This is a genomic window from Methylocystis sp. H4A (assembly GCF_015709545.1).
GTDB lineage: Bacteria > Pseudomonadota > Alphaproteobacteria > Rhizobiales > Beijerinckiaceae > Methylocystis > Methylocystis silviterrae.
Genome location: NZ_JADNQY010000017.1, coordinates 55,334 through 109,696 on the forward strand (window position 1 = coordinate 55,334; position 54,363 = coordinate 109,696).

The following is a 54,363-nucleotide window of genomic DNA, read 5'->3' on the forward strand; positions in this document are numbered from 1 at the left end:
CGAGGTCGTCGCGGTGATGGATAAGCTTGCGACCAACGGCATCACCCATATCGCGATCATGACCAACTCGCGCAGCAAGACCGGCGCAGGCATGAAAGCCGCGCCCGGCCGCGCCGCGCCTGCCGCGGGCGCTCCGCCCGCGCAAGCCCCGGCGGCGCCCGCGGGAGCGCTGAAATGACCGACCTCGCGCTAAGTCCGCAAGGCATGGCGCGAGAGGGCGACCACCACCCGCCTTCGGGTCCGGAGCCGGTCAAGCCCTCCTGGCTGCGCTCGGTGACGACCGTCCTCGTCATCGCGGCGCATGTCATGGTCTTCGGCATTCTTGCCTATTCGGCGAAGCCAACGGCCATATCGCTCGACTCCGTCAGCATGGACCTCGTGCCGGAAGGCGACTTCTTCGAGCAGGAGGAAGTCGCCGAGGCCGACGACACGCCGCCGCCCGAAGCGGTCGAGGAGCCTGACATCGCGCTTCCGCCGCCAGTGGTGATGGCGCCCGACGCCGTGCCCTTGCCGGCCAAGAAGGAAGACGTCGACAAGGTCAAGAAGAAGGTCGAGGAGCAGCAGGTCCAGCGCGCGCAGCAACGTCAGGAGGCGCAGGCGCGTCGGCGCTACGGCGCGCCCGAGGGACAGGCCGGGAATTCGGGCGCATCGCAAGCGACGTGTCTTGCCCATATCGGCGCGGCGCTTCGCCGCCATACGCCAGGCAGCACCAGCCTTGGTCCCGGCAGCGCCAGCGTGACGTTCCACGTCAATCCGGGCGGCGGACTGTCGGGCATCTCGGCGTCGGGATCGACGCCGGGGCATGCGGCGCTGGCGCGGCGGATCGTGTCATCGGCCCGTGGCCCCAGCATGTGCGGCTCAGCCTTCATCAGCCAGCCGTTCGTCTTCCATTGACGCTACAGGCGGCGGACGCTCGCGCCCGCCGCCTGAGATCGTTCCGGCTATTGGGGGTCTGATGAAGCTCGCGCGATTGCTTACCATCGCCGCGGCGCTCGCCGCTTGCGGCGCGCACGCAGAGGACGCCAAGCCCGCGGCCTTGGCTCCCGCGCCAGCGCGAACCGCAACGCCAACGCAGAGCGCTACGCCGGCGCGCGCCGCAGCGCCAAAGCCCGCGGCTACGCAAGGAGCGGCCGCGCCTTCCGCTGCTCCGGCGATGTCAGAGAGCAAGTTCCTCGGCGTGCTCTACACGGCGATCGCCAAGCAAACCCCTTCGGAAAGTCCTGCCGGCGACGGCGAGGTGACGGCCAGCTTTCACGTCAACGCGCATGGCAAGATCGACAAGGTGACGATCGACAAAACGACAAGTCCAGCACTTTCAGAAACGGTGAAGAAGATCCTGTCGAGCGTCGAAGCGCCGCCGCCCCCGGGCGGATCGATGGACGTGGGACAAACGTTCAAGTTCCGCGGGACGCCGAAATGAGTCGGTCGCGCCGTTCAAAACTTTCGGTCCGTGGCTGAATTGAATCCATGCGCGTGAGGCCCGCGCATGTTTATCGAAGGAGAAGAAAATGCGGCACATTTCTCGACTGACATTGAGTCTTTCTGCATTGGCGTTCGCCTGCGCGCTTGGCGCGAGCGGACCGGCGCGCGCGCTCGACGAGGCGCAAAAGCCCAAGGCCGAAGACACTGCCGAACCGAAACGCGAAGACAGCAAGGATACGAAATCCGAGGAGAAGACCGAAAAGCGCGAGGAGAAGACCGACGCCGGGCGCGAACAGAAACCCAAGGCCGTGCGGGACGAGAAGGCCGCCGATAAAAAGAAACATGCCGACAACAGCGCCTATCTGCGTAAGCTGGGTCAACTCATCCGGGCGCGCTCGCCGGGCACGACGAGTCTCGGCGAAGGAAGCGCCGTCGTTCGCTTTCGTGTTGGCGCCTCAGGCGCGACTGACAGCGTCACACTCGTTTCCGCTTCGACGCCCCGCCACGGGCAATTGGCGCGCTCCATCGTCTCGGGCCTGCGGGCGCCGCCGCCACCCGGCGGCTCCTACGACGGCGTGCAAAGTTTCAGATTTCACTAGCGAAGTAGCGCGCGCATGAAAGGCGCGCGACATCGCTCCGCGGCTGAGCCAAAAATTGGAGAGAAGGGTGAAACGCAAAGGAAGAAAAATGCGTCGCCTTCTCCCCCTATCGTGGGCTCTTGCCTCGCTCGTCGCTGGAATAGGAACGACGCCAGCACGCGCAGCATCGGATCGCGAGGCTGCGCGCGCCGCTTACGCAGCCCGCGTTTCGGAAATTTTGCGCGCACGCACCTATCTCGACAGGTCGGCGCAAGGTTTCCGAATGGACCCCCGACGCCCTGCTCGGGGCTTTGTGCGCATTCGGTTCGAGATTGATCCGTCGGGCAGTGTGCAAAAGTTTAGAGTCTTGGAGGCGAGCAGCGACTTGCACGCCAGGAAGGCGGAAGAGATCGTTTCCGGCTTACGCGCGCCGCCGCCACCCGGTGGCGGCTTTGTAGCCGAACAAGCGTTCAACTTCAGATGACGGCGCCGCTACACAGATGAGATCGGGAGGAACAATGAAGCGTTTAGCTCTTGCCCTACTGGCGTTCGCGGCCTCGGGCGCCGCAAGCGCGCAACAAGGCGCGCCGTCCGCAGACTCTCCTAAGGACGCGGCGCCGCCGGCTCAATCAGCGCCGCCGGCCGCGATGAGTCACCACGCCGCCGCTTGCGCCGAGGCGAAGGTGGATTGCGCGGCGACCGCCGTTCCCGCCTTTGCGAAGGACGGACGACTGTGGGTCGCCTTCTCCGTCGGCAAGAGCCTTTACGCGGCCGCCTCTTCGGATAATGGCGCGACGTTCTCCGCGCCGACCGCCATCGCCACGGTCGGCGACGGCGTGATCGACGCGCATGGCGACGCGCGTCCGAAAATCGTCGCTCTCAAAGACGGGACGCTGCTCGCGAGTTATACGACACGGCCCGACAAGCAGATGATCGGCACGATCTTCACCGCCCGCTCGACGGACGGCGGCAAGACCTTTTCAACGCCGCAGGCGCTTCTAGCCGAAGGCGGCCAGCGCTTCGACAGCATCGTCGTCAACCGCAAAGGCCGCATCTACGCCGGCTGGCTCGACAAGACGCATGCGCTCAAAGCCAAGGCCGAAGGCAAGGAGTTCCTCGGCAGCGGCGTCGCTTTCGCCTATTCGGACGACGGCGGCAAGACTTTCAAAGGCAAGTCGATCCTGATTGATCACGCCTGCGAATGCTGCCGCATGTCAGGCGCGCTCGACAAGGATGGAACGCCGGTCTTCGCCTGGCGACAGGTGCTGGACGGCAATGTTCGCGACCATATGGTCGCGAAGCTTTCCGCGGACGCCGCGCAAGCGACGGCGACGCGCGTTTCCGACGATGACTGGGCGATCAATAGCTGCCCGCATCACGGACCATCGATCGCGATCGACGCCGCCGGCGATTGGCATGTGGTCTGGTTCACCAAGGGCAAGAAGCGCCAGGGACTCTATTACGCGCGCAGCCTCGACGCGGGCAAAAGCTTCTCGGAGCCGGAGAAATTCGGCGACGACGCGCGCGCCGCCGGACATCCGACGCTGGTCGCGGCCAAGGGCCGCCTGTATCGCGTCTGGAAGGAATTCGACGGAACGACGACGACGATCGCCATGCAAATGTCGCGCGACAACGGCAAGAGCTGGAGCGCGCCGCGCGTCATGGCGCAAACGCTGGACGCCTCCGACCATCCGGAACTCATCGCCCATAATGGCGCGGCGTATCTATCCTGGTTAACGCATAAGGAAGGCTATCGCCTTATGCCGCTGCCGCGAGACGAAAAAAGCGCAGCGGCGCCGCAGTGACGCCAAATCGGATGGGCGCTGCTTTGTCATTCGCGACGCGCGCTCTGCGCGTGACCGGGACTCCTGAAACGACCAACGGCGCGAGCTTCATCACTCTCGATTCCCGGTCGGGCCTGCGGCCTGCCGGGAATGACAAGAACCAAAAAAATCGTCCAATGGGTCTTCGCCGAATGCGCCTCATGTCACTCGCCCTCGCCTTCGCCCTCCTTGCAGGAGGAGGCGCCTTCGCCATGGACTTCAAGCCATACGGCCGAGGCGCGTTCGGGCAATTGACCAAGGCTCACGCCGGCAGGCCGCTCGTCGTGCATTTCTGGTCGGTGACCTGTCCGCCCTGCCTCGTGGAATTGCCGCAATGGGCGAAGATCGCCGCCGAGAAAAAGGGATTCGACATCGTCTTCGTCAACACCGACGGCGACGATGATCGCCCCCGCGCGGAGGCGCGCATCGAGAAGGTCGGGCTTTCGCGCGCGGATCACTACGGCTTCGCGGACGATTTTGTCGAAAAGCTTTATTTCGAAGCGGACAGCGCCTGGCGCGGAGAATTGCCCTTTACGGCGCTCGTCGCCCCGGATGGCGGCGTCGTGACGGTGACGGGCGCGGTCGACGATCCGCTCATCGTCGAATGGCTGGAAAAGCGCGTAGCCAAGTGAAGCGGTCGCTTACCAGCGGCCTCGCGCGTAAAGCACGCCGAGCACGATCAGAAGCGCCAGCAATTGCAGGCCGACGCGCCAACGCATCAGCTTCTGCGAGCGGGCGGGCGCGCCCTCGCCGCCGCGGAACATATTGATGAAGCCGGCGACGACGACAAGAATCACCGCCGCGACGGCGACGACGACCAATAGATTTGAAGAACTTGGCATGAGCGGCGCTTCTCCCTACCCGCTGCGCTGTAGAGAAGCGCGCGCCCGCCGGCAAGGCGTTTATCGCCGCAGCAGGCGCTGCAGATAATCGAGCTCTTCCTGCGGGCGCTCAGGCTGACCGAGCCTGCGGCGCAGCTCTTCCTGCACGCGATGGGCGCGCTGCGCCTGCGGCAGGCCGAGCGGATCATATTTCCCATAGGCGTCGGGACGATTGCCGTCGCCCGACGCGCGCCCAAGCGGATCGCGGCCCTTGCCGCGGCGCCCGCGCCTGCCCGGGCTCCCGCCCTCTTCTTCAGCGTTTTGGTCGCCATCGCCGCGCATTTGCTGCGCCAGCCGGTCGGCGCCTTTACGCAACGCCTGCACCGCGCGCCCTTGCGCGTCGACCGCCCTGGCGCCTCCTTGTCCGGCCTTGCCGAGCGCGTCCTCCGCCTCCTTCATCGCGCGGCGCGCGTCGTCGAGCTCTTCGGCGGCTTCGACGCCGCCCTCGCGCAGCGCGTCCTGCTGCCGTTCGAGCCGCTCGCGAAGCGCCTGCTGGCGCTGGCGTTCGTCGCTGAGTTCCTCGTTCTGCGGCTGGCCCTTCTGACGATGGCCGCGCGCGCCGCGCGATTCCATATCGCTCGGCGCGTTCATCCCCTGGAACGTGTCGTCGCGCAATTGCTGCTCTTCGCGCGACAACTGATCGAGTTCGTTGAGCGCGCGCGCCATTTCGCGTCCGCGCCCGCGACGCTGGCCCGCGCCCTGCGCCGTCTGCACATTTTCGAGAATGTCCTGGAGTTCCTCCAGAAGCCTTTGCGCTTGCGCCATGTCGCCCGCCTTCATGGCTCTGTTCATTTCGTCCAGCATCTGCTGCAACTCGTCGGGGGTGACGGTGTCGGCGCCGCCTTCCGCCTCTTGGAGCGGCGCTCCCGGGGGCGGCAATCGGCTGCCGAGCTGCTGGAGGAATTTATCGAGCGCGGCGCGAAGCTCCTCGGCGCGATTGGCGATGTCCTGCTCGCTGTCGCCGCGCGCAATGGCATCCTTCAATTCGCGCTCCGCCGCGCGCAGTTCGCGCTCGGCTTGGGAGGTGTCGCCCTCTTCCAGGCCAAGCGCCATCGCCCACAGCATGTCACAGACGCCGCGCAATTCGTCGTCGCTGCGCGGACCCTCGAGACCGCGGCGCGCCTCGCGGAGGCCGAGATGGACGGCGGCAGGCGTATCGAAGGCTTCGGGCGCGATCGACAGCGCCTCGAGCGCCGTGCGGACGCTGGAGCGCGAATTCGGATCGAGCGCGAGGATGCGCCTCTGTTCGGCGAGCGCGCGGGCGAGCGGCTTGACGAAGCGGCGCTGCGGCAGAGTCACTTCAACCGATTCAGAAGCGCCTTCATTGTCCGCGGCGTCCTTGGCGACGAGGCGCATCGCGAGCTTCGCGCCGCCGAACGGACTGTCGGCGAGATCGATTGTCGCCTTGGCCTCGCCCTGACCGCCGCCGCCAGGCGGCAAAGCGAGTGCAAGACGCGGCGGCTCGTAGAGCGCGCGTCGCGCGCTGGGCGGGCCGCTAAAGACCGCTTCGGCGCCGACGACGCCGTAATCATCCGTGGCGCGGAACGCGAGCGTCATCGAGCCCCGAACATTGTTGCGCGGCTTTTCCGTCAGCGCGATGCTCGGCGGCTTGTCTGGGATCGCCGCGAGATCGAAGCGCCGACCGTCGGAAAGCGACACGCGCGCCGCGCTGGAGAGTTTGAAGGCCTGCTCTTTCGACGCGCCCTTTTGCGCGTCCTCGACGGCGGCCTGCGCGGCGACCAGCCCGCCGGAGACGGATACGCCAGAGTCTGGGGGGCGGATGCGCAGCGTCGAATTGACCGGCGCCTCGATGGGCGCGTCGCTCTCCTTAGCGAGCACGATCGGCGGACGGCCGGTGTAGGCCGGCGGTTCGAGCCAGGCGTCGACGCGCGCGCTGGTCCCGAAGCTCGCGGAAGCCCGCCAGTCGAACGCGGCGGCGATCCGCGCGCGCTTTTCATCGCCCGCCGCGAATCCGGCGGCAACCGCCGCGACGAGCGCCAGCGCGCGCAGCGCATAGGGGTCGCGCTGTGGGACGCGCGGATGCGGCGCCTCTACGGGCGTCTGCGCCAGCGCCATCTCCAGGCGCTGGCGATGCAACGCCCAGAGCGCCTCGACGCCCGCGTCGGCGTTCGGACTGGCGAGCCGATCCTCGAGTGAAGAGGCAGGACGCAAGGCGGCGTCGGCGCTGCGGTCCAGCCGTTCGAGCGCGGCGGCGCGATGCGGCCAGCCGCGCGCCGACTCTCGAGCGACGACATAGAGCGCGGCGAAGCCGAAGAGCGCCACGCCGCCGATGCGCGCCTCGAGCGGCGCGGCCTGCCAAAGTCCCAGCCAGGAGAGCGCCAGGAAGACAAGGGCAATCGTGGCGACCGCCAAGCCGGCCCGCCAGATGCGCTCGGCGACGAGCGCCAGCGCCGACTGGCGCAGCATCCCCTCAAGACGCGGCGAGGTCTTTTTCCCCGAGGGCGCATTCTGGTGCTGAAGCTCGTCCATATACTCTCCGAGAGACGCGCCGATGACAATGGCGGTTTCGATCCGGGCAGACAATCTTGGCCGTAGGAAAATGGTCAAATTCAGCGCATTGGCGCATCAAGGCCGGCGCGCGCTATCATTGCCGAATGATCCGCAAACCCAAGGGTGACGTCATCGGCGACGTCATTTCTCCCCCGATCAGCGATCTCGCGCTTCTTCCCGCGCCCGTCGCCAAAATCCGCGACAAGATTCTCGCCGCGACCGAGACCGGGGAGGTCGAGGCGCTCCGCATTCCGATCGACTGGAACGAGACGCGCCCGCTGTTCGCCATGAGCGGCGCCTTCAAGGCCGGAACCGATCCCATCGAGATTTTGAAGACGCTTTCCTTCGATCGCAAGGGGCAAGAAACGATTTCGCTCATTCGCGCGATTTTTGCGCAGCCGTTTGTCAAGATCGTCCGCGGACCGACGACGCTCTATGAATGGCCGGCCTTCGCGCGCCATCCGCAGCAGCCCGCCAATGAGGACGAGGCGCGCGCAAGGTGGCGCTGCGTGCGTTTCGCCGATCTTATACGCTCAAATGCCGAAGGAAAGCCGCGCGCGATGCGCATCGGCATCGGGTCGGACGGCGTTTGGCACTACTTCTGGAGCGAAGACTAGAAGTTCGCCGAGGCGTTGCAAGACGACGCGGCGGCAATCGCCGCGCCGAAATTTGGAGAGCCGTTCGGCGGGTAGAACCCGACCGCCGGCTGCAAGCATCAAGTTAGATTTCGCGCTCCTGCTCATGCGGCGCGGCATGCGCGCGGCCTTCATCTTCGGCGCGTTTCAACTCTTCCGCTTCGTCGCCTTCGATCGCCTGCTCGGCGTCCTTCGCCGCTTTGTCGACTTTGCCACTTTCGACGAATTTCCTCGTCGCCTCATTATACTGTTTGGCGGCGGTGCGGCTGCCTTCGCCTTCGTTCGTCGGCTGCACGTCCTTCTGCGCGGTCATCGCGTTCTCCTCGCTTTCAACAGCAATGGCTTCGCGCTAGCTGGCGCGCTGTTCGTTGCGTTTGCGTGTTTCGGCGGCCTTCTTGGCGGACGCCGAGCGTTCCGAAGCGGGACGCGACGCGGAAGCTTCGCCGCCGATCTTGCCGCCCTTGTGCGCCGCCGGATTGCCCGTCTTGGCGCCACGGCCGGACCCAGATTTCTTGCCGCCGCCGTCGTCCTTGTTGACGGTCGCCCAGGCGCGGCGCTCGGCTTCTTTCTCGGACACGCCGCGCTTCTCGTAGCCTTCCTCGATGTGCTCGGCCTTGCGTTTCTGCTTGTCGGTATAGGCCGCCTTGTCTCCCTGCGGCATGGCTCATCTCCTCTTGCGCGCAATCGGGAATGAGCGACTAACCGCGCGCGAGGTCGCAATGTTCCGCGCCTTCGCGCAAACTTTGCAAAAGGAGATTAGAGAGCGTTCCAGAAGCGCATGGGCGCGCCGCTGGAAGGCGTTACGAGTTCGCCGTCCCACATGACCTTGGCGCCGCGCACGAACGTCCCGACCGGCCAGCCGACGACTTCTTTGCCATCATAGGGCGTCCAGCCGACGCGCGAGGCGATCCAGGAATTGCGGATCGTCTCGCGGCGCTTCATGTCGACGATTGTGAGATCGGCGTCGTAGCCGACGGCCACACGCCCCTTGCCGGCGATGCCGAAAAGCCGCGCCGGACCGGCGCTGCTCAGGTCGACGAAACGCTGCAAAGTCAATCGGCCGGCATTGACGTGATCGAGCAGCAGCGGAACGAGCGTCTGCACGCCCGTCATCCCCGAGGGGCTGTTGGGATAAGGCTTGGCCTTCTCTTCGAGCGTATGCGGCGCATGATCGGAGCCGAGCACGTCGACGACGCCCTGCGTGACGCCGCGCCAGAGGGCTTCGCGATGGCGCGCCTCGCGCACCGGCGGGTTCATCTGCGCGAGCGTGCCGAGCCGCGCATAGTCGCTCGCGTCCATCGTCAAATGATGCGGAGTCACTTCGACGCTGGCGATGTCCTTATGCTCGGCGAGCAGCGCGATCTCTTCTTCCGTCGTGACATGCAGCACATGCACGAGCGCGCCCTTCTCGCGCGCGATGTGCATGAGCCGACGCGTCGCGCGCACCGCCGTCTCAACGTCGCGCCAGACCGGATGCGACGACGGATCGCCGGAGATGCGCAACGACTTGCGCAGGTTCAACCGATCTTCGTCTTCGCTGTGAAAGGCGGCGCGCCGGCGCGTATGCGACAGCACGTCCGCGACGCCGGCGTCGTCGGCGATGAGCAGCGAGCCGGTCGAGGAGCCCATGAACACTTTGATCCCGGCCGCGCCGGGAAGCCGCTCCAACTCGCTCAGATGCGCGGCGTTCTCATGCGTGCCGCCGACCCAGAAGGCGAAATCGCAATGCATGCGCCCGGTGGCGCGCGCCACCTTGTCGGCGAGCTCCGCTTCGCCTGTCGTCAGCGGATTGGTGTTGGGCATGTCGAAAACGCCGACGACGCCGCCCAGAACCGCGCCGCGCGATCCCGATTCAAGGTCTTCCTTATGCGGGGCGCCGGGCTCGCGGAAATGCACCTGCGTGTCGATGACGCCGGGCAGAATATGCAGGCCGCGACAGTCGATCGTCTCACCGGCCGAGGCGCGAGACAGATCGCCGATCTCGGCGATCTTGCCGTCGCGAAGACCGACGTCGCGCGCGCCCTCCCCGTCCTGATTGACGAGCGCGCCGCCGGAGAGGATGACGTCGAAGACCTGCGGCATGAGTGGCGCCTCGCTTGCGATGTCGTCGCGGGGTGGAGTTTTGTTGCTAATGCGCCAAAGGCGCGCGAGACTCAAGCAGCTGGCGGCGGAGGCGGAAGAGAGACATGACGACGGCGATTCTGCTCGATGACCGCGCAATCATCGAGGTTGCGGGCGAAGACGCAGGCAAGTTCCTGCATAATCTGGTGACCAACGACGTCGCCTCGCTCAAGCCGGACGAGGCGCGCTACGCCGCGCTGCTGACGCCCCAGGGCAAGATTTTATTTGATTTTCTGGTCTTTACCGCGGGCGAAGGAGGCTATCTGCTTGACTGTCCGCTCGCTCTCGCCGCCGATCTCGAAAAACGTCTGAACATTTACAAGCTGCGTTCGAAAGTGACGGTGACGAACCGCAGCGGCGAATTTGACGCGATCGCCTTTCCCGACCAGACCGAAGCGCCGAAGGTCGAGGCTGTCGCCATCGCCGCCGATCCGCGCGGCCCGCTTGGATTCCGCGCCATCGCGGCAAAAGGCAAGATACCCACGGAGGAAGGGCGGAGCGCCTACGAGGCCCGGCGCATCCATGCCGGCGTGCCGCTCGGCGGCGTCGATTTCGACTATGGCGCAACCTTTCCTCACGAAGCCAACATGGATCTCCTCGCGGGGATCGATTTCAAGAAGGGCTGCTATGTCGGGCAGGAAGTGGTGTCGCGGATGAAGCACCGCGGCCTGGTGCGCAAGCGGGTCACGAAATATCGCGCGCAAGGCGGCGCGCCCGCGCCGGGCGAAACGATCCGCGCCGGCGACGTTGAAATCGGCGTCACCGGCTCGCGCCTTCATGAAGAGGGTCTCGCCTTGATCCGTCTCGACCGTCTCGGCGACGCCCTGGCGGCAGGCGCGACGCCGATGGCGGCAGGCGCGGATTTGTCTTTTGAGACTCCGGACAAGCCGCCGACGTAGGGATGCGACGGCCGCCGCAGCAAACGAGCGCAGGGCGCGCCGTCACGCCTGCCGGAACTTGGTCTTCTTGGAGTCTCTCTTACCGAAGGAATGCACGTACCAGCCCGCGCCCAAAGCGAGCGCGACGGCGGTGGCGAGGGCGACCGCGGCCCAATCGCGCATGAACTCCTCGCCGACCGAGAAGGGGAAACGGGCGTTGTATTCCTTGCGGCCGTCCGGGCTCCGCGCCCGCACCAGAGCGACGTAATCTCCCTGTTTCTTGAAGTCGTGTTCGAGCTGGATCACCCCTGTCCGGAACTGGGCGGGAGGGAGATAGGCCTCGTTCGGCGCGGCGTCATCGTCCCCTTTCGGGTCCGCTTCGACGATGCGGATTTCCACCATCATGTCCCGCAATTCGTCCTGCATCGTGTCGATCACGATCGTCGTCGGACCCGTTTCGGGAATGTCCTGGCAGAACTGGCTTCTCGATTGCGTCGGCTGATAGAAGCTGAAGGTGATGACGTTAGGGCCCATCTGGGCCGAGCATTCCCGAACTTTCTGGAACGCCTTGGCGGAATCCCTGCGCACCGCTTGCGCGTCCGCGCGGGCGATCAAGCCTATCGCCGCGAGGAGAATGAAGAGGAGCCTAATTCTGAACATGTCTCCGCGCGGCTTCGACAGCGTGTTTCGAAAATCTAGAATGCCGCATTTTTGGGCCTGCCGTCCATCGCCTCCCGCCGCCGAAGGCGACGAGAGGCGACGAAATGAGTTCGATCCTGGGAGTCGGCGAGTCCAAGCCGGATGTGTGTCGCAGCTGGTCGCAGACCCGGTGCGGAATCAATGAGCGTGCTGCGTGACCAGATTTTGGATCGAAACGGCTGCTAAGTCGGCGAAGCTGCGCGGAATGGTTGTCGATTGCTGCAACCACCGGAAGGAGCCAAGTCTGAAGGGTCTTGCTCTCCGCCCGCCGACCTTCATCAACCCGCTCGCGGCCGTTCGGCGCCGCCTATCGGGCCAGGGAATCGAGCGCGACGTCCATAGCGCGGACGAGCGCCATATTGCCGAAGAGAATCACCGCAATCGCGAGCGCGACGTAAATCACGTCGGTCACCGCAAGATGTCCAGCCGTATGCTCGGCGACGTCCCCTTCAGTCGGCTGCACGTCCATCTCATCTTCCTTCCAGCGTAAAAATATATCGTACTGGTCGCTTTTCGCAGAAAACCCGCCTGCTTGATGTGCGGAAACACACAAGCGATGCTCAACGCTTCAGCAGCCGATTGGTTGCCTTAATAAACCCACAAAGATTGAAGTTTTGTGACATTCGACCTCAAACTTCATGGCCAACTTCATGGCCAAGCGGTTCCCGCCGCGACATGCTGCGGCGCGGCCCGGCTTTCGTTTCGGCGGAAAAGCTCTATAAGTTCAGGGCTCGAACCGGCTGCAGGCTCATGCTTAGAATGGCCGGGCAAGGGTGGACAGCGCCACAGAGCGAAAGAAGGGAAGGGCCACACGTGAGCGGAAGCCTGAACATCAGCGGCCGCACGACCGAAAGCGTCAACGCTCTCGCGGGCGCGCTGGTCGACCGTCTCGTCGCCGGCGCGGCGAAATATCGGATCGCCGTCGAGCGCGGCAGTCTCGGCGAATTGCTGATCGACGCCGGCGCCAAGGTCCCGGGCGGCATCGAGGCCGGCCTGCTGCTGACCGAGATCTGCATGGGCGGACTTGGGAGCGTCACCCTTTCCCACGCGCCGGCCGCGCCCAAATGGCCGTTTTGGCTGACCGTGACCAGCGCCGATCCCGTCGTCGCCTGCCTCGCCAGCCAATACGCCGGCTGGAGCCTGAGCCACGAGAAATTCTTCGCTCTCGGGTCGGGGCCGGGCCGCGCCCAGGCGCGGGCCGAAAAGCTCTTCGATGAACTGTCGTATCGCGATCTCGCCGACCGCGTCACCATCGTCCTCGAAAGCGGCTCTCCCCCGCCCAAGGAAGTCGTCGAGAAGGTCGCCGCGCGCTCAGGCGTGACGCCAGACAAGGTCGCCTTCATTTATGCGCCGACGCAGTCGCTCGCCGGCGGCGTCCAGGTGGTCGGCCGGGTGCTCGAAGTCGCGTTGCACAAGGCGCATGAGCTGCATTTTCCGCTCGACGACATTATCGACGGCGTCGCGACGGCGCCGCTCTCGCCGCCCCACCCCGACTTTGTGCAGGCGATGGGCCGCACCAATGACGCCATCATTTACGCCGGGCGCGCACATCTTTTCGTGAAGGGCTCGGCGGCCGCCGCCAAGGAGCTGGCCGAGAAGCTGCCGAGCGACACCTCGCGCGACTATGGCCGGCCGTTCGCCGAAATCTTCAAGGCGTATAAGGGCGACTTCTATAAGATCGACGGCAGCCTGTTTTCGCCGGCCGAAGCGCTGGTGACGGCGGTCGAGACCGGCGAAACCTTCCGCGCCGGCGAGATCAATCTGGCGCTGCTGGATAAATCGTTTGGCGGGTGATCGCCGGGGCGTTGTTTGACTGCGTTCGACCTGCTCGATAGATCCGATCCCACCGCTCCTTTGAGCGAGGACAGAGGGCCGCCGCCGCGCGTGGCGGTCTTCACCGACAAGCTCGACTGGCATGTGATCCGCACGCTCCGCGCCTTGCGCAAGCAGGGCGCAACGGCCGTCGCCGTTAGGCTCTCCGCCTGCAAGATCGAGACGGGCCGCGCCCAGGGCCTCGTCATCCCTGGATTTCACGATCTCCCTGATCTCGCCATCGTTCGCGCCATCGGCGACGGGTCGCTTGAAGCGATCACCATGCGGCTTGGCGTCCTGCACGCCCTGGAGGCGCTTGGCGTCCCTGTCGTCAACAGCGCGCGCGCGATCGAACGCTGCACCGATAAATCCATGGCGAGCTTTCTTCTGGCGCAGGCCGGACTGCCGGCGCCTCAGACCTTCGCGGCTCAGACTCTCGCGCAGGCGCGCGCCATTGCGCGGCGCGAATGCGCCAAGGGCCCGCTCGTGATGAAGCCGCTCTTCGGGGCGCAGGGCTGGGGTCTGCGATTGATCGAGCACGAAGGCGATTTACCGTCGCTTCAGGACGCGCGCGGCGTGTTCTATCTCCAGCACTTCGTCGGCCCGGCGCGGCCGCCATTCGAAGATATGCGCATTCTCGTCTCGGGCGGCGAAACCATCGCCGCGATGCGCCGGCGCTCGAGCCATTGGATCACCAATGTGCGGCAGGGCGCGAAGCCGCTCGCCGTCGAACCGTCGGCGCGGGAGGCGGAGATCGCGCTCGCCGCCGCAGAGGCGCTCGGCGTCGACTTCGCGGGCGTCGACATCATCAATGACGACCGCGGCGCGCCGCTTATTCTTGAGGTCAACAGCATGGCGGGCTGGAGCGGACTGCAGCGGGTGACGCCCTTCTCGATCGCCGACAGAGTCACCGCCGACGCGCTTGCGCAAATGACGCGCGCGCGACTTCGCGGCTGACGTGGCGAATTTCGCAGCCGACCCGCAAGAAATCGCGACCGCCTTCGTCGCCGCCTGCGAGGCGGAGCTGCAAGCGCCCAAGCCCGGCAATGTTCATGTTTTCGCCGACGGCCATGGCATGACCACGGCGGATTTCCTCGCCAGCGCCGAGGCCGCCGCCCCCTTCATCGGCGCGGAGCGATCGAGCGTCGGCGCCCGCATCGCCGGCGCGATCGAAGCGACGTGGGCGCGCGTCGGGCAAAACACCAATCTCGGCATCGTCCTGCTCTGCGCGCCGCTGGCGCAAGCCGCGACGACCGCGCAAAGCGCCGATCTGCGTCGGGAGACCGGGCGCGTCCTGCAGGCCCTCGACATAAACGACGCCGACGCCGCGTTTCGCGCCATCGCCCATGCGCGCCCGGCGGGGCTTGGAGATGCGCCGCAGCACGACGTCCATGCGCCGGCGCAAACGACTCTCCTCGAAGCGATGCGCGCCGCCGCCGACCGCGACCGCATCGCCTGGCAATACGCCAATGGCTTCGCCGATATTTTCGATCTTGGCCTTACGACCCTCGGGGAGGCGCGCGCGCGAAGCGCCGATGCGGCGCTCGCGACGCTCGCCGTCTATGCGGCCTTTCTCGCCGCTTTTCCAGATAGCCATATCGCGCGCAAGCATGGGCTCGCCGCCGCCGAGGCGGTCCGCGGCGAGGCGACGCGTTTTGAAAAGAGTCTCAAGAACGCCAAAAGCCGCGAGGCGGCGTTCGATCTGGCCTTGGACTTCGATCGCGCGCTGAAACAGCGTGGGTTGAATCCCGGCACAAGCGCCGATCTGACCGTCGCGGTTCTTTTCGCCGATTATCTGGCGGCCATCTTGGCAAGGCCGCGCAAAAATGGTTGAGTCCGCCGCGCGCGGGATGGACTCGCGGCTATCTGACCACCGGTCGGATCGGGCTTTTTCGCTCGGCGCCGAAGAGGGGATAGAGTCGCTCGGGGCCGAATGGCGCGCGCGATCATGAGGAATTCTGGGAGGAACACATGGCTTTGATCAACAAAATGCTGGTCGGCGAGTCGCTGGTCGGCGACGGCAATGAAGTGGCGCATATCGACCTGATCATGGGTCCGCGCGGTTCGGCGGCCGAGCTCGCCTTCGCCAACGCGCTCGTCAACAACAAGGACGGCTTCACGACGCTGCTCGCCGTCGTCGCGCCGAACCTGCTGTGCAAGCCCAACACGATCCTCTTCAACAAGGTGACGATCAAGGGCGCCAAGCAGGCCGTTCAGATGTTCGGCCCGGCGCAGCATGGCGTCGCCAAGGCCGTTGCGGATTCGGTCGCCGAGGGCGTGATCCCGATGGATGAGGCCGACGACATCTTCATTGCGGTCGGCGTGTTCATTCACTGGGACGCTTCGGACGACAAGAAGATCCAGGACTATAATTATACCGCCACGAAGGAAGCGATCGCGCGCGCCGTCAAGGGCGAGCCGAAGGCTTCGGAAGTCGTCGCCAAGCGCAACGAAGCCAAGCACCCCTTCGCGCCGAACTGAACCGCGTAGGAACATGCGCAGCGGGGAGCCGAACGCTCCCCGCCGCCGCGCTCGCAGCCGACCGACGCCGCCGCTCAAGCGGCCAAGCATCGACGCTGCAAAACAATGACGCCGGCAGAGTTCTAAAGTCTGGCGCGCGGGGGCGGCCGCCAGCAGAAATTTCGTCTTCCCCGAGGGAGGGCGCAACCAGCAATAGGGGCATTCCGCGCGCGCAAAGTCAGACGCCGCAGGGACGCGAACGCACCGGAAGGGATGGGATCATGGCTTCGTTCTTTGAGAAAATACTGGGCGCGCTCTTTCCGAAGCCGTCGTCCGGCTTCACGTCGAGCAGCGCCAAGACCAGCGTCGGCGAATCGCTCGTCGGCGATGGCAATGAGGTCGCGCATATCGACCTGATCATGGGTCCGCGCGGCTCCGCCGCCGAGAAGGCCTTCGCCAACGGCCTCGTCAACAACAAGGACGGCTTTACGACGCTGCTCGCGGTCGTCGCGCCGAACCTGTTGGTGAAGCCCTATACGATGATGTTCAACAAGGTGACCATCAAGAACGCCAAGCAGGCCGTTCAGATGTTCGGCCCGGCGCAGTATGGCGTCGCCAAGGCGGTCGCCGACAGCGTCGCCGAGGGCGTCATTCCGATGAGCCAGGCGGACGACCTCTTCATCTGCGTCGGCGTGTTCATCCACTGGGAAGCCAACGACGATCAGAAGATTCAGGACTTCAATTACTCCGCGACGAAGGAAGCCATCGCCCGCGCGATGAAAGGCGATCCGAGCGCGCGCAGCGTGTTGTCGGCCCGCGTCACCGCGAAACATCCTTTCGCCGCCAACTGAGTTTTGGCGGTTCGCTTTTCAAGGGAGCCTCAGGGCTCCCTTTTTTTGTGCGCCGATGTGAATCGATCGAGGTCGGCGCTGGTCAGAGCGCCGTCATGCAACGCCGTGGCGACAAGCGCCCCTATGGCGCCGATCGCCTCAAGCCGTTCAAGATCGTCCGCGTCGCGAACGCCGCCGGCCGCAAAGACCCGCCGGTCGCCCGCGCGCGCGACGATCTGCGAGACGCGCGCGAAGTCGGGACCCGCGCTGACGCCGACGCGCGTGAGCGTCATGACGATGACCTGGCTCGGCCACAGCTTCGGACATTCGTGCAGCGCATCGGGACCCAAAAAAACGTCGTCGCGAAAATCGAGCGAGAGAATGACATCGGGCGCGTCTTTCACGGCGCGCAGGGCTTCGCTGTCGCGCAAGGATTCGCTGCCGATCACACAATCGACGCGCGCTGCGCCGCGCCAGTCGCAGGACGCGGCGCCGGCGTCGACCATAAAGCGAAGCGATGGAAATCGCTCTGTCAGCGCGCCGATCTCGCGGCGGTTGTCGCCGCTTCCCTGGATCGCGTCGAGATCGGCGATATAGATTCTCTCGAATGGATGAAGCGTCAGAAAGCCGGCGACGACATCGGCCGGCGCGCTCGTCGCCGCAAGCGGCGAAGCGATCGGCCTATAGCTGTCGCGGTCGCCGGCGCGGGCGCGCATGACCGCGCCGCTGCGAATATCGATGACGGGGATGATCTGCATGGGGCATTATAGCGCGTCGCGATCCTGCGACGTCCGGCGAACCTCATGATTCATCGCAGCCTGCTTCTCGCTCTTTTTTTGCTCGTTTTCGCCGACGCTGCGGCGGCGCAGGCGCCACCCCAGCAAAGCCAGCCGGATTGGCCGTGCCGACAGGTGCGCGTGCCCGAGCTCGCGGTCGGGGGCGTCTGGGCCGGTCCGCCGCTCGACGCCGCTATGAAACATTGGCGCGACGATGCGACGATCGCCGATCTCGTCACGCGCCTCGCGCAGCGACGCACGCCGATGGACGAAGCCGAGCGGCTTGTCGCGCAATTCGCCAAGTCGGCGGGCGACAAGCGCAAGGAGCGGCTGACGACGCTGTTCGCCGGCGTCTATGAGCGCATGAATGACGAGCGGCGCGACCTGGTCAACGGCCTCGACCGTTTTGGCCGGCGGCTGAAAGCCATGGCGGAGACCGCGCGCAAGGAGACGCAGACTCTGCGGGAACTGCAGGATCAAAAGCCGCCGGACTCCGAAGCGATCAAAAAGGCGAGCGAAGCCGTGCAGTGGCGGCTGCGGCTCTTCGAGGAGCAGCGACGCATGGTCGGCTATGTGTGCGAGAGCCCGGCGCTGATCGAGCAGCGTTTCGGCGCGCTCGCGCGGGCGATCCAGCAGGCGATGGAGTGAGCGGCGGACCCCATTGATCCGCTGGTTTGCGTGCCATCCCCGGCAGGCCACCGGCCTGACCGGGAATCCAGAAGCGATCAGAGAATAGCTGGCCTTACTCTGGATTCCCGATCGCTTCGCTCAGGCGAAGCGTCGAGAATGACAGCCCCAGCCTTAATTGAAATCGCGCCCTACTCGCGCGGCTCGGGCTGGCGCTCCTCGAGCGGATGGCCGGCCTGCTCCCAGGCGTCGGCGCCGGGCGGATACCACAGCACATGCGTATAGCCGAGGGTTAGCGCGCGTTTCGCGGCGTTCCAGGACGCCCAGCAATTGGTGCGGCAATAGAAGACGAGCGGCTTCGACTTGTCGCCGCCGCTCGCGCGCGCCACGCCCTGCTCGAAATAGCGCGCCATCGGTTCGGAGAGTTCGCCAAACCCGGTGTCGGGAAGCCAGATGCTGCCAGGAATGTCGAAGCGCTTAGGATCCCGCCACACCGCATTCTTCGGCAGGCCTTCCGGCTTTGGCGGCCGCGACAAGGCGTCGATGAAAACCGCCTTCTTCCCGCTCCACAGTTCAAACGCCTGGGGCGTGTCGAGCACGGTCGCGCCCTTGAGCGTCGCGGGCGTCGGCGCATGATAATTGTCCAGGCGATAGGTTTCCGGCTCTGGCGGCGCTTGGGCAAAAGCAGGGGCGGCGCAAAGCGCGACCGCCGCGCAGAGCGCGAGAACGCCGCGAGCCAAATGCGTCGTCAGATTCATCACGGAACCGTGATCGCATGTCCCGACTCATCGAGCAACGGGACTCCATAGTCGCGAAGAATGCGCTCCAGCTCGATCTTGTTTTGAGCGATCAGCGTATTGAGTTCGCGCTTCCAGTTCTGATCGGAATGGCGAACCCCGAAACCGATGCGGAAGGCCGCGCGGGCGCCAGGCGTCTCCGGCAGCGGCGTCACATTCAGCTTCACGCTCGAATGTTTGGCGTAGTAGCCGGCGATCGGTCCCCACAGCAGCGCGACGTCAATCTCGCCCTTTTCGAGATCATGCATCATCGCCGCGCCGGAAGATTCGACGCGCGTGTCGACCATCAGCGCATAGGGCTTCACCGACGCCATCAGACCATTCATCGCCAGAACATTGCCGGGCGGCGTGTTGGCGACAAGGCCGATTCGATGCGGTTTTTCCTTCAGACGGGGATCATCGAGAGTCTTTACGCCGTCAAGCTCCGAGCCCGCGCGGGTCACGATGGCGTAGGTCGTCCGGTAATAGGGATTGGTGGTCTGCACGAGGTCATTGCCCTGCGGCATGCCGAGGATGACGTCGCATAGATGCGCGTTGAGCGTATTGCGCACAAAGCCGGTGGCGCCCGGATAATAGGTATAGGCGAGATCCTTGCCGAGCTTCTTCGCCAGGAATTCGGCGATTCTGTTCTCGAAGCCTTCGCCCTTGTCGTTTGAAAAGGGCAGATTGTTCGGATCCGCGCACACGCGCAGCGTCTTGGGATCGACGAGTTCGATCGAACCCTGATTGTCGTCGCCCTTGGCGCCGAAGTCGGGCCCCATATGCTGCGCCGAGGCGGGGGCCGCCACAGAGAGGATCGCGGCGGCCCAGCCCGTCGAGAGCAGCGCGGAAAATCCGCGCCGGCTGATGTCAAAGCGGATCATGCGATCGTATCGACGCTCTTATTTCTGACTCATGCACTCGGTCTCAGCCTTGGCGAAGGCTTCCGGGCGATCTTCCTTCTTCCCCGGACGGCCGGGCTCGATGGCGCCGGTCGAGAGCGCGCGCAGATAGACATAAAGATCGTCGATGTAGCAGGAGGCGTTCTTGTTATCGGCGAAGGCCGGCATGACGCTGTTGCCGTTCTGGCGGCCGCCGATGACGATGCCGGCGAACTCGGCGTAGTCGAACCGCTTCACCGAATCCTTAAGCGCCGGCGCATAGGTCGAACCGCCGCCGTTGGGGCCGTGGCAGACGTGGCATTCCGCGTGATAGCGGCGATAGCCGGAGAAGGTGTACCAATCCACCTTGCCGTCAGGACCGACGTTGTAGGTGGGGTCGCCTTTGGCGTCGAAATATTTGCCGTCGGTCGATTTGACGGCCTTGGGGTCTCCCGGCGCGTCGGCCATTGCGGAGCTTCCCACGCACATGATGACGCCCAGAGCTAACGCTCCGGCAAGCGACGATCTCATTACCTCTCTCCTTGGTCTCTTTTCTTCCCACACAGTGTAAACGCCGACGCTCGGCGGCACCTTGACGGTGCGCCGAGCGCCGGCTTTTAATTGCTTCGCGTCTCGCTTAGTTCGGCAGAGCGAAGACAGTCAGCACGCCGCCGAGAGCCGTATAGTTGGCCAGCGACGCATAGTTGCCCACGGCGCCGAGTCCCTCGTTGCTCTTCGAGAGGCCAGCCGCCAAGCCGATGCCGGCCCAGCCGCCAACGCCCGAGAGCACCGCGACATACTGCTTGCCGCCGGACTCATAGGTGGTGACGTTGCCGATGATTCCCGACGGAGTCTTGTACTTATAGAGCTCCTTGCCGGTCTTGGTGTCGACGGCCTTCAGATAGCCCTCGAGCGTGCCGTAGAAGGTGACGCCGCCGTCCGTCGACGTCGCGCCGCCCCAGACCGAGAACTGCTCCTTGTTGGACCAGACGATCTTGCCGACCTTGGCGTCCCAGGCGATGAAGTTGCCGGTGTGGGTCTCGCCCTTGTCCTTGCCCGCCGGGAACATTTCCAGCGTCGCGCCGACGTAGGGCTGGCCCGCCGTATAGCTCACGCGGAACGGCTCATAGTCCATGCAGACATGGTTGGTCGGAACCAGGAACAGTCCCGTCGTCGCGTCGTAGCTCGCCGGCTGCTGGTCCTTGGAGCCAAGCGCCGCCGGGCAGACATATTGCGTATTGACGTCTTCGCCGTTCTGCTCCGTCGAATATTTCGCCACGCCGAGCGGACGGCCATAGGTCTTGGAGCTCTTGTCCATATCGACCTTGGTCGCCCAGTTCACCGCCGGGTCAAATTTCTCGGCGACGAGCAGTTCGCCAGTGACGCGGTCAAGCGTGTAGCCGAAGCCGTTGCGGTCGAAGTGGACGAGAGTCTTGCGCTTCTGGCCGCCCATGTCCTGGTCGGCGAGAATCATCTCGTTGATGCCGTCATAGTCCCACTCGTCGTGGGGCGTCATCTGGTAAACCCACTTCGCCTTGCCGGTGTCGAGGTCGCGCGCCCAGATGGTCATCGACCAGCGATTGTCGCCCGGACGCTGCTTGGGGTTCCAGGTCGAGGGATTGCCCGAGCCGTAGTAGACGAGATTCAGGTCCGGATCATAGCTGTACCAGCCCCAGGTGGTGCCGCCGCCGATCTTCCACTGCTCGCCTTCCCAGGTCGTGATGCCTGAGTCCTTCTCGACCGGCTTGCCGAGATGGGTGGTCTTGCCCGGCTCGATGAGCGTGTCGGCGTCGGGGCCCATCGAATAGCCGCGCCACACCTGCTGGCCGGTCTTGACGTCATAGGCTGTGATGTGGCCGCGCACGCCGAATTCGCCGCCGGCGATGCCCACGAACACCTTGTCCTTGAAGACATGCGGGGCCGCGGTCGAGGTCTGGCCCTTGGAAGGATCGCCGTTCTTGACCGACCAAAGGAGCTTGCCGGTCTTGGCGTCGAGCGCGACGAGCGTGGTGTCGGCCTGCGCCAGGAAAATCTTGCCGTCGCCATAGGCGAGGCCGCGGTTCACCGTGTCGCAGCACATCACCGGCACGACCGACGGATCTTGCTTGGGCTCATACTTCCAGAGGATCTTGTGGTCCGGATCCTTCAGGTCGAGCGCATAAACATTGTTGGGGAACGGCGTATGCAGATACATGACGTCGCCGATGACGAGCGGCGCGCCTTCATGGCCGCGCAGAACGCCGGTGGAGAACTGCCACGCCGGCGCGAGCTTGCCGACGTTCTCGGTCGTGATCTGCTTAAGAGCGGAATGCCGCAGATTGGCGTAATCGCCCGTCGGCATCACCCACTGCTTGGGATCCTTCTGCAGGGTCTGCAAATCGTCAGCCTTCGCCGCGCCGGCGAGCGCGAGTACGGCCACCGAAGTCGACAACAACAGTTTATGCATGAGCTTTTCCTCCTGACGACGCCCGGGGCGCATTTTTATGCGCCGCCGCCGACGTCGTGCCTCCTAGGCGCCTCGACATTGGGAAGGCGATTTCCGTTTATGTCTCAAGCCGGCGGGACAAAACGTCCGCCAGCGGCGAGAAGCTCCCGGTTCCCGTCCGGAAGACATCTTTTAACTCGGAAACGGCGGGATAATATGTCGCTAGCTCTTGAATCGCAATCGCAAAAAACAATGGCGCGGCCGTGCGATGCAGCGCATCGGCCAGCCCGCGAAACAGCCAAGGCGAACAACATGTTGCGTCGCATGCTGGCGCTTGTCGCGGCGCTCGCGCCGCTCGTCGCCGGGAACCCCGCCCGCGCCTTCTCCTTAAGCGAAATCGCCCCCGGCGCTTACGCGCATCAGGGCGAAACTTCCCTCATGACCCGGGAAAATTTGGGCGACATCGCCAATCTCGGCGCCATCGTCGGGGACGAAGCGGTCGCGGTGATCGATACCGGCGGCAGCCTGATCGAAGGCCGCGCCTTCCTCGCGGCGCTGCGCGAAAAGACGCAAAAGCCCATTCGCTACGTCATCAACACCCACGCCCATCCCGACCATATTTTCGGCAATGGCGCCTTCGTCGAGACCGGCGCGATATTCGTTGGGCACAAGAATCTGCCGCGCGCGCTGGCCGCGCGTGGGCCGCACTATCTTTCGGCCTTCCGCGCGCAGATGGGCGACGCGCTCGACGGCGTGACGATCGTGCCCCCGACGATGACCGTCGACCAGACGCTGACGCTCGATCTCGGCCATCGCGAGATCGTCCTGCAGGCGTGGCGCACGGCGCATAGCGAATGCGACCTCACCATTCTCGATCCAAAGAGCGGCGTGCTCTTTTCCGGCGATCTGCTCTTTTTACAGCATGTGCCGGTCGTCGACGGCAGCCTTCTCGGCTTCCTCGACGTCGCCGACAGGCTCGCGGCGATCAAGGCGACGCAGGTCGTCGCCGGGCATGGCCCCCTCCCCGCGCCCTGGCCCAAGGCGCTCGAGGACCAACGCGCCTATCTCATGCGGCTGACCGCCGATCTCCGGGCCGCGATCAAAAAGGGCGAGGGCGTCGCGGCGGCGGCCAAGGAAGCCGGCGCCGAGGAGAGGGAGAAATGGCGGCTGTTCGACGATTACAACGCCCGCAACGCGACGGCGGGATTCGCCGAGCTGGAGTGGGAAGGACCATGAGGATGACTTTGTCACGTGACGGCGACCAGAGTTGGCGCTTATTCTTGCCAGGAGATCAGTGCTCTTGCCGTCATTGCGAGGAGCTTTATTCGAAGTCGGGTATACCCGACTTCGCAAGAAACCGACGAAGCAAACCAGAGCCGGGGCGCCTTTCGATGGATTGCTTCGCGACGCTCGCAATGACGAAGTTGTTAGGAGGATGCCGGATGAACAAAACAGCCCTTTCCGCCGCCGGCGCCCTCTTCGCTCTCCTTTCGACCGCCGCCCTCGCCCAAACCGCGCCCGATCCCTGGCCGGAGCTCGTCGTCGACATCTTTCACAGCCGGCCGATCTCGGCGGCGGACGGCGTCATTACGCTCGACGCGCCGGCGCGGGCCGAGGACGCGGCGATCGTGCCGATGACCATGCGCTTCGCCGACCCGACGCAGATCAAAGTTGCGACGCTGGTCATCGACCAGAACCCGATGCCGATGGCTGCAGCCTTCACGCTCGGCGACACATCCGGCGTCGGCTTCATCGAAACCCGCGTGCGGGTGAATTCCTACAGCAACGTCCATGCGGTGGCGGAAACGGGCGACGGCAAACTGCGCGCCGACGCCAAATTCGTCAAAGCCTCGGGCGGCTGTTCGGCGCCGGCGGTCAAGGACGAGGACGAGGCGGTCGCCAATCTCGGCAAGATGAAATATCGCGAGTTCAAGAGCGCCGATCCGGCAAAACGCGAGGCGCAGATCATGATCCGCCACCCGAACAGTTCGGGGATGCAGATGGACCCGGTCTCGCGCGCCTATCTGCCGGCGCATTTCATTGACTCTGTCGAAGTCTTTCAGGGCGAGACGCCGATCTTCAAGATGGAAGGCGGCATCTCGCTCTCGGAAGACCCGACCTTCCGCTTCACCTATGCGCCGAACGGCGCGAAGACGATCCGCGTCGAAGCCCATGACAATAAGGGCGGCATCTACAAGGGCGAATGGCCGATCGGCGAAGCGTCGTGAGCCGCGCTCAATAGGTCGCCGAAAGATAATCAACGATCGCCGCGGCGTCGGCTTCGTCGATCTGCGCATGATAGGACGCGATCATCTTCTTCACGACGCCCTCCCAGAACGCCCGGCCCATCTTCGGCGGCTGGCGCTCGATATAGTCGACCGAGTGGCAAGCGGCGCAATTGCTCTGGGCGGTTTCCTGGCCCGGTCCGGGGCGCAGCGTCGCGGTTTCGTCCGGCAGCGAATAGGTCAGCGTCTCGGCGGCGCCGAGCGACGTCGCGAGAGACGCCGCCGTCGCCACCAGGATGAGCGTTTTGCGAAAGCGCTTCATGTCTCCGCTAGATCGCCTCTATCCGAATTGTCTCCACCACGTTCCGCATATAGCCGGCATGGTTCCATAAGGGCGCCAAGGGCTGCGACTGGCCGTCGCGATTGACGGCGCGGGATTTCAAATGATGCACGCCGGGCCGCAGGGACAGTTCGCTCCGCCATTCGCGGAAGGAATAGCGGCCGAGATCCTCACCAAGCCGAGCCGCGGCCCAGCTCGCGCCGTTGTCGGCTGAGAGCAGCACGGCTTCAATGCCCTGGCCGCCATCGAAGGCGATGCCCCTGACCTCGAAGGCGACATGCGCTGCGGCTTTCGCGTCTTCGGCCGGCCGCGTTATGAAACTGCGGACATTGAGCCGCTTGATCGGCCGCGTCGCCCCCTTCGGCGCGCCGGGCGTGACGCAGACGCAGTCATTGTCGGGGATGCGATAGGCGCTCGACATCCAGAAGCCGCTAAAATCGCTGTCGAGCACCTCGATGTCGTTCAGGTGCTTCACCCAATAGGTGCCGTAACAGCCGGGAACCACCAGCCGCAGCGGGAAGCCGTTGAGCCATGGCAGGTCTTCGCCATTCATGGCGTAAGCGAGCATCACTTCGCCATCGCCGGCGTGGCCGAGGTCGAGCGCCTTCATGAAATCCGGCGTCTCCGGCGCCACTGGCGAGTCGAGCCCGTTGAAGGCGACGGACTGAGCCCCCGGCTTCGGTCCGGCCTTTTCGAGCAGCGTTTTGAGCGACACCCCGCGCCAGCGAGCGTTGCCCATCGCGCCATGGCCAAATTGTCCGCCGCCGACGCGCGGCTCGACGAAGCCGCGGCTGTTGCCGGAACATTGGTTCACGGCGACGATCTCGATCGGTTCGAAGTCGCGCTTGAGTTCTTCGAGCGAGAGCGACAGCGGCGTCTCGACATGGCCCCGCACCTCAAGGCGAAAGGCTTTTGGATCAATGCTAAGCGGGACGCCGGCGAGGTGATAGCGCACGAAAAAGGCGTCGTTCGGCGTCAACACGCCTTCGTCGTAAACGGAGTAAGGGGTTTCGAGCTGAGGCGGCCGGACGGTCTGCTCGATCAGCGCACGTTTCCCAGGGTAGCGCACGAGGGGCCGCTCGCCATTAGCGAACCCCAGTCGCGCGCTTTCCGCCGAGAACGCGCGCCGTCCATCTAACGAGGACAGAGCCGCGAGCCCAAGGCTTGCGCCGCGCAAAAATGATCGCCTGCTCGTGGCTCGGGGCATCGTTCACGCCGCTCGCGCCGGCGCTTTGCAGCGACCGCGCGGCTAGACCGTCACGAACCCCAGATCGTCAGCGCCGCGCATAGCGCGAACGGCAGCGTCGCAAGCGCGAAAACGCCCGTAACGCACAGAAACCGCTCCGCTTCGCTCGCCTCTCTCGGAGCCGCCTTGTCCTGCCAGTTGATGAACGCCATCACGATCCCCTTACAAGTCCACACGGGCGTCCCTGCCGTTTGGCTCAGCAAAAGACGCGCCCGCAGAGAAACGCGCGAGACGGCGAATCGTTGCAATATCGTTAAAAAAGGCTGAAGCGCCGGCTCTGTTACCGACGCGCGACGGCCGGCGCGCGGGAGCGGCGCTGGGTCGGCGGCGGCGCGGGCGCAGCGCTTTCGCTGAACAGCTCGGCCAATTTTTCTGTCATGGCGCCGCCCAACTCCTCAGCGTCGACGATCGTCACCGCGCGGCGGTAGTAGCGGGTGACGTCATGGCCGATGCCGATGGCGATGAGTTCGACCGGCGACTTGCTCTCGATCTCGTGAATGATTTGGCGCAGGTGCCGCTCCAGATAATTGCCGGCGTTAACCGAAAGCGTCGAGTCGTCGACCGGCGCGCCGTCCGAGATCATCATCAGGATGCGCCTCTGCTCGGTGCGCGCGAGCAATCGGCGATGCGCCCAATCGAGGGCTTCGCCGTCAATATTCTCCTTCAACAGCCCTTCCCGCATCATCAGGCCGAGGTTGCGTCGGGCGCGGCGCCAGGGCGCGTCGGCGGCCTTATAGATGATGTGGCGGATGTCGTTGAGGCGTCCGGGATTGGCCGCCTTCCCTTCGGCGATCCAGGCCTCGCGAGACTGGCCGCCCTTCCAGGCGCGGGTGGTGAAGCCCAGGATCTCGACCTTGACGCCGCAGCGCTCCAGCGTGCGCGCCAGAATGTCGGCGCAGGTGGCCGCGACCGTGATCGGGCGCCCGCGCATCGAGCCGGAATTGTCCAGAAGCAGCGTCACCACCGTGTCGCGAAAGTCCATGTCCTTTTCGCGTTTGAAAGAGAGCGGCTGCTGGGGGTCGATGATGATCCGCGGCAGCCGCGCGGGGTCGAGCATGCCTTCCTCGAGGTCGAACTCCCACGAACGGCTCTGCTGCGCCATCAGCCGGCGCTGCAGCCGATTCGCCAGCCGTCCGACGACCGAGGAGAGATGCAGCAACTGCTTGTCCAGATAGGCCCGAAGCCGGTCCAGCTCCTCGACGTCGCAGAGCTCCTCGGCGCGAATGATCTCGTCGAAGCGGGTGGTGTAGGCGTGATAATCGGCGCCGGCGCGCTCGGCGGCGTTCGTCGCCGGATGACGCGCCTCGGCGGCCTCTTCGGCGTCTCCGGCGTCGGCCTCTCGCTCGGTCTCGCCATAGGGCGCTTCCGCGGAGTCGCTCTCGCCTTCCTGCTCGGCGTCTTCGGCCGCGAGCGCCGTATCCATTTCGGCGGCGCTCTTCGACTCTTCGTCGTCGCGATCGTCGCTCTCGCTCTGGTCGGGATTTTGTGGCGCGTCCTCGCTTTCGTCGTCGGACTGCGTCTCGTCCGGCGCTTCGCCGCTCGCCATATCGAGATGCGAAAGCAGCTCACGCACGATCTGGGCGAAAAGCTTCTGGTCCTCCACCGCCCCGGACAGTCGGTCGAGATCTGCGCCGGCGCGCTCTTCGACGGTGTCGCGCCACAGCTCGACGATTTTCTGCGCGTGCTGCGGCGGATTGAGTCCGGTCAGGCGTTGGCGCGCGAGCAGCGCCAGCGCGTCTTCGAGCGGCGCGTCGTCGCGGCCTGAGATTTCATCCGCGTGGCTGCGCTGATAGCGGTCGTCGAGCATGGCGCTGATATTCGCGGCGACGCCGGGCATCCGCATCGCGCCGATCGATTCGCAGCGCGCCTGCTCCAGGGTGTCAAAGGCGGCCCGGGCCGCCGTGGGTTCCGGCGCATAGCGGCGATGCAACGCGTCGTCGTGACAGGCGAGACGCAGCGCCAGAGAATCCGCCTGACCGCGCAGAATCGCGGCGTCCTTTACGTTCAGCTTTCGCGGCGGCTCCGTCAGCCGCGCCTTCGCCCCGTCGGCGCCCGCGATCAGCGAGGGTCGCTCCGGGGCAAAATTCACCTCGAGCGCTGGCGAGCGCGCCATGGCGCGCATGGCGCCGGCGACGGCGCGCTTGAACGGTTCCTGCGGCGCCTCCTTGGGCGAGGCAGGCCGTCGGTTTGTCGGGGCTGGCGGCATAACGACAGTATATGCGCGCCGCTCAGCGAAGTCGCAAGTCGGCGGGCGGTCAGCGGACGGCGAGTCGATAGGCGTGCGAGTCGATAGGCGAGTACGCGAAAAAGCCGCGCAGCCAGGCCGCGCGGCTTTTTTCCGGTCGAGATTATCAGCCGAGGTGCGAAATCATCGGAGCGACCAGGACCACGGTCACAATCGCGGCAATTGCGCCGACAACCCAAATCATGCCCTTTAAACGCGAAGAGGCTGCGGTGTTCATGCTCATTTTGTCTCTTTAATGGACATGCCTGCGAAGAAAAACATAAGCCGCCGGCAGGAATGCCCAGAAAAGCTGCAGCCTATTTCTTATATTTAAGCGTAAATACGCGCTTTGCAAACCAGTTTGAACGTAAAAGTCGCCCAGGAATAGGGAATGGAAATAGTATTTTCTGCTGCTCATAATTTAGGAAAAACTTCGAATCCCTTGTTCCGGCAAGGCGAAGGGGTGGCTCGCGGATGCGAGATCATTGGCGAATGTGGACCAATTGACGCATGCTCCTGAAAAAGCCTTCGCACGGCCGAAGCGTTGACTTCGGTCAACGGCGGAAGGCCGGCAATCCGATCGCCACGGGAGCGGCCCGTCACAATTTGCGTTCCTGCTTGCTGAAATTCGAAAGGTCGCCTTCCGCCGCGGCCCGCCGGCGCCATGATTTCGCGATCGCCGGATATTTGATTTCCTTGCTGATGCGCGACACCTGCTGCTGCAGTTTCTCGCTCCCGCAGGAGGGACAGGCCGAGGTTTCCGACGCGCGCACCAAGAGTTCGAATTCGGCGGAACAGGCGTCACAGACATAGGCGTAAAGCGGCATTGGGGCCTCGCGTCAGTTGGCGTTCACGGAACGCCCTCGCGCGAGCAATTTTCGTTCCGCCGCGCTCCTTGGAGCCCTATTCGCTCGGCAATCCCCACAGCGCCTAGAGCGCTTCCCGATCACATGGACTCATGTGATCGGGAAGGAATCGCTCAAAATCAAAATGTTGGAGCAGGTTCTCATCGAAAAAGTCTGTCAACTTTTTCGGAAGCTGGTCTACGTCATCACCACATTCACGGCGCTTTCCGGCAGCTCCTTGCCGAAGCAGCGCTGATAGAATTCGGCGACGAGCGGGCGCTCGAGTTCGTCGCATTTGTTCAAAAAAGTCATCCGGAAGGCGAAGCCGATATCTCCGAAAATCTCGGCGTTCTCCGCCCAGGTGATCACCGTGCGCGGACTCATCACCGTCGAAAGGTCGCCGGCCATGAAGGCGTTGCGGGTGAGGTCGGCGACCCGCACCATCTTATTGGCGACGTCGCGGCCTTCCTTCGTGGCGCCATAGGATTTCGCCTTGGCGAGCACGATATTGGTCTCGGCGTCATGCGGCAGGTAATTCAGCGTCGCGACGATCGACCAGCGGTCCATCTGCGCCTGGTTGATCTGCTGCGTGCCGTGGTAGAGGCCCGACGTGTCGCCGAGCCCCACCGTGTTGGCGGTCGCGAACAGCCGGAAAGCCGGATGCGGCCGGATGACGCGGTTCTGGTCGAGCAGCGTCAGGCGGCCGGAGACTTCGAGCACGCGCTGGATCACGAACATCACGTCGGGCCGCCCGGCGTCATATTCGTCGAAACACAAAGCGACGCAGTGCTGCACCGCCCAGGGCAGGATGCCGTCGCGAAACTCGGTGACCTGCTTGCCGTCCTTCAGGACGATGGCGTCCTTGCCGACAAGGTCGATGCGCGAGATGTGGCTGTCGAGATTGACGCGGACGAAAGGCCAGTTGAGCCGCGCCGCCACCTGCTCGATATGCGTCGACTTTCCCGTGCCGTGGTAGCCGGTCACCATCACGCGCCGATTCCTGGCGAAGCCGGCGAGAATGGCGAGCGTCGTCTGCCGATCGAAGAGGTAGTCCGGGTCAAGGTCCGGCACATGTTCGTTGCGCTCGGAAAAGGCGGGAACCTCCATATCGGAGTCGATTCCGAACACCTGGCGCACCGAGATCTTCATGTCCGGCGTGCTCTCGAGGCCCGTTGCGGCGTATTCTACAGCGACCAAAATGCGTCCTCCTTGCGCGGACCGTTTCCGTCCCCGCATGATTGCGCCGAAGATGTCTGCGCCGGCGCGGAAAAGCGCCGCGCGCGACGAGCGCTCAGACCAGCCGGGCGGCCCTCAGCGTCTTATAGGCATGGATGATTTCCCGCAATTTTTCCTCGCGCGAGCGGTCGCCGCCATTGGCGTCGGGATGATGGCGCTTGACGAGCTCCTTGTAACGCGCGCGGATCGTCACGGCGTCCGCCGTCTCCTCAAGCCCCATGGCGACGAACGCCCTGATCGTCACTGGCGAATGATGCGGACCCCGGCGCTCGGCGGGCTGAGGACGGCGGAAGCGCTGGCGATAGACGCCAAGCGGATCGGCCGCCGTCATCGTGTCCTCGCGAAAACCCGCCTGTCCGCGTTTCGTCCCCATGGACCATGTCGGCCGGTGCCCGACCGTCGCGTCCTTTATGTAACGGGCGACTGAAGCGTCATCCATGCCGTTGAAATAATTGTATGTGGCGTTGTATTCCCGGACATGTTCGAGGCAGAAACAGAGATACTGCCCCTCACGCAGCCGGCCCATTGGCGCGCGGTGGGCGCCCTCCGCCTCACAGCCGGGAGAATCGCACCGTGTCACGGTCTCGCGCCGAGTTTCGCGCGGCTGGCGCTTGGTTCGGATGCGGTCGAAGAGGGGCGAATTCAGGTCCATTTCATTCCATTATGATGGCGCCGCAGCGCGCCGCAAGCGCAACCAAGCGCCAATGTGCTAAATCGGCGGTCGAACCGGAGATAAACATGACGGATCAGGGTAAAGGCGTCGTCAAGACGCGCATCGCACAGAAACTCACCCAAGCCCTCGCGCCAGCGGCGCTCAACGTGATCGACGAATCGCACAGCCACGCAGGACATGGGCATCACCATCCCGACGGCGAAACCCACTTCAGAGTGGAGGTGGTGAGCGCGGCTTTCGAGGGCAAGAGCTTGATCGAGCGGCACCGTCTCGTCAATGCGCTTCTCTCCGACGAATTGGCCGACCGCGTTCACGCTCTGGCGATCAGCGCCAAAACTCCGCACGAAGCCGCGCCCGTTTAACGCCGTCAACTGCGCAGCGGGGCGCCGTCAGCGCCGCAGTCGATCTCGGAAACGTCCTCGCCCATGGCGATGCGGGCGCGCGCCAGCGCGCCGCCGGCGTCATAGGAGTAATCGTGGCGCAGCTCCACCTCGCCATAAACGAGCTTCTCGCAACTGACGATCCTGCCCTCGGCGTCATAAGTCGCACGAAAATACGTGTTGCGGTTCTTAAGCTCGCTCGCCTCGAGCGGCCCCAGGAGCTTCAATGGCAAGCGAACCCCGGAATAGGAGAGAAAATACCGGCATTCTTCTTCATTACGCGCTTCATTATTCTCCGACATCACCGCTCTCCCCTCGTCCCCGGCGTTTCTTCAAGCGACGCCGCGCAACTTGGTACGAGAAAATCGCGCCAACCTCATGGCTCCCCACATGGCTTCCCAGAGTGCGCGATTGAAGCCAGCGGCTCTTGACGGTCGGCTGGGCAGCGCGTAGCGCGGACGGCGGCGGCGCTGCGCCGCATGGAGAGGGCTGCATCATGGCCGCCGTCGACAAAATGGCGAAACCCGCCGCCAAGCCGGCCAATCCCAGCTTTTCGTCCGGCCCTTGCGCCAAGCGCCCGGGGTGGGCGCTGGCAAATCTCGCCGGGGCGGCGCTCGGCCGCTCCCATCGCTCAAAGGCCGGCAAAGCGAAGCTGGCGCAGGCCATCGCGCTGACGCGGGAGATCCTGCGCGTTCCTGCCGATTACCGCATCGGCATCGTGCCGGCGTCCGACACCGGCGCCGTGGAGATCGCGCTCTGGTCGCTTCTCGGCCCCAGGGGCGTCGATGTCGTCGCTTGGGAGAGCTTCTCGAAAGACTGGGTCAATGATGTCCTGAACCAGTTGAAGATCGAACGAGCGCGGAGCCTCGCCGCGCCCTATGGCGAATTGCCGGATCTGTCACAGATCGACTTCGACAATGACGTCGTTTTCGCCTGGAACGGCACGACGTCGGGCGTGCGCGCGCCCAACGCCGACTTCATTGCGGCGGATCGCAAGGGCCTGACGATCTGCGACGCGACGTCGGCGGCCTTCGCGCAACCGCTCGACTTCGCCAAGCTCGATGTGACGACCTATAGCTGGCAAAAGGTTCTCGGCGGCGAGGCCGCGCATGGCATGCTGATTCTCTCGCCGCGCGCTGTCGAGCGGCTCGAGAGCTATGCGCCGCCCTGGCCGATGCCCAAAATTTTTCGGCTGACGAAACAGGGGAAGTTGAACGAAGGGATTTTCCAGGGCGAGACGATCAACACGCCCTCGCTCCTCGCGGTCGAAGATTATCTCGACGCGCTGTCCTGGGCGCAATCAATCGGCGGGCTTGAGGCGCTGTTTGCGCGCTGTGACGCCAATGCGCAGGCGGTCGGCGACTGGGTTGAAAAGACGCCCTGGGTCGACTTCCTCGCCAAGGACCCCGCGACCCGCTCCAACACCAGCGTCTGTCTCATCTTCTCCGCGGAGAGCGCCGCGACAGACGCCGAAGCGCAGGCGGCGCTCGCCAAGAAGATGGTGGCGATGATTGAACAGGAGGGCGCTGGCTATGATTTTGGCGCCTATCGCGACGCGCCGCCGGGCTTTCGCATCTGGTGCGGCGCGACGGTGGAAACCGCCGACGTAACGCTGCTGACGCAGTGGCTCGACTGGGCCTATGCGCAGGCTTGCGCCGACGCCGCGCAAGCAGGGTGAGTTGATCACGGCCCTTGGCGTGATATATTCGTTTAAGATATATCAGGAGGAGCGCGTGGATAAAGCCAAGGTTTTTTGGTCGGGGCGCTCGCAAGCTGTCCGTTTGCCTAAAGACTATCGCATAGAAGCCGATGAGGTGCGGATCAGTCGGCGCGGGGACTCGATTATCCTCGAACCTATTCCGAAAGATTGGTCCTGGCTTGATGCGATCGTCGGAACCATGTCCGAGGACTTCATGGAAGAGGGTCGCGAGCAGCCGCCGATGCAGGAGCGTCCGCTACTCGATAAACTTTTCTAAGCGTGCGTTTTCTCCTCGATACCAATGCGGTGATCGCAATTCTAAAGGGCGACAACTCGTCCCTGGCGTTGCGCCTGCGCCAACATCGGCCAGCGGACATATGCCTCTCGTCGATCGTCACACATGAATTGTACTTTGGCGCATACAAGAGCGGGCGGGTTGAAGCCAACCTCGCTCGTTTGCGTGCGCTGCGGTTCGAGGTTTTGCCCTTCGATCTCGAAGATTCAATCGTCGCCGGCGAGATTCGTGCAAAGCTGCGCGCCAAGGGCGTTCCGATCGGTCCCTACGATCTCCTGATTGCCGCCCAGGCGCTCGGACGTGGATTGGTCCTCGTTACGGCCAATGTTAAGGAATTTTGTCGCGTCGACGGATTAAAAATCCAGGATTGGACCAACGCAGGCTAACCCCCCAAGTGCGATCTACTCCTGAGATGCATCCTCTTACCGCGAGTATTTCCATGCCGCCGCGCGTTCTCATCTCGGATTCTCTTTCGCCGGCCGCGGCACAGATTTTCCGCCTGCGCGGATTGGAGGTCGATTTCGAACCGACGCTGGGAAAAGACAAGGACAAGCTTGCCGCCGCGATCGGCGATTATGACGGACTCGCGATCCGTTCGGCGACGAAGGTGACCGCCGACATCTTTGCGCGGGCGCCGCGGCTCAAGGTCGTCGGCCGCGCCGGCATCGGCGTCGACAATGTCGACGTCGCCGCCGCCACCGCGCGCGGCGTCATCGTCATGAACACGCCCTTCGGCAATTCCATCACCACCGCCGAACACGCCATCGCGCTGATGTTCGCCTTGGCCCGCGAAATTCCCGCCGCCGACGCCTCGACCCAGGCCGGCAAATGGGAAAAGAACCGCTTCATGGGCGTCGAGATCACCGGCAAGACGCTTGGCGTCGTCGGCTGCGGCAATGTCGGCGCGAATGTCGCCGAACGCGCGCTCGGCCTGAAGATGCGCGTGATCGCCTTCGATCCTTATCTCACCCAAGAGCGCGCCGAAGAGCTTGGCACCGAAAAAGTAGACCTCGACGAGCTCTTGGCGAGAGCCGATTTCATCACGTTGCATACGCCGCTCACGCCGCAGACGAAGAATATCCTCTCGGCGGAAAACCTCGCCAAGACGTGCAAGGGCGTGCGCATCATCAATTGCGCGCGCGGCGGGCTGGTCGACGAAGAGGCGCTGCGCAAGGCCCTCGACGACGGCCATGTCGCCGGCGCCGCCTTCGACGTGTTCGCGCAGGAGCCGGCGACCGAAAACCCATTGTTCGGGCATCCGCACGTCGTCTGCACGCCGCACCTCGGCGCTTCGACGAGCGAGGCGCAGGAAAAGGTCGCGCTGCAGATCGCCGAGCAGATGGCGGATTATCTCACCAGAGGCGCGATCGCCAACGCCGTGAATTTCCCCTCGATCAGCGCCGAAGAGGCGCCGCGGCTGAAGCCTTTCGTCGAACTCGCCGAAAAGCTCGGTCTCTTCGTGGGTCAGGTCGCCGTCGCCGGCGTCGACACATTGTCGATCGTCTACGAAGGCGCCGTCGCGTTGCAGAAGACGCGGCCGATTACGGCGGCTGCGATTTCGGGGCTGCTTCGACCCATTCTCGAAGACGTCAATCCGGTGTCGGCGCCGATCCTCGCCAAGGAGCGCGGCCTGGCGATTGAGGAAATCACCCGCGAGGCGCAAGGCGACTATGAATCTCTTGTCACGCTCAGCGCGCATACCGCGCAGGGCGAAATTTGCGTTTCGGGGACGGTTTTCCACGACGGCAAGCCGCGCATTATCGGCATCGGCGACATTGGCGTCGACGCCGAATTCGCACCGTCGATGATCTATCTGACGAATGAAGACAGGCCTGGATTTATTGGCAGATTCGCCGGCGTGCTCGGCGAAGCCGAGGTCAATATCGCCACGTTCGCGCTAGGCCGCGACAGGCCCGGCGGCGGCGCAGTCGCGCTCGTCGCCATCGACGGCGAACTGCCGCCGCAGGCGCTCACCGCCCTGAAAAACCTGCCCGGCGTGAAGCAGGCGACGACGCTTAAATTCTGAGTCGGCGCGCGGCGGCAGTGTTGCAAGTCTGCCACTATGCCGCAAGAAAACGCCGCTTGTCCTGCGTTTGGCGCGTCGGCCCGCTTGCTTGCGCGAGCGGCCTGCGGGAGTAATCATCAGCGCGTCTGCGTCGCATTTTCGGGTCGGCGCGACGTCAGCCCACACTTGGACAAGGGAAAACCATGCGGCGTCTCGCTTTTGCACTGATTTGCGCATTCGGCGCGCTCGGCGCCCTTTCGTCTCCAGTATCCGCGCGCAGCCCTGCCCCGCAGCCGGCCCCGGCGCCGGCGCCGGTCGTCGACCCTTTCACGGCGCTATTCGGCGGCGGCTCCTTCGCCCCGCAAACCAGCGACGGCCGTCCGCAGGCGGTCGCCGTTCCGCGCGAGACCGTCGCCTTCGACGCAAGATATGCGCCCGGCACGGTGATCATCGCCACCAATGAGCGTCGACTCTATTATGTGCTCGGCAACGGCCAAGCGATCCGCTACGGCGTCGGCGTCGGCCGCCCGGGCTTCGAATGGGCCGGCACCCGCTTCGTCGCCCATAAGCGCGAGTGGCCCGATTGGACGCCGCCGGCGCAAATGCTGCGCCGCCGCCCCGACCTGCCGCGGCATATGGAGGGCGGCCTCAACAATCCTCTCGGCGCGCGCGCCATGTATCTCTCCGGCACGCTGTACCGCATCCACGGCTCCAACGAGCCCTGGACCATCGGCCAGGCCGTGTCGTCGGGCTGCATCCGGATGACCAATGACGACGTGGTCGACCTCTACAACCGCGTCAAGGTCGGCACCCGCGTGGTCGTGACGCGATAAGAATTTGCGGCGACGTTTTAATCGGCCGGCGCGCGCGTCGGCCGATTCATTTTGCAGACTATTTTTTTTGAAGAATTATTTTTCTCCAGGCCGGTCGCGATCGAGCCCCTTGGCTGCAAGCTCTTCGAGATAGAACGAAAACCGCTCCGGCGCCGTCTCGCCAAGCTCGCGCAAATACCGCCACGTGTAGATTCCGGTGCGATGCAAGTCGTCGAAGTCGAGCCGCACGGCGTAATTGCCGACCGGCGCAACCGCGATGATCGTGACATTGCGCTTGCCCCCGATCGTCTTGCGCTCCGCCGCGGAATGGCCCTGCACTTCCGCGCTCGGACTCTGCGTGCGCAATAGCTCGGCGCTGAGCGCGAATTGCGCGCCATCGTCGAAGGAGACGTTCAGCACCCGTCCGCCTTCTGAGAGGCGCAGTTCAGTTGGCCAGGGCTCCTGCCCCATGAGGCTCTCCAGCCTTTGATCACGCAAGGCGGGTTCAAGTCGCCGCGGCGCCGCCTCCAGCCGCCGCCACTCATATCTATCGCCTTCCGGCGAAAGGCGCCAACCGAACTCAACGGACATCGGCTTTCTCGCTCCACCAGTTCTCCAAGGTGAAGCCGAAGGGAAACATCGGAAAAAGCGGCGTGTGCGCAGGATGGCGGATCGTGGCGCGATGCGCGCACCAGATGGCGTTCACGTGCTGCAGAGGCACGAAATAGAATCCGGAGAGCAGTATGCGATCGAGCGCGCGGGCCGCCGAAATGCTGTCCTCGCTGGTGCGCGACGCGAGCAGATTGTCGAGCGCGGCGTCGAGCGCCGGCGAAGCGGCGCCGGCGAGATTAAACGAATTTTTCCGGTTGAGACTTTCCGTGCTCCACCGGTTCAACTGTTCCTGTCCGGGAACAGCGTACGCCAGCCATTGCCCGGTCATCATGTCATATTCGAAGCGCTGCCGCCGGCGCTGATACTGGACTTCGTCATATAAGCGCGGATTGGCTTCGATGCCGATGCGCTTCAACGAAGCAGCGAAATTGAGCGCAAGCCGCTCTTCATCGCGATCGCGAATCATGATCTCGAATATGACGGGAACGCCGTTCTTCTCAAGACGCCCGCCGACGAGAACATAGCCGGCGTCGGCGAGAAGCGTCTGCGCGCGCTTCGCGACCGTGCGATCGCGCCCCGAACCGTCGTGCTGAACGGGTCGCCAACGCCCCTCGAGAATGTCGTCGCGAACGACGCCCGGAAAATTCGCAAGAAAGCCGCGCTCGGCGGCGCTCGCAGGACGCCCGACCGAAGAATAATCCGACTCTCCGAAGTAGCTTTCAGTGCGCGTATAGAGTCCGCCGTAGAAATTGGCGTTGATCCATTCGAAGTCATACATCATGGCGATCGCTTCGCGCAGCCGCACGTCGCGAAAGATGGCTTTGCGCAGATTGAAGACGAAGCCTTCCATCCCCGTCGGACGGCCGGGCCGCAGGATTTCCTTCACAATGGCGCCGTTACGAACGGCAGGGAAATCATAGCCCGTCGACCAACGCGCGGCGCTCGTCTCCTCGCGATAGTCGAGGAGCCCCGCCTTCAGCGCCTCAAACAGCGCCGCGCCGTCGCGATAATAGTCGAGGTCGATCTCGTCGAAATTATAGAGTCCCCGTTGGCTCGGTATGTCGCGGGCCCAGTAGTCGGGGTCGCGGCGCAAAACCAGACGCGAACCTGCTTTGGACTCTGAAATCACATAAGGGCCAGAGCCGAGCGGGATCGTCATATCGAGCTCGTCGAAGCGCTCCACATTGGTCGCCCTCTTCGAGAGAACCGGCATGGCGGCGAGAATGAGCGGCGCTTCGCGATCCTTCACGCCGGTCAGATCGAAACGCACGGTATGGTCGTTGAGCGCCACGGCCGATGTCACCGAAGCGAAAATCACGCGATGATTCGGCCGACCTTTCGACTTGAGCAATTCGAAGGAGAATAGAACGTCAGACGCGAGAATCGGCGTCTTGTCGGAAAAGCGCGCCCGAGGGTCGAGGTGAAATGTGACGTGCTCGCGGGCGTCGTCGATTTCGACGGACTGGGCGATCAGCGGATAGAGGGAATAGGGTTCGTCCTGCGAACGCATCATCAGACTTTGCAGCACATTGCCTATGATGAGTTGCGGCGCATCCCCAAATCTCGCGTTGAACGGATTGAGACTCGCAAATCCGCCGCGCTGTCCGAGCCACAGCCTCCCGCCTTTCGGCGCCTCGGGATTGGCATAGGGAAAATGAGCGAAATCCTTCGGCAACGCAGGTTCGCCATAGAGCGCGAGACCATGCGTGACGGGAGCGCTCGAAAGCTTATCGGCAAGAGCCCAAGCGGGCAACAAGACCGCGACGGCGTGGAGGAGCGCCGCAAAACCCGCAGCGGCGATCATGCGTCCAATTGCTTGCCCAACGCTAAGCATTGCATCGCCTCCTTCGCCAAATTGGCGTACTGAAGCTATTCGGCTCGGGCAGTCTCCAATTTTACGAACTGCTGATCGTTGTCGCCGCATCGCGCGGCGCATTACTGGTTCAAAAAAGATGTCGCGGTTGTGAGCGTTCTCGAAGCTTCGCTGAATGGCGCTTGTCTGGCGGGCGCCGCCCCAAAGAGGGGCGACGCCCGATCGAATCAGAACTTGAGTTTGACGCCTCCCGTGAAAGCGCGCGGCTGGCCGGCGAGGATGCCGGCGCCTTGCGCCGTCACTAGGCCGCCTGTCGGCCAGACCAGCGGCGTTTGTGTCGCGGTGCCCGGGAGGAGCGAGTTGGCGACAACGAATGCGCCACCGACATAGGTCCGATTGAAAATATTCGAGACCTCGAAAAAGAGCTCGATATTTTTGACATAGAAGTTGTCTAAGTCGTGATTATAGTGCGCGTTAAGATTGAACAGGCTGTAGCTCGGCAGAGTGGTGAAATTCGCGTTGTCGATCGTATAATTGCTCTTGAGAATATATTCGGCGTAAGCGCCGAGACCCGAAAGGTCGCCGTATGGCTGGTCGTATCCGACGCGCATCGTCACAGTATGCGGCGGCACGTTGGGAATCCTGTTGCCGGAGCGATTATATAAGACGGCTCGCCCCGCGACCGAACCGAGATCGTCCCAGTAATTGGTGAAGAACTGATCGTTGAACGTATAGGCCGCGATCAGCCGCCATCCGTCGAAGGGCCGCCAATCGGCGTTGAGTTCGACGCCGCGGTGGAGACTGGAGGGAATATTTTGTGAATAGCTGACGAGCCCATTGCTCAACGTCAGAATCTCGTTGCGATGCCATTCGTTGAAGCCGGTTACGCTGACGGTGAGATCGGGGCGCGGCGTCCAGTCGATCCCGAGATCGACGCCCATGTTGGTCTGGGCCTTTAGGGGATTTTGTCCGACTCCGTTTCGGGTAGTGGTGAGAAACACGAATGTCGGCGTGCTGTAGCCCACCGCATAGCGCGCCCGCACTTGCCACTCGGGGCTATAGCGATAAGTGAGCGACGCTTCCGGCGCCGTGTTCCAATAATCATTGTCGACGGCGACTTGAGTAGGAAATCTGGGCGCCAGATTGGCCGGGTAGTTATAGGCGGTATTGACGCCCCAGACGCGATTCCAGTTGGCGCTGAACCCCACGACGCCAGTCAGGCCCGGAGCGAGCGCAATCTCTTCACGCGCGCGCAGACCAATGTTTGAAGTATAGTAGTCGAACTTGCCGACCTGCGCGCCGATTGCGCCACTGTACCAAGTATTCGCTCTCTGATTAAAGAGCGGATTGGTAGTTTTGGCGTTGTTATAGAAGAACTGGAGAAAATGTGTCGCCGGAAATCCAAAGATCGGAATGTGACTGGTAATGTCGGTCTGCGCGGTGATGCCCACCGTTGGACCCCTTAAGGCGACCGGGCCGCCCTGGCCGGCGGGGCCAAATATCGGCGGCGGCCAAGCTCCACTGATGTTATCGAGATAGTCATAAGTAAATTGCGATCGCCAGGTGGTGGCGTTGTTGAAGTCATGCTCGAACTGAACGCCGGCGATCTGTCTGAGAGAGTGTTGATGAGTGCCAAGCTGCCAGACGCTTTGGCGAGTGGTCGCGCCCGATATGCCATTCACCGGCACATTCAGATTGTTGCATAAGTTGAGGTTCATGGGGACGGCGATGGAGCAGCCATAATTTTGTTGAAATGGATTGAGGTAGAACACATTGAGATTTTCTCGGTTGATGAACTCCGATCTCAAGTCGTTGGCGATATATTTCACGATAACACGATCGGTAGGGGTCACGTCCCATCTGCCGAGAAGCTTGGCTTGTTTGCCTGAGAAAGAATTGCGGGTATAGCCGGTGCTGTTGGCGTCGGAGGCGAAAAACGACAGATCAAAGGCGCCGAGCGTGCTGTCCTTCACCGCCTTGCCGACACGGACGTAATTGTTGACATAGCCGAAGCTGCCAAATTCCGAACCGGTGTGGACGCCGTCGATTTCGGCCCCGGAAAAGCTGCGGAAATTGATCGCGCCCGCATAGGCGTAATTGCCGAAGAGCGCCGACGAAGGTCCGCGATAGACGTCGACGGCGGCAAAAGCGTGCGGATCGAGCAGGTCGGTACGGCTATTGCCGTCGGCCGTCGTGATCGGGAACCCGTCTTCGTACAGCATGATGTTGCGGATGCCAGTTGGAAACCCGACACCAGCCCGATTGCCGGAGCCGCGAATCGAAATAAACAGATCGCGCGCATTATTGCCTTGCTGTACGGAGACGCCGGGGCTGTATTCCAACACCCTCCGGACATCCGCTAGAGGCGTCGGCTTGAGGAACTTGGTGTCGACGATCGTCACCGTCTGCCCCGGCGGGTCCCGATAGATCGGCAGTCTCGCGCGGGCGGCGCTAAAGCCCGGCGCGATTCCTTCCTCGCCCGCCGTCGATTCCCGGACCGCGGGAGGCCTGACCGGCGCGGCGCCGATCGTGATCTGCGGAAGCGCCTGCTGCGCGTGCGCGACGGAGGCGGCGGACAAGGCGGCGAGAGCGCCAAGCGCTGCGCCATGCATCAATTTCGACCGGGACGTCATCTTCTTTTCTTTCCTAATTCGGGGTTGAAACTCATTGAGCAGGCGCACGCGTGGATCCGCTTGCCGTCGACGCCGGTTTCCACGGATCGGCGAAGCGGGGAGATGTCAGCAGAGAGTCGTCGGTCAGCGTTTTCAGAAAGGCGATCAAATCGCTCTTTTCCTGAGCCGACAGATCGATGGGCACGATCAGCGCGCTTTTGTTCGGATTGTACCGGCCGTCGCCCTTGAGAGGACCGCTCGTGACATTGCGTCCGCCGGCCGCGTAAATGTCGATCACGTCCTCGAGCGTCGCGGCGCTGCCGTCGTGCATATAGGGCGCGGTGACGGCGATGTTGCGCAGGCTGGGCGCGCGAAACGCGCCCATCTCGGCGGGGTTGTGGGTGTTCTCGAAGACGCCGCGATTGGGCTCCGGATAGGCGCCTTTGCCGTCGAGATCATAGAGTCCCGTGTTGTGAAACGGCGTTTCGATCTCGCGCGTTTTGGCGTGATAGAACTGATCGTCGAAATTCACGCTGCCATGGCAGTGATGGCATTCCGCCTTCTCGCCGAAGAAGAGATCCTTGCCGCGCGTCTCTTCAGGAGAGAGCGTCGCTTTGCCTTCAAGATAGAGATCATATTTCGAGGACGCCGAGACAACGCCGCGCTCAAAGGCGGAGATCGCCTTGATGACGTTGCCGAAGCTGATTGGGTCCGCATCGCCGGGAAAGGCCGCCGCAAAGTCGCGGCGATAATCTGCGTCGCCCGCAAAGCGCGCGAGGATCTCTTTGCGGTTCTTGTCATTGACGCCCATCTCGATCGGTTCTTCGCCAAACAGCGGGCCTTCCATCTGCCTTTCCAGGGTCACCATCGCCGGATTCGCCCAGGTGAGCGTGGCGCGCCAGGCGGCGTTGGCGATGCTGGGCGAATTGCGCGGCGTATGCTGGCCCGTGGCTCCGACGGCGACCGGGCGACCATCGGTGAACGCCAGGCGCTGCTCATGGCAGGAGGCGCAGCTCTCCTTGCCGTTTCCCGACAGACGCGGGTCGTAGAAGAGCTTGCGCCCAAGCTGAAAGCGCGCCTCCGACATTCCGTTGTCAGCTGGAACCCGTGGCGGCGGCATGAACTCGGGCAAGGTCCAACGCCACGATTCCGCGCTCGGGGCCGTATCGCCTTGCGCGCCGCCTGCGATCAGAGTTGCGGCGAAGAGGAGGATGAGAGTTTCGCGCTTCATTTCGCCACCTCCGCGCGGAAAATCTTCGTCGACGCGCCGGAGGACTGGCCGGCGTCATTGGCGTCGGGCGCGGTTTCCTTGAGCCGAAGCCCGAGATTTTCGAACATCGGCGCGCATTCAGGATCGGCCGGACCGCTCATGCAGCCGGTGGAGAACCCCTGGTCTTTCCCAAGATTGATGCCGGCGAAGAGCTGCTTCAGATCGAGCACGACGCGCTGCCGCCCCGAATCGAAGGACGCGAGTTTCACGGGAATGCGATTTGGATTGGCGCAGGAGGTGATTTCGCCTTTCGTCGCGTCGCCGCGACAGCCCGTCGAACCAAGGTGCAGCATCCAGGTCGAGACGGTGATCGTTCCATCCGAGTTGACGCGCAGCGGCGCCGCCTTGGGCGCGTCGGCCATCGCCGGCGCGCCGCCGTCGGACTTGTCGCCGGACTTGTCGCCTTGCGCGCCGGCGCCATTCGCTGCGTCCGCCGGGCTTTTCGGCTTGAGCGGCGGACGGGTCACGCCGCCCTCTGGATCAACTTCGATCTTTATGAATTTGCGGCCAGCCTGCCAATTCCACGTCATCGACTGAAGATCGAGCGGCGCCGGCGCGGTGGCGAAATTCGAGTGGTTGAGAATGACGTCCTTGCCGTCCTTGTCCTTGACGACGCTGGGAACGCCAATGACGAAGCTGAACCCTTTGTAGCGGCCGCGCGGCGCCGATCCCTTGATCGTATCGTTGACGTCGGCGCTGCCGACGCACTTGCCAGTCTTGTTTTCGAAATCGAGGAGCGCGAGGTTGGCGTATTGCCAGTCGTTCTGTTCCAGCTCGATGGGAATTTCATGGCCGGCGGCGTCGATCAGCGCCGGCGCGGCGATGTAGAACCTGGCGTCGTGGAGCTGCGCCGGCTGTCCGCCGGTTCCGAGCCCGGCGATGTCGCGGCCGCATTCGACCGGTTGATCGCCCGCCGCAAGCGCAAAGCGTATCGCAACCGGCTGTCTATCGCTCGCGTCGGGTTTGTTGGCGGCATGCGCGACGCTAATCGCGGCAAGCCCGCCGATGGCGACGGCAAATCGGTTGAATGCGCTCATGAGTACTCTCCTGTCGACGACGAGCATTGAGATTTGTCTTGGCCGCGCGCAGGCGACGACGACCGGCGGCGCGTGTGAAAACACGCGCGGCGCACATCAAACGCGAGGGATTGGCGAGTGGGGTCGAGGACCCGGCAGCCGGCCGTTAACGCGCTCTCTTAGGAGAGAAGCGACGGGGGTGCGCGAGAAAGCCTGTTTCTAGGCCACTGGGTGGTCGGCGGCGCGATATCGCGCTCTTCCGGCCAAAGAGGAGGAGTCTCAGACAAGGGCGCCAGCACCAGAACGACGGCGGACAGGAGAACCTTTGCTCCGAGGTCGTCGCTTCGGTCGCTTAGAAAGCAAGCCATGCAGTGCATGTGCTGAACATGCGGGGCCTTGCCGTCGCCATTGGCTTGATCGGCGCAAAGCTCGCTCGCCATCGCTACGGGAGAGCTTAGGAACGCGCCGAATTCGCCGCCGTGGCGTCCGTGGGAAAAAATAAGACCCAATGCTTGTTGAAACAGCAGACAAGCGACGGCGGCCGCCACAATCGGACGCATGAATCGCCGCATTTGTTTCTTGTCTTGCCGCATAGCGAATTCTGAGAGCACGAGGATTAACTTGTCAACGACGGTTGTCGCCCAACTTTTGCAATATTTTGAACTGTTGCGCTGCAGCCACACTTGGTCTTTGCAATTTCGCTTTGTCTTTCAATTGACGGGCGCGAAGAAGCCGTGCGCTCCGACATCACTCCAAATGGCGGCGCGACCGCCGGCGCAGAGTCTCTCGTGAGTCTTTCGCGCAGAGTCTTTCGTCCATAATGAAGATCATGAGACAGCGAAGCAGGGCTCCGACCGTTGCCATTTGTCAACGCGCCTTCGCCTTGCCAGACCCTGATCGTTCCGCCATGCGCGCGTCGTATAAGGCGTTTCCGTATTGCCGCAAGATTGTTTCGCGCCTATGATCCGCGCACCGTAGGCGATGGTTGGCGGCAATCCATGCTCGTTCGGCTCATTCTTTTCGTTGCGATATTGTTGCAAGTCGCAGGCGTTTCGACTGTCGCCGCGCGCGCTCAATCTCATTCTTTGTCGTTCCGGGCCGTTGTCTGCAAAAGCGATGCGATTCCCGCGACGCCTCACGCGCCGGGCGAACACGACGGCTCTTGCTCTGACTGTATCGCGTGCTGCGACGCTCAGCCGCAGATCTTATGCGCCTATGATGAGGTTGCGCGGCTGTCCTTTCCAACGGCGCGAATCAGCGTTCGCGCTTTTCCAATCCTTCCCGTTTCCCGAACGCGGTCGGCGATCCCGCCGGCGCGCGCCTCCCCCGTCTAAAGACACGGCCGCACATCCGCGCGTTCGGAAGCAATGACGTCCGCGGATAGAAACCACGCATCGCCGACGCCCCTGGGGCCGCTCGGCGTGATGCGTTTTGGATAATCGGCGCGCTTGGAGACAAGCGGGGAGGCGCTGATGCAGAAGTCACATGAGACGATCGACCGACTGTTTAGAAGCCATCATCGCGATCTGATAACGCGGGCGCGCCGCGTGATCGGCTCGGGAGACGCCGAAGACCTGGTCCAGGAAGCCTATCTCAAAATGCTGGAAAGCGACCGTGGCGAACTGATTTCGAATGCGCGCGGCTATGTATCGAAGATGACGTGCACGCTCGCGATCGACAATCTTCGGAGGCAAAGAACCCACGCTCGAGCGCTTGCCGAAGACGGCGCATGGTTCCAGTCGCCCGCTCGAGACACGCACATCACGACGGCCCTCGACGCATTCGGCCTGGCGCGGGACGTTCAAGCAGCCCTGGCGCGGCTGCCGCGATGTTGTCGTCAGATATTCCTGATGAGCCGGATTCTGGGTTTCAGCCATTCGGAGATCGCGCAGGAACTCGGCGTTTCCTTGAGGACGGTCAATCGCAGCCTGGGTCGGGCGCTTGAGCATTTCGATCGCGCCTTCGAGATCGCGCCTTCGAGCGTCCCGATTGAGGCGCAAAGCATCAAGCGGAAGAACGCGCCGTACACGTCCTCGGCCGACGCGCCCGCGCCGCGACTTCGAAATGCGCCAAACATCAAAATTCCGTCATCTCGAAAAAATTCTCGCCCCAAGCTGTCCGATTTTTGCGGCCTCGCTCGTCATACCATTCGGGTCCCGCGTTCTGCGGAGCCCGTCTGGTCTCTCCAGACGAAATCAAAACAGGAGGCCTTCATGACCATCCGTATCGCCAAGCGCATCACCCTCAATGTCATTGGCCGCGCCAGCGCCCGCTGCGCGTCGACCTGCGCCGCCACCAACGGCTAAGGACGATCGGCTTGCGCCGTTGGCTTCCGGCCAGCGGCGCAAGCGACGTTGCGCGGTCAAAACGAAGGCGACAAAGAGATGCGGCTTGGCTTCAATTTCACGCTCGGCGACACCTATGACACGGTCCAGCGGCTGCTCGCCGAAGGGCGCATCGATTATTGCGAATTTCTCATCGACAATTTTTTCTGCGTCGATCCGGACGAACTGGCCAAGGCGTTCGATTGTCCGATCGGCCTGCACATTATGTATTCGAGGTTCCTCGAAGCCGACCGGCCGACGCTTGTCGATTTCGCCGCTCGGCTCAAAGATTATATCGACGCGCTAAACCCGATTTACGTCTCCGACCATATTCTGCGTTTTTCCCACGAAGGGCGCGCTTTCTTTCACTTGGGCGAAATCGACTATTCCGCCGAATATGAATCCGTGCGCGACAAGGTCGTCGCGTGGCAGGAGATCGTCGGGCGGCGCATTCATTTTGAAAATTACCCGTCGATCATGGATGGCGGTCTGGAAGCGCCCGCCTTCTTCGAGCGACTCATGAAGGAAACAGGCGCGGGCGTGCTGTTCGACGCCTCCAACGCCGTCTGCGCCAATCGCAATTGCGGGACGCCGTTCGAGGCATGGCGCAACGTCATCGCCAAAGCCCAGCATTTCCACGTCGCCGGCTATCGGCAGTCGTTGATCGAGCCCTTCATTTCGCTCGACACCCATGCCGAGGCGCTGGCGCCGGACACGCTCGCCTTCCTTCGCAATTTTCGATCGGTCTTCGACAAGCCTGGCGCCACGATGACCTATGAGCGCGACGATCAGATCGAGTTTGACGATATCGTCGCCGATCTGAAGTTGTTGCGAGATCTGTTCGGCCAACCGGAAGAAAGGCGTCATGACCTTGCTCTCACTGCCTAGTCGGACTGATCGCGACCTCTATCCTGCGCTGATGTCGCCGCAGCTGAACGCAAAATATCCTGCGGACCACAAGGCGTTCGTGCGGATCGACGTGAGCCTGCGCATCTATTGGCACACGCTCTTCGACATCTGCCCAGAACTGCTGGAGCTTTCCGGTCCGGACGGCATGTCGATTTTCCGGCCTTTCATGGCCTGGGCTGAAGAGAAGAAGCTCGCCTTCGACTGGTCCTATTATCTTTGGGTCTATGTTTGGCTGCGCCAATCGCCGTTCAAGGAACGGCTGTTGGCGGACGACAAATATCTCCGCTCGATCATGGCGGCCTCCGCCGCGCGGTGGGCGATCCTCGATCGCGGTCGAAGCCGCGGGATCGTGATCGGATGCGCTGATACGGCGGATCTCGTCATCGGCTGGAAATGCCGCAACGTTCGCCTCGGACGAGAGATCGAGCTTATCGAACCCGAGGAGCCGTTGCCGGCGCCTTCAGACCTCTTCGGCTACTTTACGCTGCCGAGCTTTGAACTCGACATATTTCCGGGGTGGCAGAGCCTCGCGCGATGACGAGCGCGCCGCTGTGGCGCGGATACTGGTTCCTGTTCGCCAGCACGTCCGCAGCCGCCTTCATCATGCAGATCGATCTCGCCATGGTCGCGAGATTGGGCGGCCGTGCGTCAGGGGCCTATGCGATTCTGATGCGCATCACGCTGCTTGATGTCGCGGTCACCATCGCTTCCGCGGCCGTCGCCGCCATCGCGCTCGGCCATGCACAAAAGAATGGCGAGACGGCCGACGCCATCGAAAAGACCTGCGCGCTCTCCCTCGCACTTGGCGTCGCGACAGCGATTTTCGGCTACTTCGCCTATCCGATCTTCCTTGACGCCCTGATGGGCGACGCCGCCGCCGCTCCTTACATCGGCGCCCCGATCCTTTGGCTCGTCGCCGGCGCGCCCTTCCGCGTGCTTTCGAACACGCAAGGATTCCTGTTGCACGCGCTTGGACGCGGCGGCTCGGTTCTCACGTCGAAACTCGCAGAAATTCCAGCGAAAGCCGGCGCCAACGTCCTGTTCATGCAGACCCTCGGATTGGGTTTTACCGGCTGTTTTGTCGCCGGCTGCGTCGTCGCCGCCGCCTCATCTTTTTGGTTATGGACTCGGCTGCACGCGCATGGCGCGCGCAAATTGCGCCTTCCCGAACTCGCCTTTGCGCGCTCCTTTATGAGCGGAACCTTCTGGGAAGCGCTGCGGGTGCTGTCGCCGCAGGCGGCGATGCTCTTCTCGCTGACACTCTTTTCACTCCCGTGGCATTACGCCGCGAACGGCCAACGCCTCGACTCCTACGCGGCCGCGCAAACCTTCATGCTGTTCCTTCTTGGTCCGCTCATTACGCTGATGCGCTATCTCGCCATTTACCTTCCCAAGCAATCTCCCGAGGATTGGACGCCAGTCCTTGCGCCGGTGATGCGCGTCGGCGCGCCAATCGCGCTGACGGCCGCCGTCTTGCTGCTGTTCGGGCGCGACTGGATCGGGGACGCTCTCTACCGCCAACACGGACCCTGGTGGTCCGTTTTCGTCGCCTGCTTGGCGCTTTCCATACCCATCCGATTCATCGGAAGCATCGTCCGAGGACTAACGCTCGCTCGGAGCGCCTTCGCAGAACTGACCTCCGTCGACGTGCTTTCGCAGTGGCTCATCGCGCCGCTGTTCATTCTATTTGGACTCTCCGTCAACCGTCCGGAGATCGCCTATCAGTCTCTGATCTGGCCTGAAATCGTCGCTGTTTTCTTGCTCTGGCGCGGACTTCGATCCGCGCCCGAGGAGCCGATGGCCGTTTCGTTGCCCTCTGAAGGACATGTGCAATGAGCGTGGAGCGAGTCCCGGTTTTGATTATCGGAGCCGGCTATGCCGGTCTGTCTGCGGCGACGCTGCTTGCATGGCGCGGCGTCCCCTGCCGTCTTGTCGAGCGACGCCCGTCAACGTCGCGACTGCCGAAAGCGCACGGGATCAACCGCCGCAGCATGGAAGTTCTGCGCGTCGTCCCCGGCCTGGAGGATGCGCTGTTTGCGGCAAGTCGCGCCGGCGCTAATGAGTCCACGCTCATCATCGCGGAGTCGGTCACGAGCCCGCCGATCGAAACGCTCGTCACCAAGACCTCGCTCGATGCGACGGCGGTGTCTCCCAGCAAGATATGCACCGCCGGCCAGGATCGCGTCGAACCCGTGCTGCTGCGCTTCGCCCGCGAGAACGGCGCGGATGTCAGATTTTCGACCACGCTAGAGCGCTTCTCTCAGCGAAGCGACGGCGTCGAGGCGATCCTGCGCGATGAAGCGTCGGGACAAGAGACGACGGTTTTTGCCGACTACATAATCGCGGCGGACGGCGCCGGCGGAACGATCCGCGATGTCGGCGGCGTCAGAATGGAAGGCCCCGGCGTTCTCGCCGATACGATTTCTGTGCTGTTCGAGGCCGATCTCGACGCCATCCTGCCAGGCGGGGGATTTGCGCTCTATTATCTGCGCAACCCGGCGTTCAGCGGCGCCTTCGTCACCTGCGACGAGCTCAATCACGGCCAGATCAACATCGAATATGATTCCACGCGCGATCAGGCGTCCGATTTCGACGAAGAACGATGCGAAGAGCTCGTTCGACAATCTCTTGGCGTCGCCGATCTTGCGGTGAAGATTCTTGATATTCGTCCCTGGCAGATGGCCGCTCTTCTCGCCGATCGCATGTCCTTTGGCCGGGTGTTTCTCGCGGGCGATTGCGCACACATCACGCCGCCCGTCGGCGGACTGGGCGGACAGACCGCGATTCAAGACGCCGCCGACCTCGCGTGGAAGCTTGCGCTGGTCGTTAAGGGCGAGGCCGCGCCCTCGTTGCTCAGCTGCTATGCCATCGAGCGTAAGCCCGTCGCGCGGATCGCGATCGCGCGGTCAATCGCCAATTACGTTGAGCGTCTCCTGCCCGATCGTCAGGACATCCGCATTCGGGAAGACGAATACGGCCTCCTCGAGACATCTATGGGCTATCGCTACCGCTCCGACGCGATCATCGCTGATGAATTCGACGACGGCGCATGCGTCGAGGATCCTCTTCACCCGAGCGGCGCGCCGGGAACGCGCCTCGCGCATGTCTGGCTGCGGCGCGGCGAGGAGACGATCTCCTCTCATGATCTGATCGGACGCGGTTTCATGCTCTTCGCCGGTCCGGACGGCGGCGACTGGATCGAGGCGGCGGAACGTGTCGGCCTTCGTTCAGGCGCGCCGCTTGGCGTCTGCCGCCTCGGCTTCGACATCGACGATCCCGAAGGGCTGTTTCTGCCGCGTCTCGGCGTTTCGCCTGAAGGCGCGCTGCTCGTGCGGCCAGACGGATTCATCTGCTGGCGTTCGCGAGGCCGAAGCCCCGACGCTCTCGCGACGCTCGATGCGAGTTTTGCGCGCGTGCGCGGTTTCGATACGCGCCAATCCAGCGGCAGTCTCAAGGCTACGCTCGTCGACGCAAGCTAGGCGCAACCGCCTCATCCTGCTCCAAGAAACGTCATCCCAAAGGAGAGTGGTCGAATGTCCATCCTTTCGCCGGAACTCCACGCGCCCTCCCAGCCGGAGCCGATTCTCGCGGTTGATCCGAAACGACTCGAAACGATCCAGACCCCCTACCAGGACTTCAGCCGGCTATCGCGCGCCAGCGGGATTTTGGAAGCCCTGCCCCTTCGGGCGAAGCGTCAATTCCGCTCCTATTACTTTTTCAACCCGCCAAAATGGCGGGTGTGGGCGCGGACCCTCGGCTCCAGCCAACGCATGGCGCCGTCCTTCGCATCGATCGGCGCGGTGCGCTCCGGCACGTCTTTTCTCTCCTCCTATATTTTCCAGCATCCACACGTCGTGCTGCCGCTGTCGAAGGAAATCTCCTTCACGGACACGATGCGCGAACTCATGGCGCATTTTCCGACGCTCGCGGCGCAAAGGGCGGCGGAGCGGCGAAACGGCGGCGCGATCACCGGCTACTGCACGCCGGTCATGCCCAATCCCCTCTGGATTTTTGTGGCCCAGTCGATGTTTCCAGACATGCGCATCATCTGCGTTCTGCGTGATCCGGTGGAGCGCACCTTTTCGCACTGGCGATGGGATCAGAAGCGTTTCAGCAGCAAGATGCAGGATCCGCACTGGAGGGGCTTTCCGGATTTCGAAACCTTGATCGAAGCGGAAAAGGCGACGATACGCGGCGGCGGCATGGAGCCGCACGCGTTTTCCGGCGCGCGCGCCGGCTATCTACGCCACAGCATCTACGCGCCCTTTCTGCGCCTGCTGTTCGAAAAATTCGGCAGAGACCGCGTTTTCATCGTCGATGCGGCAGAATTTTTTCACGACCCGCGATCGACCGCGAAGGAGATTTACGCGTTTCTTGATCTGCCCAAAGTCGAGCCGCTCGTCATCGAGGAGCAAAATCCGGGTCCGCCCGGAAAGCTTGACGACGGCATTCGAGCGAAGTTGGCCGAGTTTTTCCGGCCCTACAATGAAGAACTCTACGCTCTTCTAGACAAGGACTTCGGCTGGGGCGCCGCCCGATAAGAGGCCACATTCCGCGGCTGACCTCTCCTTGCACCTGGTCCCAGCCCATCCCAGCCCTTGGCGACCCAACGGATGGGCTTCACGGGACGGCGTTCCGGCAATATATGGAGGACGCCGAATTTCCGCCGGTTCGAGGTAAGGATGAACGCCCACGCCAGAGGGCCTGCAATTGCGACGCCCGCGGCCGCCGCGCCGGCGCCGCTTGTCGACCCCTTCGGGCGGACGATTTCCTATTTGCGCGTCTCCGTCACCGACCGATGCGATTTCCGCTGCGTGTACTGCATGTCCGAACATATGCAGTTCCTGCCGCGCAGCGACCTGCTGACGCTCGAGGAGCTCGACAGGCTGTGCTCCGCTTTCGTCTCGCGCGGAACCAAAAGGTTGCGCATCACCGGCGGCGAGCCGCTGGTGCGCCACGACGTGATGAAGCTGTTTCACGCCCTCTCGCGCCATCTCGACACGGGCGCGCTGGAGGAGCTGACGCTCACCACCAACGGCTCGCAGCTTTCGCGTTTCGCGGCGGAACTCGCCGATTGCGGCGTGCGGCGCGTCAATGTCTCTCTCGACACGCTCGACCCCGATCGTTTCAAGGCGCTGACCCGCACCGGCGCGCATGCGCAGGTTCTGGCGGGAATCGCCGCCGCCCGCGCCACCGGCCTCAAAGTGAAGCTCAACGCCGTGGCGCTGAAAGGTATGAACGAAGACGAATTCGTCCCGCTCGTGCGCTTCGCCCACGAAAACGGGATGGACATGACGTTCATCGAAGTGATGCCGCTCGGCGAACTCGACGGGCCGGAACGCGCCGACCAATATCTGCCGATGCAAGAGGTGCGCGATCGGCTGAGCGAAGCCTTCACGCTCGACGAGATCGACTATCGCACCGGCGGCCCCGCGCGTTACATGCGCGCGCGCGAAACCGGCGGGCGCATCGGCTTCATCACGCCGCTCACCCATAATTTCTGCGAGAGCTGCAATCGCGTGCGCGTCACCTGCACCGGAACGCTTTATATGTGTCTCGGCCAGGAGGACGCGGCCGACCTTCGCGCGCCGCTGCGCGAAAGCGCCGACGACGCGCTGCTGCACCAGGCGATCGAAACCGCGATTCTGCGCAAGCCCAAGGGCCACGATTTTGTGATCGATCGAACCGCGCCGGCGCCCGCTGTCTCGCGCCACATGAGCATGACGGGCGGCTGATATATGGAGCCTTCTTCCCTCGCTTTCATCGGCCTTGGCGTCATGGGTTATCCCATGGCCGGCCATCTTCATCGCGCCGGCCATAAGGTGCGGGTCTATAACCGCACCGCCGCCAAGGCCGAGAAATTCGTGGCCGAGTTCCCCGGCGCCGAAGGATTCTCGACTCCAGCCGAAACTGCGAACGGCGCGGAATTCGTCTTTTCCTGCGTCGGCAATGACGACGATCTGCGCGCGGTGACGATCGGCGATGGCGGCGCCTTCGCCGGCATGTCGGCGGGGGCGATCTTCGTCGACCATACGACGGCTTCGGCGGAGGTTGCGCGGGAACTCCACGCCGCGGCGGCCGAGCGCGGGTTCGGCTTCATCGACGCGCCCATTTCCGGCGGGCAGGCCGGAGCCGAAAAGGGCGCGCTGACCGTCATGTGCGGCGGCGATCCGTCGAGCTTCGCTAAGGCGGAGCCGGCGATCGCCTGCTACGCGCGGGCGTGCCGGCTGATGGGGCCGCCGGGCGCGGGGCAGCTCACCAAGATGGTCAACCAGATCGCCATCGCCGGCCTCGTCCAGAGCCTGGCGGAGGCGCTGCATTTCGCCGGCGCCGCCGGCCTCGACGCAGAGAACGTCGTCGATCTTCTCAAGAACGGCGCGGCGCAATCGTGGCAGATGGAAAATCGCACGAAAACAATGCTCGCCGGCGAGTTCGACTTCGGCTTCGCCGTCGAATGGATGCGCAAGGACCTTGCGATTTGCCTCGCCGAGGCGCGGCGCAACGGCGCGCGGCTGCCGGTCGCGGCCCTGGTCGACCAATTCTACGCCGAGGTCGAGAAGATGGGCGGGCGGCGCTGGGACACGTCGAGCCTTATCGCCCGACTGGAGCGATAGGGCGGATTTATGGCTAAATCTTAAAATTTCGTAAATTTCGCGACTGCGGCGGAACCATTAGCGGGGCCGCTGCGTTTCTCCCCGGCAAAAGAGGAAGCGTCCAGGTTCGCATCGTTCGAGTAGCGATCTGGGGAAATTCCCGATGACCCTGTGGGAGCCCTAAATGGCCGTTTCGCGCGAAAGCCCTTTCGCAAGCCGCACGTCGCGGATTGTTCTCGGATTCACAGTCGCCATCTGCGCGGTTGCTGCTGTCGCAGCCGCGCCTTCAGCGTCTGATCCGAAGATTCAATCCACCGCCACTGGCGTCCAAGCCGCCGTGAGCCTTAGCGACGTCGGCATGCGTCCGCTTGCGCGCGGGCCGGCAATCCGAGTGGGGCGCGCCTACGGCGTGGAGGATGAAGATTGCACGCTCGTCATCACGCCGAAAGCTGACGAGCGGGGTCGCGTCCGTTACATGCGTAGCGTCTCCTGCGCCAATTGACGCCGAGAGTCGCGCACCCGGATTAGGCCAAGGGGCTGGCCTTGGGCGAGGATCGTTCGGAAACGGACGTCTTCGCCTTTTTCTTTTTCCGGTCGAATGATCCGCTCGCCCCTTGCAGGCCGAACAGGATGACGAGCGTTTCAGGCGGGTTCCGTCGCATGGCCAGCCAATTCGAGAAGGCGCGGCGCCCCGACCGGCTCGTCCCTTAGCAGCGGCACGACGGCGTAGCGGCGCGCGTGGGTTGTCGCGACCTTTTCCATTTCCGCCAGCTCGTTCTCGGCGCGCTTGCGTAAGAGGGGCGAGCGTGGGCGCGCCGCCGCGACGCTGTTATTGATGACCCACGCCCATGGCTCGATGCCGGCGCGCCGCAAATCCGCTTGCAGATTGGCCGCTTCGAGGACGGGCGTCGTTTCCGCGAGCGTCACGAGCAAAACCTTGGTTCTGCGCGCGTCCTGTAGCTGCATCATCGGCGTCATGTAATGCGCGCCCTTGGCGTCCAGCATACGGGCGACTTCGCGGTGATAGGCTCCTGTCGCGTCGAGGAGCAGCAGCGTGTGGCCGGTCGGCGCGGTGTCCATGACGACGAACTTCTCGCCC

At 63.6% G+C, this 54,363-nt stretch carries 58 protein-coding genes (2 of these 58 only partly in view); 31 read left to right on the plus strand and 27 right to left on the minus strand.

Annotated elements, in window-relative coordinates; all coding sequences use genetic code 11:
• The 6 genes from IYW40_RS03935 to IYW40_RS03965 all read left to right on the plus strand — a co-directional run.
• Positions 1-178: the 3' portion of a biopolymer transporter ExbD gene (locus tag IYW40_RS03935; RefSeq protein ID WP_196399463.1), read on the plus strand. The gene continues 350 nt to the left of window position 1, outside the view; the window shows 178 of its 528 coding nt (coding positions 351-528); its start codon lies off the left edge, out of view; its stop codon occupies positions 176-178.
• The gene (locus tag IYW40_RS03940; RefSeq protein WP_175094757.1) at positions 175-894 is read left to right on the plus strand and encodes an energy transducer TonB; all 720 of its coding nucleotides are present in this window, start codon (positions 175-177) and stop codon (positions 892-894) included. The genes IYW40_RS03935 and IYW40_RS03940 overlap by 4 nt, the downstream gene beginning before the upstream one ends.
• A gap of 259 nt (positions 895-1,153) precedes the next feature.
• Positions 1,154-1,420 carry an energy transducer TonB gene (locus tag IYW40_RS21630; protein ID WP_246720625.1) on the plus strand — a complete coding sequence of 89 codons (267 nt, stop codon included), beginning with the start codon at positions 1,154-1,156 and terminating at the stop codon, positions 1,418-1,420.
• Between the two features lie 88 nt (positions 1,421-1,508).
• Positions 1,509-2,021 (plus strand): hypothetical protein, encoded by a 513-nt coding sequence (locus IYW40_RS03950; RefSeq protein ID WP_196399465.1) that lies wholly within the window; start codon positions 1,509-1,511, stop codon positions 2,019-2,021.
• Positions 2,022-2,518: 497 nt separating this feature from the next.
• Positions 2,519-3,805, plus strand: coding sequence for a sialidase family protein (locus IYW40_RS03960; protein WP_196399467.1), 1,287 nt, complete (start codon positions 2,519-2,521; stop codon positions 3,803-3,805).
• Positions 3,806-4,035: 230 nt separating this feature from the next.
• Positions 4,036-4,455 carry a TlpA disulfide reductase family protein gene (locus tag IYW40_RS03965; protein WP_246720626.1) on the plus strand — a complete coding sequence of 140 codons (420 nt, stop codon included), beginning with the start codon at positions 4,036-4,038 and terminating at the stop codon, positions 4,453-4,455.
• Positions 4,456-4,464: 9 nt separating this feature from the next.
• On the opposite strand, the gene IYW40_RS03970 is transcribed toward IYW40_RS03965, so the two are convergent.
• Entirely contained in the window at positions 4,465-4,665 is a 201-nt protein-coding gene (locus IYW40_RS03970) for a twin transmembrane helix small protein (RefSeq protein ID WP_123176941.1), read from the minus strand.
• A 60-nt stretch (positions 4,666-4,725) separates the two neighbouring features.
• Complete coding sequence (locus tag IYW40_RS03975; protein WP_196399468.1) at positions 4,726-7,194, minus strand: TIGR02302 family protein; 2,469 nt, start codon at positions 7,192-7,194, stop codon at positions 4,726-4,728.
• A 56-nt stretch (positions 7,195-7,250) separates the two neighbouring features.
• Here IYW40_RS03975 and IYW40_RS03980 point away from each other — a divergent pair, with 56 nt between their 5' ends.
• Positions 7,251-7,832, plus strand: coding sequence for a hypothetical protein (locus tag IYW40_RS03980; protein ID WP_246720627.1), 582 nt, complete (start codon positions 7,251-7,253; stop codon positions 7,830-7,832).
• Positions 7,833-7,935: 103 nt separating this feature from the next.
• On the opposite strand, the gene IYW40_RS03985 is transcribed toward IYW40_RS03980, so the two are convergent.
• The 3 genes from IYW40_RS03985 to IYW40_RS03995 all read right to left on the minus strand — a co-directional run bounded on the left by IYW40_RS03985 (position 7,936) and on the right by IYW40_RS03995 (position 9,932).
• Positions 7,936-8,163 carry a hypothetical protein gene (locus IYW40_RS03985; RefSeq protein WP_014890831.1) on the minus strand — a complete coding sequence of 76 codons (228 nt, stop codon included), beginning with the start codon at positions 8,161-8,163 and terminating at the stop codon, positions 7,936-7,938.
• Between the two features lie 36 nt (positions 8,164-8,199).
• Positions 8,200-8,511: a plasmid stabilization protein gene (locus IYW40_RS03990; protein ID WP_196399469.1), complete on the minus strand. Its 312-nt coding sequence runs from the start codon at positions 8,509-8,511 to the stop codon at positions 8,200-8,202.
• Between the two features lie 95 nt (positions 8,512-8,606).
• Complete coding sequence (locus tag IYW40_RS03995) at positions 8,607-9,932, minus strand: dihydroorotase (RefSeq protein ID WP_196399470.1); 1,326 nt, start codon at positions 9,930-9,932, stop codon at positions 8,607-8,609.
• Positions 9,933-10,036: 104 nt separating this feature from the next.
• Here IYW40_RS03995 and IYW40_RS04000 point away from each other — a divergent pair, with 104 nt between their 5' ends.
• On the plus strand, positions 10,037-10,870 hold the full coding sequence (locus IYW40_RS04000) for a folate-binding protein YgfZ (RefSeq protein ID WP_196399471.1): 834 nt from the start codon (positions 10,037-10,039) through the stop codon (positions 10,868-10,870).
• 42 nt (positions 10,871-10,912) lie between these two features.
• Here IYW40_RS04000 and IYW40_RS04005 read toward each other — a convergent pair whose 3' ends face one another.
• The gene (locus IYW40_RS04005) at positions 10,913-11,509 is read right to left on the minus strand and encodes a hypothetical protein (RefSeq protein WP_196399472.1); all 597 of its coding nucleotides are present in this window, start codon (positions 11,507-11,509) and stop codon (positions 10,913-10,915) included.
• 346 nt (positions 11,510-11,855) lie between these two features.
• Entirely contained in the window at positions 11,856-12,017 is a 162-nt protein-coding gene (locus IYW40_RS04010) for a hypothetical protein (RefSeq protein ID WP_196399473.1), read from the minus strand.
• A 344-nt stretch (positions 12,018-12,361) separates the two neighbouring features.
• On the opposite strand from IYW40_RS04010, the gene mch reads away from it, so the two are divergent.
• The 5 genes from mch to fae (IYW40_RS04035) all read left to right on the plus strand — a co-directional run bounded on the left by mch (position 12,362) and on the right by fae (IYW40_RS04035) (position 16,671).
• A complete protein-coding gene (mch, locus tag IYW40_RS04015; protein ID WP_196399474.1) occupies positions 12,362-13,342 on the plus strand; it encodes a methenyltetrahydromethanopterin cyclohydrolase in 981 nt (326 codons plus the stop codon).
• Positions 13,343-13,357: 15 nt separating this feature from the next.
• The gene (locus IYW40_RS04020) at positions 13,358-14,317 is read left to right on the plus strand and encodes a RimK family alpha-L-glutamate ligase (protein WP_246720628.1); all 960 of its coding nucleotides are present in this window, start codon (positions 13,358-13,360) and stop codon (positions 14,315-14,317) included.
• A gap of 1 nt (position 14,318) precedes the next feature.
• On the plus strand, positions 14,319-15,194 hold the full coding sequence (locus IYW40_RS04025) for a triphosphoribosyl-dephospho-CoA synthase (RefSeq protein WP_196399475.1): 876 nt from the start codon (positions 14,319-14,321) through the stop codon (positions 15,192-15,194).
• A gap of 137 nt (positions 15,195-15,331) precedes the next feature.
• Positions 15,332-15,841 (plus strand): formaldehyde-activating enzyme, encoded by a 510-nt coding sequence (gene fae / locus IYW40_RS04030; protein ID WP_026223198.1) that lies wholly within the window; start codon positions 15,332-15,334, stop codon positions 15,839-15,841.
• A 260-nt stretch (positions 15,842-16,101) separates the two neighbouring features.
• Positions 16,102-16,671: a formaldehyde-activating enzyme gene (fae, locus tag IYW40_RS04035; RefSeq protein ID WP_175094739.1), complete on the plus strand. Its 570-nt coding sequence runs from the start codon at positions 16,102-16,104 to the stop codon at positions 16,669-16,671.
• 29 nt (positions 16,672-16,700) lie between these two features.
• On the opposite strand, the gene IYW40_RS04040 is transcribed toward fae (IYW40_RS04035), so the two are convergent.
• Positions 16,701-17,408: a HisA/HisF-related TIM barrel protein gene (locus IYW40_RS04040; protein ID WP_196399476.1), complete on the minus strand. Its 708-nt coding sequence runs from the start codon at positions 17,406-17,408 to the stop codon at positions 16,701-16,703.
• A 45-nt stretch (positions 17,409-17,453) separates the two neighbouring features.
• Here IYW40_RS04040 and IYW40_RS04045 point away from each other — a divergent pair, with 45 nt between their 5' ends.
• Entirely contained in the window at positions 17,454-18,074 is a 621-nt protein-coding gene (locus IYW40_RS04045; RefSeq protein ID WP_196399477.1) for a hypothetical protein, read from the plus strand.
• A gap of 170 nt (positions 18,075-18,244) precedes the next feature.
• Here the strand turns inward: IYW40_RS04045 and IYW40_RS04050 are convergent, their stop codons facing one another.
• From IYW40_RS04050 to xoxF5, 4 genes are all read right to left on the minus strand, one after another.
• Complete coding sequence (locus IYW40_RS04050; RefSeq protein WP_196399478.1) at positions 18,245-18,811, minus strand: PQQ-dependent catabolism-associated CXXCW motif protein; 567 nt, start codon at positions 18,809-18,811, stop codon at positions 18,245-18,247.
• The gene (locus tag IYW40_RS04055) at positions 18,811-19,713 is read right to left on the minus strand and encodes a substrate-binding domain-containing protein (RefSeq protein WP_196399479.1); all 903 of its coding nucleotides are present in this window, start codon (positions 19,711-19,713) and stop codon (positions 18,811-18,813) included. Before IYW40_RS04055 ends, IYW40_RS04050 begins: the two co-directional genes overlap by 1 nt.
• 18 nt (positions 19,714-19,731) lie before the next feature.
• Entirely contained in the window at positions 19,732-20,199 is a 468-nt protein-coding gene (locus IYW40_RS04060; RefSeq protein ID WP_196399542.1) for a c-type cytochrome, methanol metabolism-related, read from the minus strand.
• 148 nt (positions 20,200-20,347) lie between these two features.
• The gene (gene xoxF5, locus IYW40_RS04065) at positions 20,348-22,156 is read right to left on the minus strand and encodes a lanthanide-dependent methanol dehydrogenase XoxF5 (protein WP_196399480.1); all 1,809 of its coding nucleotides are present in this window, start codon (positions 22,154-22,156) and stop codon (positions 20,348-20,350) included.
• Positions 22,157-22,447: 291 nt separating this feature from the next.
• Between xoxF5 and IYW40_RS04070 the strand changes: the two genes are divergently transcribed.
• Both IYW40_RS04070 and IYW40_RS04075 read left to right on the plus strand, forming a co-directional pair.
• Positions 22,448-23,371 carry a quinoprotein relay system zinc metallohydrolase 2 gene (locus IYW40_RS04070; protein ID WP_196399481.1) on the plus strand — a complete coding sequence of 308 codons (924 nt, stop codon included), beginning with the start codon at positions 22,448-22,450 and terminating at the stop codon, positions 23,369-23,371.
• A gap of 206 nt (positions 23,372-23,577) precedes the next feature.
• On the plus strand, positions 23,578-24,363 hold the full coding sequence (locus IYW40_RS04075) for a quinoprotein dehydrogenase-associated SoxYZ-like carrier (protein WP_196399482.1): 786 nt from the start codon (positions 23,578-23,580) through the stop codon (positions 24,361-24,363).
• A 7-nt stretch (positions 24,364-24,370) separates the two neighbouring features.
• On the opposite strand, the gene IYW40_RS04080 is transcribed toward IYW40_RS04075, so the two are convergent.
• The 7 genes from IYW40_RS04080 to IYW40_RS04110 all read right to left on the minus strand — a co-directional run bounded on the left by IYW40_RS04080 (position 24,371) and on the right by IYW40_RS04110 (position 30,903).
• Positions 24,371-24,682 carry a cytochrome c gene (locus IYW40_RS04080; protein ID WP_196399483.1) on the minus strand — a complete coding sequence of 104 codons (312 nt, stop codon included), beginning with the start codon at positions 24,680-24,682 and terminating at the stop codon, positions 24,371-24,373.
• Between the two features lie 7 nt (positions 24,683-24,689).
• On the minus strand, positions 24,690-25,907 hold the full coding sequence (locus IYW40_RS04085) for a molybdopterin-dependent oxidoreductase (protein WP_196399484.1): 1,218 nt from the start codon (positions 25,905-25,907) through the stop codon (positions 24,690-24,692).
• Positions 25,908-25,957: 50 nt separating this feature from the next.
• On the minus strand, positions 25,958-26,098 hold the full coding sequence (locus IYW40_RS04090) for a hypothetical protein (RefSeq protein WP_196399485.1): 141 nt from the start codon (positions 26,096-26,098) through the stop codon (positions 25,958-25,960).
• Positions 26,099-26,226: 128 nt separating this feature from the next.
• The gene (gene cobT, locus IYW40_RS04095; protein WP_196399486.1) at positions 26,227-28,152 is read right to left on the minus strand and encodes a cobaltochelatase subunit CobT; all 1,926 of its coding nucleotides are present in this window, start codon (positions 28,150-28,152) and stop codon (positions 26,227-26,229) included.
• A gap of 617 nt (positions 28,153-28,769) precedes the next feature.
• Complete coding sequence (locus IYW40_RS04100; protein WP_196399487.1) at positions 28,770-28,997, minus strand: zinc ribbon domain-containing protein; 228 nt, start codon at positions 28,995-28,997, stop codon at positions 28,770-28,772.
• 216 nt (positions 28,998-29,213) lie between these two features.
• Entirely contained in the window at positions 29,214-30,212 is a 999-nt protein-coding gene (cobS, locus tag IYW40_RS04105) for a cobaltochelatase subunit CobS (RefSeq protein ID WP_014890856.1), read from the minus strand.
• 94 nt (positions 30,213-30,306) lie between these two features.
• Positions 30,307-30,903, minus strand: a complete 597-nt coding sequence (locus IYW40_RS04110; protein WP_196399488.1) for a J domain-containing protein — start codon at positions 30,901-30,903, stop codon at positions 30,307-30,309.
• Between the two features lie 86 nt (positions 30,904-30,989).
• Here IYW40_RS04110 and IYW40_RS04115 point away from each other — a divergent pair, with 86 nt between their 5' ends.
• Positions 30,990-31,286: a BolA family protein gene (locus IYW40_RS04115; RefSeq protein WP_026222596.1), complete on the plus strand. Its 297-nt coding sequence runs from the start codon at positions 30,990-30,992 to the stop codon at positions 31,284-31,286.
• Between the two features lie 5 nt (positions 31,287-31,291).
• On the opposite strand, the gene IYW40_RS04120 is transcribed toward IYW40_RS04115, so the two are convergent.
• Entirely contained in the window at positions 31,292-31,606 is a 315-nt protein-coding gene (locus tag IYW40_RS04120) for a DUF6156 family protein (RefSeq protein WP_196399489.1), read from the minus strand.
• Between the two features lie 194 nt (positions 31,607-31,800).
• Between IYW40_RS04120 and IYW40_RS04125 the strand changes: the two genes are divergently transcribed.
• From IYW40_RS04125 to IYW40_RS04145, 5 genes are all read left to right on the plus strand, one after another.
• Positions 31,801-32,982: a phosphoserine transaminase gene (locus IYW40_RS04125; RefSeq protein ID WP_196399490.1), complete on the plus strand. Its 1,182-nt coding sequence runs from the start codon at positions 31,801-31,803 to the stop codon at positions 32,980-32,982.
• A 55-nt stretch (positions 32,983-33,037) separates the two neighbouring features.
• On the plus strand, positions 33,038-33,280 hold the full coding sequence (vapB, locus tag IYW40_RS21635; RefSeq protein WP_154452583.1) for a type II toxin-antitoxin system VapB family antitoxin: 243 nt from the start codon (positions 33,038-33,040) through the stop codon (positions 33,278-33,280).
• 2 nt (positions 33,281-33,282) lie between these two features.
• Positions 33,283-33,684 (plus strand): type II toxin-antitoxin system VapC family toxin, encoded by a 402-nt coding sequence (locus IYW40_RS04135; protein WP_196399491.1) that lies wholly within the window; start codon positions 33,283-33,285, stop codon positions 33,682-33,684.
• Between the two features lie 53 nt (positions 33,685-33,737).
• A complete protein-coding gene (serA, locus tag IYW40_RS04140; RefSeq protein ID WP_196399492.1) occupies positions 33,738-35,324 on the plus strand; it encodes a phosphoglycerate dehydrogenase in 1,587 nt (528 codons plus the stop codon).
• Between the two features lie 182 nt (positions 35,325-35,506).
• Positions 35,507-36,136, plus strand: a complete 630-nt coding sequence (locus IYW40_RS04145) for a L,D-transpeptidase (protein ID WP_196399493.1) — start codon at positions 35,507-35,509, stop codon at positions 36,134-36,136.
• A gap of 75 nt (positions 36,137-36,211) precedes the next feature.
• On the opposite strand, the gene IYW40_RS04150 is transcribed toward IYW40_RS04145, so the two are convergent.
• The 6 genes from IYW40_RS04150 to IYW40_RS04175 all read right to left on the minus strand — a co-directional run bounded on the left by IYW40_RS04150 (position 36,212) and on the right by IYW40_RS04175 (position 44,121).
• Positions 36,212-36,586, minus strand: a complete 375-nt coding sequence (locus IYW40_RS04150) for a DUF971 domain-containing protein (RefSeq protein WP_196399543.1) — start codon at positions 36,584-36,586, stop codon at positions 36,212-36,214.
• A 109-nt stretch (positions 36,587-36,695) separates the two neighbouring features.
• Positions 36,696-38,561: an extracellular solute-binding protein gene (locus IYW40_RS04155; protein ID WP_196399494.1), complete on the minus strand. Its 1,866-nt coding sequence runs from the start codon at positions 38,559-38,561 to the stop codon at positions 36,696-36,698.
• A 206-nt stretch (positions 38,562-38,767) separates the two neighbouring features.
• A complete protein-coding gene (locus IYW40_RS04160) occupies positions 38,768-41,173 on the minus strand; it encodes a TonB-dependent receptor (protein WP_196399495.1) in 2,406 nt (801 codons plus the stop codon).
• A gap of 31 nt (positions 41,174-41,204) precedes the next feature.
• Positions 41,205-42,383: a methanobactin export MATE transporter MbnM gene (locus tag IYW40_RS04165; RefSeq protein WP_196399496.1), complete on the minus strand. Its 1,179-nt coding sequence runs from the start codon at positions 42,381-42,383 to the stop codon at positions 41,205-41,207.
• Positions 42,380-43,459, minus strand: a complete 1,080-nt coding sequence (locus tag IYW40_RS04170) for an MbnP family copper-binding protein (RefSeq protein ID WP_196399497.1) — start codon at positions 43,457-43,459, stop codon at positions 42,380-42,382. Before IYW40_RS04170 ends, IYW40_RS04165 begins: the two co-directional genes overlap by 4 nt.
• A gap of 158 nt (positions 43,460-43,617) precedes the next feature.
• Positions 43,618-44,121 carry a DUF2946 family protein gene (locus IYW40_RS04175; protein WP_348644227.1) on the minus strand — a complete coding sequence of 168 codons (504 nt, stop codon included), beginning with the start codon at positions 44,119-44,121 and terminating at the stop codon, positions 43,618-43,620.
• A gap of 789 nt (positions 44,122-44,910) precedes the next feature.
• Here IYW40_RS04175 and IYW40_RS04180 point away from each other — a divergent pair.
• The 9 genes from IYW40_RS04180 to IYW40_RS04220 all read left to right on the plus strand — a co-directional run bounded on the left by IYW40_RS04180 (position 44,911) and on the right by IYW40_RS04220 (position 53,766).
• Positions 44,911-45,744 (plus strand): methanobactin precursor domain-containing sigma factor, encoded by an 834-nt coding sequence (locus IYW40_RS04180; RefSeq protein ID WP_196399498.1) that lies wholly within the window; start codon positions 44,911-44,913, stop codon positions 45,742-45,744.
• A 78-nt stretch (positions 45,745-45,822) separates the two neighbouring features.
• Positions 45,823-46,650, plus strand: a complete 828-nt coding sequence (mbnB, locus tag IYW40_RS04185) for a methanobactin biosynthesis protein MbnB (RefSeq protein ID WP_196399499.1) — start codon at positions 45,823-45,825, stop codon at positions 46,648-46,650.
• The gene (mbnC, locus tag IYW40_RS04190) at positions 46,628-47,209 is read left to right on the plus strand and encodes a methanobactin biosynthesis protein MbnC (protein ID WP_196393655.1); all 582 of its coding nucleotides are present in this window, start codon (positions 46,628-46,630) and stop codon (positions 47,207-47,209) included. The genes mbnB and mbnC overlap by 23 nt, the downstream gene beginning before the upstream one ends.
• Positions 47,206-48,507 carry a multi antimicrobial extrusion protein MatE gene (gene mbnM, locus IYW40_RS04195; protein ID WP_196399500.1) on the plus strand — a complete coding sequence of 434 codons (1,302 nt, stop codon included), beginning with the start codon at positions 47,206-47,208 and terminating at the stop codon, positions 48,505-48,507. Before mbnC ends, mbnM begins: the two co-directional genes overlap by 4 nt.
• Positions 48,504-50,150, plus strand: coding sequence for a methanobactin biosynthesis FAD monooxygenase MbnF (gene mbnF / locus IYW40_RS04200; protein WP_196399501.1), 1,647 nt, complete (start codon positions 48,504-48,506; stop codon positions 50,148-50,150). Before mbnM ends, mbnF begins: the two co-directional genes overlap by 4 nt.
• 54 nt (positions 50,151-50,204) lie before the next feature.
• Positions 50,205-51,212 (plus strand): sulfotransferase domain-containing protein, encoded by a 1,008-nt coding sequence (locus IYW40_RS04205; RefSeq protein WP_196399502.1) that lies wholly within the window; start codon positions 50,205-50,207, stop codon positions 51,210-51,212.
• 141 nt (positions 51,213-51,353) lie between these two features.
• A complete protein-coding gene (gene moaA / locus IYW40_RS04210) occupies positions 51,354-52,406 on the plus strand; it encodes a GTP 3',8-cyclase MoaA (RefSeq protein WP_196399503.1) in 1,053 nt (350 codons plus the stop codon).
• Positions 52,407-52,409: 3 nt separating this feature from the next.
• Positions 52,410-53,285 carry an NAD(P)-dependent oxidoreductase gene (locus IYW40_RS04215; protein ID WP_196399504.1) on the plus strand — a complete coding sequence of 292 codons (876 nt, stop codon included), beginning with the start codon at positions 52,410-52,412 and terminating at the stop codon, positions 53,283-53,285.
• A gap of 163 nt (positions 53,286-53,448) precedes the next feature.
• Positions 53,449-53,766 carry a hypothetical protein gene (locus IYW40_RS04220; protein WP_196399505.1) on the plus strand — a complete coding sequence of 106 codons (318 nt, stop codon included), beginning with the start codon at positions 53,449-53,451 and terminating at the stop codon, positions 53,764-53,766.
• Positions 53,767-53,906: 140 nt separating this feature from the next.
• Here IYW40_RS04220 and arsA read toward each other — a convergent pair whose 3' ends face one another.
• Positions 53,907-54,363, minus strand: the final stretch of a protein-coding gene (gene arsA, locus IYW40_RS04225; protein ID WP_196399506.1) for an arsenical pump-driving ATPase. The gene runs 1,313 nt beyond the window's last position; the window shows 457 of its 1,770 coding nt (coding positions 1,314-1,770); its start codon lies off the right edge, out of view; its stop codon occupies positions 53,907-53,909.

Excerpts from the sequence above, each read along its gene's own strand:
- IYW40_RS03940 (WP_175094757.1), top strand. The coding sequence starts at position 175 with ATGACCGACCTCGCGCTAAGTCCGCAAGGCATGGCGCGAGAGGGCGAC.
- IYW40_RS21630 (WP_246720625.1), top strand. The coding sequence starts at position 1,154 with ATGTCAGAGAGCAAGTTCCTCGGCGTGCTCTACACGGCGATCGCCAAG.
- IYW40_RS03950 (WP_196399465.1), top strand. The coding sequence starts at position 1,509 with ATGCGGCACATTTCTCGACTGACATTGAGTCTTTCTGCATTGGCGTTC.
- IYW40_RS03960 (WP_196399467.1), top strand. The coding sequence starts at position 2,519 with ATGAAGCGTTTAGCTCTTGCCCTACTGGCGTTCGCGGCCTCGGGCGCC.
- IYW40_RS03965 (WP_246720626.1), top strand. The coding sequence starts at position 4,036 with ATGGACTTCAAGCCATACGGCCGAGGCGCGTTCGGGCAATTGACCAAG.
- IYW40_RS03970 (WP_123176941.1), bottom strand. The coding sequence starts at position 4,665 with ATGCCAAGTTCTTCAAATCTATTGGTCGTCGTCGCCGTCGCGGCGGTG.
- IYW40_RS03975 (WP_196399468.1), bottom strand. The coding sequence starts at position 7,194 with ATGGACGAGCTTCAGCACCAGAATGCGCCCTCGGGGAAAAAGACCTCG.
- IYW40_RS03985 (WP_014890831.1), bottom strand. The coding sequence starts at position 8,163 with ATGACCGCGCAGAAGGACGTGCAGCCGACGAACGAAGGCGAAGGCAGC.
- IYW40_RS03990 (WP_196399469.1), bottom strand. The coding sequence starts at position 8,511 with ATGCCGCAGGGAGACAAGGCGGCCTATACCGACAAGCAGAAACGCAAG.
- IYW40_RS03995 (WP_196399470.1), bottom strand. The coding sequence starts at position 9,932 with ATGCCGCAGGTCTTCGACGTCATCCTCTCCGGCGGCGCGCTCGTCAAT.
- IYW40_RS04000 (WP_196399471.1), top strand. The coding sequence starts at position 10,037 with ATGACGACGGCGATTCTGCTCGATGACCGCGCAATCATCGAGGTTGCG.
- IYW40_RS04005 (WP_196399472.1), bottom strand. The coding sequence starts at position 11,509 with ATGTTCAGAATTAGGCTCCTCTTCATTCTCCTCGCGGCGATAGGCTTG.
- IYW40_RS04010 (WP_196399473.1), bottom strand. The coding sequence starts at position 12,017 with ATGGACGTGCAGCCGACTGAAGGGGACGTCGCCGAGCATACGGCTGGA.
- fae (WP_026223198.1), top strand. The coding sequence starts at position 15,332 with ATGGCTTTGATCAACAAAATGCTGGTCGGCGAGTCGCTGGTCGGCGAC.
- fae (WP_175094739.1), top strand. The coding sequence starts at position 16,102 with ATGGCTTCGTTCTTTGAGAAAATACTGGGCGCGCTCTTTCCGAAGCCG.
- IYW40_RS04040 (WP_196399476.1), bottom strand. The coding sequence starts at position 17,408 with ATGCAGATCATCCCCGTCATCGATATTCGCAGCGGCGCGGTCATGCGC.
- IYW40_RS04045 (WP_196399477.1), top strand. The coding sequence starts at position 17,454 with ATGATTCATCGCAGCCTGCTTCTCGCTCTTTTTTTGCTCGTTTTCGCC.
- IYW40_RS04050 (WP_196399478.1), bottom strand. The coding sequence starts at position 18,811 with ATGAATCTGACGACGCATTTGGCTCGCGGCGTTCTCGCGCTCTGCGCG.
- IYW40_RS04055 (WP_196399479.1), bottom strand. The coding sequence starts at position 19,713 with ATGATCCGCTTTGACATCAGCCGGCGCGGATTTTCCGCGCTGCTCTCG.
- IYW40_RS04060 (WP_196399542.1), bottom strand. The coding sequence starts at position 20,199 with ATGTGCGTGGGAAGCTCCGCAATGGCCGACGCGCCGGGAGACCCCAAG.
- xoxF5 (WP_196399480.1), bottom strand. The coding sequence starts at position 22,156 with ATGCATAAACTGTTGTTGTCGACTTCGGTGGCCGTACTCGCGCTCGCC.
- IYW40_RS04070 (WP_196399481.1), top strand. The coding sequence starts at position 22,448 with ATGTTGCGTCGCATGCTGGCGCTTGTCGCGGCGCTCGCGCCGCTCGTC.
- IYW40_RS04075 (WP_196399482.1), top strand. The coding sequence starts at position 23,578 with ATGAACAAAACAGCCCTTTCCGCCGCCGGCGCCCTCTTCGCTCTCCTT.
- IYW40_RS04080 (WP_196399483.1), bottom strand. The coding sequence starts at position 24,682 with ATGAAGCGCTTTCGCAAAACGCTCATCCTGGTGGCGACGGCGGCGTCT.
- IYW40_RS04085 (WP_196399484.1), bottom strand. The coding sequence starts at position 25,907 with ATGCCCCGAGCCACGAGCAGGCGATCATTTTTGCGCGGCGCAAGCCTT.
- IYW40_RS04090 (WP_196399485.1), bottom strand. The coding sequence starts at position 26,098 with ATGGCGTTCATCAACTGGCAGGACAAGGCGGCTCCGAGAGAGGCGAGC.
- cobT (WP_196399486.1), bottom strand. The coding sequence starts at position 28,152 with ATGCCGCCAGCCCCGACAAACCGACGGCCTGCCTCGCCCAAGGAGGCG.
- IYW40_RS04100 (WP_196399487.1), bottom strand. The coding sequence starts at position 28,997 with ATGCCGCTTTACGCCTATGTCTGTGACGCCTGTTCCGCCGAATTCGAA.
- IYW40_RS04110 (WP_196399488.1), bottom strand. The coding sequence starts at position 30,903 with ATGGACCTGAATTCGCCCCTCTTCGACCGCATCCGAACCAAGCGCCAG.
- IYW40_RS04115 (WP_026222596.1), top strand. The coding sequence starts at position 30,990 with ATGACGGATCAGGGTAAAGGCGTCGTCAAGACGCGCATCGCACAGAAA.
- IYW40_RS04120 (WP_196399489.1), bottom strand. The coding sequence starts at position 31,606 with ATGTCGGAGAATAATGAAGCGCGTAATGAAGAAGAATGCCGGTATTTT.
- IYW40_RS04125 (WP_196399490.1), top strand. The coding sequence starts at position 31,801 with ATGGCCGCCGTCGACAAAATGGCGAAACCCGCCGCCAAGCCGGCCAAT.
- serA (WP_196399492.1), top strand. The coding sequence starts at position 33,738 with ATGCCGCCGCGCGTTCTCATCTCGGATTCTCTTTCGCCGGCCGCGGCA.
- IYW40_RS04145 (WP_196399493.1), top strand. The coding sequence starts at position 35,507 with ATGCGGCGTCTCGCTTTTGCACTGATTTGCGCATTCGGCGCGCTCGGC.
- IYW40_RS04150 (WP_196399543.1), bottom strand. The coding sequence starts at position 36,586 with ATGGGGCAGGAGCCCTGGCCAACTGAACTGCGCCTCTCAGAAGGCGGA.
- IYW40_RS04155 (WP_196399494.1), bottom strand. The coding sequence starts at position 38,561 with ATGCTTAGCGTTGGGCAAGCAATTGGACGCATGATCGCCGCTGCGGGT.
- IYW40_RS04160 (WP_196399495.1), bottom strand. The coding sequence starts at position 41,173 with ATGACGTCCCGGTCGAAATTGATGCATGGCGCAGCGCTTGGCGCTCTC.
- IYW40_RS04165 (WP_196399496.1), bottom strand. The coding sequence starts at position 42,383 with ATGAAGCGCGAAACTCTCATCCTCCTCTTCGCCGCAACTCTGATCGCA.
- IYW40_RS04170 (WP_196399497.1), bottom strand. The coding sequence starts at position 43,459 with ATGAGCGCATTCAACCGATTTGCCGTCGCCATCGGCGGGCTTGCCGCG.
- IYW40_RS04180 (WP_196399498.1), top strand. The coding sequence starts at position 44,911 with ATGCAGAAGTCACATGAGACGATCGACCGACTGTTTAGAAGCCATCAT.
- mbnB (WP_196399499.1), top strand. The coding sequence starts at position 45,823 with ATGCGGCTTGGCTTCAATTTCACGCTCGGCGACACCTATGACACGGTC.
- mbnC (WP_196393655.1), top strand. The coding sequence starts at position 46,628 with ATGACCTTGCTCTCACTGCCTAGTCGGACTGATCGCGACCTCTATCCT.
- mbnM (WP_196399500.1), top strand. The coding sequence starts at position 47,206 with ATGACGAGCGCGCCGCTGTGGCGCGGATACTGGTTCCTGTTCGCCAGC.
- mbnF (WP_196399501.1), top strand. The coding sequence starts at position 48,504 with ATGAGCGTGGAGCGAGTCCCGGTTTTGATTATCGGAGCCGGCTATGCC.
- IYW40_RS04205 (WP_196399502.1), top strand. The coding sequence starts at position 50,205 with ATGTCCATCCTTTCGCCGGAACTCCACGCGCCCTCCCAGCCGGAGCCG.
- moaA (WP_196399503.1), top strand. The coding sequence starts at position 51,354 with ATGAACGCCCACGCCAGAGGGCCTGCAATTGCGACGCCCGCGGCCGCC.
- IYW40_RS04215 (WP_196399504.1), top strand. The coding sequence starts at position 52,410 with ATGGAGCCTTCTTCCCTCGCTTTCATCGGCCTTGGCGTCATGGGTTAT.
- IYW40_RS04220 (WP_196399505.1), top strand. The coding sequence starts at position 53,449 with ATGGCCGTTTCGCGCGAAAGCCCTTTCGCAAGCCGCACGTCGCGGATT.